The 46563-nt window shown below is 56.8% G+C and carries 43 protein-coding genes; 12 read left to right on the forward strand and 31 right to left on the reverse strand.

What is annotated here, in order from left to right:
- Positions 1 to 283: 283 nt before the first annotated feature.
- From hemG to pepQ, 4 genes are read right to left on the reverse strand one after another with little or no spacing between them, the layout of a single operon-like run.
- Positions 284 to 823 (reverse strand): menaquinone-dependent protoporphyrinogen IX dehydrogenase, encoded by a 540-nt coding sequence (gene hemG, locus F9C28_RS13360; RefSeq protein ID WP_199015860.1) that lies wholly within the window; start codon positions 821 to 823, stop codon positions 284 to 286.
- A 12-nt stretch (positions 824 to 835) separates the two neighbouring features.
- Entirely contained in the window at positions 836 to 2287 is a 1452-nt protein-coding gene (trkH, locus tag F9C28_RS13365; protein ID WP_199015861.1) for a Trk system potassium transporter TrkH, read from the reverse strand.
- A 39-nt stretch (positions 2288 to 2326) separates the two neighbouring features.
- A complete protein-coding gene (locus tag F9C28_RS13370; RefSeq protein WP_199015862.1) occupies positions 2327 to 2938 on the reverse strand; it encodes an IMPACT family protein in 612 nt (203 codons plus the stop codon).
- On the reverse strand, positions 2938 to 4269 hold the full coding sequence (gene pepQ, locus F9C28_RS13375) for a Xaa-Pro dipeptidase (RefSeq protein ID WP_199015863.1): 1332 nt from the start codon (positions 4267 to 4269) through the stop codon (positions 2938 to 2940). Before pepQ ends, F9C28_RS13370 begins: the two co-directional genes overlap by 1 nt.
- Positions 4270 to 4453: 184 nt before the next feature.
- Here pepQ and fadB point away from each other — a divergent pair, with 184 nt between their 5' ends.
- A complete protein-coding gene (gene fadB, locus F9C28_RS13380) occupies positions 4454 to 6643 on the forward strand; it encodes a fatty acid oxidation complex subunit alpha FadB (protein WP_199015864.1) in 2190 nt (729 codons plus the stop codon).
- Between the two features lie 10 nt (positions 6644 to 6653).
- On the forward strand, positions 6654 to 7817 hold the full coding sequence (gene fadA, locus F9C28_RS13385; protein ID WP_199015865.1) for an acetyl-CoA C-acyltransferase FadA: 1164 nt from the start codon (positions 6654 to 6656) through the stop codon (positions 7815 to 7817).
- A 143-nt stretch (positions 7818 to 7960) separates the two neighbouring features.
- Here fadA and fre read toward each other — a convergent pair whose 3' ends face one another.
- The gene (fre, locus tag F9C28_RS13390; protein ID WP_199015866.1) at positions 7961 to 8662 is read right to left on the reverse strand and encodes an NAD(P)H-flavin reductase; all 702 of its coding nucleotides are present in this window, start codon (positions 8660 to 8662) and stop codon (positions 7961 to 7963) included.
- 44 nt (positions 8663 to 8706) lie between these two features.
- Positions 8707 to 10191, reverse strand: a complete 1485-nt coding sequence (gene ubiD, locus F9C28_RS13395) for a 4-hydroxy-3-polyprenylbenzoate decarboxylase (protein ID WP_199015867.1) — start codon at positions 10189 to 10191, stop codon at positions 8707 to 8709.
- A 185-nt stretch (positions 10192 to 10376) separates the two neighbouring features.
- On the opposite strand from ubiD, the gene rfaH reads away from it, so the two are divergent.
- Entirely contained in the window at positions 10377 to 10865 is a 489-nt protein-coding gene (gene rfaH, locus F9C28_RS13400; RefSeq protein ID WP_199015868.1) for a transcription/translation regulatory transformer protein RfaH, read from the forward strand.
- 2 nt (positions 10866 to 10867) lie between these two features.
- Here the strand turns inward: rfaH and tatD are convergent, their stop codons facing one another.
- The 9 genes from tatD to udp form a co-directional block, all read right to left on the reverse strand.
- Positions 10868 to 11650: a 3'-5' ssDNA/RNA exonuclease TatD gene (gene tatD / locus F9C28_RS13405; RefSeq protein ID WP_199015869.1), complete on the reverse strand. Its 783-nt coding sequence runs from the start codon at positions 11648 to 11650 to the stop codon at positions 10868 to 10870.
- A 54-nt stretch (positions 11651 to 11704) separates the two neighbouring features.
- Positions 11705 to 12499, reverse strand: coding sequence for a Sec-independent protein translocase subunit TatC (gene tatC, locus F9C28_RS13410; protein ID WP_199015870.1), 795 nt, complete (start codon positions 12497 to 12499; stop codon positions 11705 to 11707).
- 2 nt (positions 12500 to 12501) lie between these two features.
- Positions 12502 to 13032 carry a Sec-independent protein translocase protein TatB gene (gene tatB / locus F9C28_RS13415; RefSeq protein ID WP_199015871.1) on the reverse strand — a complete coding sequence of 177 codons (531 nt, stop codon included), beginning with the start codon at positions 13030 to 13032 and terminating at the stop codon, positions 12502 to 12504.
- Between the two features lie 3 nt (positions 13033 to 13035).
- Positions 13036 to 13287, reverse strand: a complete 252-nt coding sequence (gene tatA / locus F9C28_RS13420; protein WP_199015872.1) for a Sec-independent protein translocase subunit TatA — start codon at positions 13285 to 13287, stop codon at positions 13036 to 13038.
- Positions 13288 to 13361: 74 nt separating this feature from the next.
- Entirely contained in the window at positions 13362 to 15002 is a 1641-nt protein-coding gene (gene ubiB, locus F9C28_RS13425; RefSeq protein WP_199015873.1) for a ubiquinone biosynthesis regulatory protein kinase UbiB, read from the reverse strand.
- Entirely contained in the window at positions 14999 to 15604 is a 606-nt protein-coding gene (gene ubiJ, locus F9C28_RS13430) for a ubiquinone biosynthesis protein UbiJ (protein WP_199015874.1), read from the reverse strand. The genes ubiB and ubiJ overlap by 4 nt, the downstream gene beginning before the upstream one ends.
- 13 nt (positions 15605 to 15617) lie before the next feature.
- A complete protein-coding gene (gene ubiE, locus F9C28_RS13435; protein WP_199015875.1) occupies positions 15618 to 16373 on the reverse strand; it encodes a bifunctional demethylmenaquinone methyltransferase/2-methoxy-6-polyprenyl-1,4-benzoquinol methylase UbiE in 756 nt (251 codons plus the stop codon).
- A 92-nt stretch (positions 16374 to 16465) separates the two neighbouring features.
- Positions 16466 to 17845, reverse strand: a complete 1380-nt coding sequence (gene rmuC, locus F9C28_RS13440) for a DNA recombination protein RmuC (RefSeq protein WP_408641526.1) — start codon at positions 17843 to 17845, stop codon at positions 16466 to 16468.
- Between the two features lie 186 nt (positions 17846 to 18031).
- Positions 18032 to 18793, reverse strand: coding sequence for a uridine phosphorylase (gene udp, locus F9C28_RS13445; RefSeq protein ID WP_199015877.1), 762 nt, complete (start codon positions 18791 to 18793; stop codon positions 18032 to 18034).
- 270 nt (positions 18794 to 19063) lie between these two features.
- On the opposite strand from udp, the gene F9C28_RS13450 reads away from it, so the two are divergent.
- Positions 19064 to 19888: a dienelactone hydrolase family protein gene (locus tag F9C28_RS13450; RefSeq protein WP_199015878.1), complete on the forward strand. Its 825-nt coding sequence runs from the start codon at positions 19064 to 19066 to the stop codon at positions 19886 to 19888.
- Between the two features lie 67 nt (positions 19889 to 19955).
- Here the strand turns inward: F9C28_RS13450 and metE are convergent, their stop codons facing one another.
- Positions 19956 to 22217 carry a 5-methyltetrahydropteroyltriglutamate--homocysteine S-methyltransferase gene (gene metE, locus F9C28_RS13455; RefSeq protein WP_199015879.1) on the reverse strand — a complete coding sequence of 754 codons (2262 nt, stop codon included), beginning with the start codon at positions 22215 to 22217 and terminating at the stop codon, positions 19956 to 19958.
- A 258-nt stretch (positions 22218 to 22475) separates the two neighbouring features.
- On the opposite strand from metE, the gene metR reads away from it, so the two are divergent.
- A complete protein-coding gene (metR, locus tag F9C28_RS13460) occupies positions 22476 to 23432 on the forward strand; it encodes an HTH-type transcriptional regulator MetR (RefSeq protein WP_199015880.1) in 957 nt (318 codons plus the stop codon).
- On the opposite strand, the gene F9C28_RS13465 is transcribed toward metR, so the two are convergent.
- The 6 genes from F9C28_RS13465 to pldA form a co-directional block, all read right to left on the reverse strand.
- The gene (locus F9C28_RS13465; RefSeq protein ID WP_199015881.1) at positions 23317 to 24216 is read right to left on the reverse strand and encodes a carboxylate/amino acid/amine transporter; all 900 of its coding nucleotides are present in this window, start codon (positions 24214 to 24216) and stop codon (positions 23317 to 23319) included. The genes metR and F9C28_RS13465 overlap by 116 nt on opposite strands.
- Positions 24217 to 24316: 100 nt before the next feature.
- Positions 24317 to 25120 (reverse strand): sugar/pyridoxal phosphate phosphatase YigL, encoded by an 804-nt coding sequence (gene yigL, locus F9C28_RS13470; RefSeq protein ID WP_199015882.1) that lies wholly within the window; start codon positions 25118 to 25120, stop codon positions 24317 to 24319.
- A 59-nt stretch (positions 25121 to 25179) separates the two neighbouring features.
- Entirely contained in the window at positions 25180 to 26169 is a 990-nt protein-coding gene (gene pldB / locus F9C28_RS13475; protein ID WP_199015883.1) for a lysophospholipase L2, read from the reverse strand.
- A gap of 273 nt (positions 26170 to 26442) precedes the next feature.
- Positions 26443 to 27066 carry a threonine export protein RhtC gene (rhtC, locus tag F9C28_RS13480; protein WP_199015884.1) on the reverse strand — a complete coding sequence of 208 codons (624 nt, stop codon included), beginning with the start codon at positions 27064 to 27066 and terminating at the stop codon, positions 26443 to 26445.
- A 65-nt stretch (positions 27067 to 27131) separates the two neighbouring features.
- Entirely contained in the window at positions 27132 to 28961 is a 1830-nt protein-coding gene (gene recQ / locus F9C28_RS13485; RefSeq protein WP_199015885.1) for an ATP-dependent DNA helicase RecQ, read from the reverse strand.
- 66 nt (positions 28962 to 29027) lie between these two features.
- A complete protein-coding gene (gene pldA / locus F9C28_RS13490; protein WP_199015886.1) occupies positions 29028 to 29897 on the reverse strand; it encodes a phospholipase A in 870 nt (289 codons plus the stop codon).
- 170 nt (positions 29898 to 30067) lie between these two features.
- Between pldA and F9C28_RS13495 the strand changes: the two genes are divergently transcribed.
- Together F9C28_RS13495 and rarD are read left to right on the forward strand one after the other, a co-directional pair.
- The gene (locus tag F9C28_RS13495; protein WP_199015887.1) at positions 30068 to 30538 is read left to right on the forward strand and encodes a thioesterase family protein; all 471 of its coding nucleotides are present in this window, start codon (positions 30068 to 30070) and stop codon (positions 30536 to 30538) included.
- 54 nt (positions 30539 to 30592) lie between these two features.
- Positions 30593 to 31489, forward strand: a complete 897-nt coding sequence (gene rarD, locus F9C28_RS13500; RefSeq protein ID WP_199015888.1) for an EamA family transporter RarD — start codon at positions 30593 to 30595, stop codon at positions 31487 to 31489.
- Positions 31490 to 31558: 69 nt separating this feature from the next.
- Here rarD and corA read toward each other — a convergent pair whose 3' ends face one another.
- From corA to lptM, 8 genes are all read right to left on the reverse strand, one after another.
- The gene (gene corA, locus F9C28_RS13505; protein ID WP_199015889.1) at positions 31559 to 32509 is read right to left on the reverse strand and encodes a magnesium/cobalt transporter CorA; all 951 of its coding nucleotides are present in this window, start codon (positions 32507 to 32509) and stop codon (positions 31559 to 31561) included.
- Between the two features lie 143 nt (positions 32510 to 32652).
- Entirely contained in the window at positions 32653 to 32709 is a 57-nt protein-coding gene (gene ysgD / locus F9C28_RS20475) for a YsgD/CorL family protein (protein WP_373278484.1), read from the reverse strand.
- 136 nt (positions 32710 to 32845) lie between these two features.
- A complete protein-coding gene (gene uvrD / locus F9C28_RS13510; RefSeq protein ID WP_199015890.1) occupies positions 32846 to 35008 on the reverse strand; it encodes a DNA helicase II in 2163 nt (720 codons plus the stop codon).
- Between the two features lie 66 nt (positions 35009 to 35074).
- The gene (gene yigB / locus F9C28_RS13515) at positions 35075 to 35791 is read right to left on the reverse strand and encodes a 5-amino-6-(5-phospho-D-ribitylamino)uracil phosphatase YigB (RefSeq protein WP_199015891.1); all 717 of its coding nucleotides are present in this window, start codon (positions 35789 to 35791) and stop codon (positions 35075 to 35077) included.
- The gene (gene xerC / locus F9C28_RS13520; RefSeq protein WP_199015892.1) at positions 35791 to 36696 is read right to left on the reverse strand and encodes a tyrosine recombinase XerC; all 906 of its coding nucleotides are present in this window, start codon (positions 36694 to 36696) and stop codon (positions 35791 to 35793) included. Before xerC ends, yigB begins: the two co-directional genes overlap by 1 nt.
- Positions 36693 to 37397, reverse strand: a complete 705-nt coding sequence (locus F9C28_RS13525) for a DUF484 domain-containing protein (RefSeq protein WP_199015893.1) — start codon at positions 37395 to 37397, stop codon at positions 36693 to 36695. The genes xerC and F9C28_RS13525 overlap by 4 nt, the downstream gene beginning before the upstream one ends.
- Positions 37394 to 38218, reverse strand: coding sequence for a diaminopimelate epimerase (gene dapF, locus F9C28_RS13530; protein WP_199015894.1), 825 nt, complete (start codon positions 38216 to 38218; stop codon positions 37394 to 37396). Before dapF ends, F9C28_RS13525 begins: the two co-directional genes overlap by 4 nt.
- Before the next feature lie 34 nt (positions 38219 to 38252).
- Positions 38253 to 38456 carry an LPS translocon maturation chaperone LptM gene (lptM, locus tag F9C28_RS13535; protein ID WP_199015895.1) on the reverse strand — a complete coding sequence of 68 codons (204 nt, stop codon included), beginning with the start codon at positions 38454 to 38456 and terminating at the stop codon, positions 38253 to 38255.
- A 240-nt stretch (positions 38457 to 38696) separates the two neighbouring features.
- On the opposite strand from lptM, the gene cyaY reads away from it, so the two are divergent.
- Complete coding sequence (cyaY, locus tag F9C28_RS13540; RefSeq protein ID WP_199015896.1) at positions 38697 to 39017, forward strand: iron donor protein CyaY; 321 nt, start codon at positions 38697 to 38699, stop codon at positions 39015 to 39017.
- 5 nt (positions 39018 to 39022) lie between these two features.
- Here the strand turns inward: cyaY and cyaA are convergent, their stop codons facing one another.
- Positions 39023 to 41578 carry a class I adenylate cyclase gene (gene cyaA, locus F9C28_RS13545; protein WP_199015897.1) on the reverse strand — a complete coding sequence of 852 codons (2556 nt, stop codon included), beginning with the start codon at positions 41576 to 41578 and terminating at the stop codon, positions 39023 to 39025.
- A gap of 289 nt (positions 41579 to 41867) precedes the next feature.
- Here cyaA and hemC point away from each other — a divergent pair, with 289 nt between their 5' ends.
- From hemC to hemY, 4 genes are read left to right on the forward strand one after another with little or no spacing between them, the layout of a single operon-like run.
- On the forward strand, positions 41868 to 42809 hold the full coding sequence (hemC, locus tag F9C28_RS13550; protein WP_199015898.1) for a hydroxymethylbilane synthase: 942 nt from the start codon (positions 41868 to 41870) through the stop codon (positions 42807 to 42809).
- Positions 42806 to 43552, forward strand: a complete 747-nt coding sequence (gene hemD, locus F9C28_RS13555; RefSeq protein WP_199015899.1) for a uroporphyrinogen-III synthase — start codon at positions 42806 to 42808, stop codon at positions 43550 to 43552. Before hemC ends, hemD begins: the two co-directional genes overlap by 4 nt.
- A gap of 15 nt (positions 43553 to 43567) precedes the next feature.
- Positions 43568 to 44842 (forward strand): uroporphyrinogen-III C-methyltransferase, encoded by a 1275-nt coding sequence (hemX, locus tag F9C28_RS13560; protein ID WP_199015900.1) that lies wholly within the window; start codon positions 43568 to 43570, stop codon positions 44840 to 44842.
- A 2-nt stretch (positions 44843 to 44844) separates the two neighbouring features.
- Positions 44845 to 46041, forward strand: a complete 1197-nt coding sequence (gene hemY / locus F9C28_RS13565) for a protoheme IX biogenesis protein HemY (protein WP_199015901.1) — start codon at positions 44845 to 44847, stop codon at positions 46039 to 46041.
- The last annotated feature ends 522 nt before the right edge of the window (positions 46042 to 46563 follow it).

A 46563-nucleotide genomic window follows, 5' to 3' on the forward strand; every position in this document is an offset into this window, starting at 1 on the left:
AGAGTGCCCACACAGATTGTCTGATAAATTGTTAAAGAGCAGTGCGACGGCGCTGAGCGCTCTGTCGCGAGGTGGCGTATATTACGCTTTCCTCTTTCAAAGTCAACTGTTTATTTTCACATTTCGTTACTCGTAAACTTTGTTTTCCTTTGCCTGACAGGCCGGTTTAGAAGCCGTTGTGCCGTGTCAGTGGAGGCGCATTATAGGGAGTTTCTGACGGCTGACAACCCCTGTTTTTAAAATAATTTACTGACCGCTCACATTCCAGGCAACCTGCCTGGAATTACGTCATTTTGCCTGGTAACTGCGCAATTTTTTGCGCAAAACCGGCCACGGCCTGCCAGTCGGTATATTCCACCTCTTTATGCACATCGGTCTCGCCCCCGGTCATCTTCATAATCAGGCGAATCATCATCCGGTCATACCAGGTGTAGTGCGGGTAACGCAGGGCGCCGGCAAAAACCTGGCACAGTTGCGGCTGCCAGGGCGATGCCTCAAGGAACTTACGGGTATAACTGTTCGTGTCCGGGGTTTGCTTCTCCGGCTTACGGGCGACCAGGTTCACAGTGAACAAGGCACCGGGCAGCGCCTTTAATTGCTGCGCGTAGGTATTCACAAATCGGCTCAAGCTTTTATGGAAATGCCCGTAGCGAATAGACGCCCCAATCACCACACACTCCACGTTGGCCCAGTCCGGCTCACGGCACTGGTGAAGGTCAACCAGCTCGCAGGTTTTCCCCCGGGCCTCAAGGATCCCGGCAATATGCCGGGCAATTTTATGTGTCTGACCATCCCGGGTAGAAAACAGCAGTAATGTTTTCACGCTATGCTCCATTTATTCGCGCCAAAAAGTCGGGGTAAACAGGACCAGCAGAGTAAAGACTTCCAGTCGTCCAAACAGCATGTTGGCAATCAGGATCCACTTCGCCACCGGGTTCATGGTGGTGAAGTTGTCTGCTACCACACCCAGCCCAGGGCCAAGGTTGTTCAGGGTCGCCGCCACCGCCGCAAAAGAAGAGAAATCGTCCACACCAGTGGCAATGATCGCCAGCATACTGACAATAAACACCAGCGCATACGCAGAGAAGAATCCCCACACCGCTTCCAGAATACGTTCCGGCAGCGCCCGGTTACCTAACTTAATGCTGTAAACCGCATTGGGATGCACCAGACGTTTCAGCTCGCGGTTACCCTGTTTAAACAACAGCAGGATACGAATCACCTTCAGCCCACCGCCGGTTGATCCGGCACAGCCCCCGATAAACGCCGAGCACAGCAGCAGTACCGGCAGAAACAGCGGCCAGCGGGCAATACTGTCGGTAGTAAACCCCGCCGTTGTGGCCATGGACACCACCTGGAAGAAGGCCTGGTTAACGGTTTGTACTATCGAGCCGTAGGTACTGTGGAACGCCAGCACAAGGGTGCAGATCACCACCAGCGACAGCTGCACGCCAATAAACATACGGAATTCCGGATCGCGCCAGTAGACTTTCAGGCTCCGCCCGCTAAGCAGCGAGAAGTGCAGGCCATAGTTACAACCCGAAATAAGCAGGAAGATAGCAATGATGGTGTTAATAGTAGGACTATTAAAATAGCCCACGCTGGCGTCATGGGTTGAAAACCCGCCGATGGCAATCGTCGAGAAGCTGTGGCCAATCGCATCGAAGGCGGGCATCCCGGCAAACCACAGGGCCACCGCACAGGCAATGGTCAGCAATACGTAGATCAGCCACAGGGTTTTCGCCGTCTCGGCAATACGCGGGCGCATCTTGTTGTCTTTCAGCGGGCCGGGCATTTCAGCACGGTATAGCTGCATCCCCCCTACCCCGAGGATAGGCAGAATAGCCACCGCCAGCACGATGATCCCCATCCCGCCAAACCACTGCAGCATCTGGCGATAAAACAGTATGGCGTGCGGCAGGGAATCCAGCCCCACCAGGGTAGTGGCACCGGTGGTGGTAAGCCCGGAGAACGATTCGAAGAACGCATCGGTTATCGTCAGATTGGGCTGTTCGGAAAAGATAAACGGCAGCGACCCCACGCTCCCCAGCACCGTCCAGAACAACACGACAATTAAAAAACCTTCCCGGGGTTTCAGTTCCCCCTTCTGGTGGCGGTTTGGCCACCACAGCAATACCCCAATGGTCAGCGCCACAAAAAAGGTTTGCGTAAACGCCCGCCCCGCACCGTCCCGATACAATAATGCCACCAGCCCGGGAACAATCATGGTTCCGGAAAACAAGATGACTAATAGGCCCACAATGCGGGTTATGGCACGAAAATGCATTTCAGCCGATCCTTAATAAATAACAAAAGAGAGGAAGCGTTATTCCTGTGGTGATAACTGCAATGCGCCCCGGCTGATATCCGCCAGTTTTTGTGAAAATCCGTCCACCTGGGGTTGTGGCAATGCGAGTATCAATTGCACATCAGACTGGTATTCCGTATGTACAATCCGCCCCTCAAATTGAGTAACCAGTGCGTCTACCGCAGAGAGCCAGCTGTATTCACACTGCAAAGTATATTCAGTCAGGGGAACTTTGCGCAGGGTCGTCAACTGGGTTAAGGCCAGCTGAACACCGCCGCCATAGGCTTTTACCAGCCCTCCGGTTCCCAGTTTAATACCGCCATAATAACGCACCACCACGGCGGTAATCTCACCAATACCGCTCCCCATCAGTTGAGCAAGCATTGGTTTTCCCGCGGTTCCCGCCGGTTCGCCATCGTCAGAAAACCCCAGTTGCTGCGAATCATCCGGTGCGCCAGCAACCCAGGCCAGGCAATGGTGTCTGGCGGCCGGGTGTTCCCGGCGTACCGCATCAACGAAAGCTTTCGCCGCCTCAACCCCATCGGTATGGGCCAACAGCGTAATAAAGCGGCTTTTTTTTATCTCTTCCGTCACCGTGATCGGCGCCGCCGGGATTAACCAGCTGTCCATCAGGCCAGCTTCAGGTCGCGGGTCATATTTTCGATACTGTTGGCATGGATCACCACGTTATCTTCGATTCGGATACCGCCAAAAGGTTTCAGGGCGTCAATTTTCTGCCAATTAAAGTGCTTGCTGTACTGGCCTTCACGCCACGGCGCCAGCAGTGACTCAATAAAGTAAATCCCCGGCTCAATGGTCAACACCATACCCGGTTCCAGCACCCTGGTGCAGCGCAAGTAGGGATATTTCGCCGGTGCTGCCAGATGCGTACCGCTATCATCCTGCATAAAGCCGCCGACATCATGTACCTGTAACCCCAGCGGGTGGCCAATACCGTGCGGCATAAACGGCCCGGTGATATCGGCATCCAGCATCGCCTCTTCACTGATGCCGGTAACCAGGTTGTGGTGCCGCAGCAGTGCAGCAATTCGCTGATGGAACTGCAAATGGTACTCGGTATAGCGCACACCCGCCTGCATGGTGCCAATCAGCGCCAGCTGTTCCTGGTTCACGTCTTTAATCAGCTGCGCATAGTCGTTATCGTGGCTGGCAGCCCAGGTGCGGGTCAGATCCGCCGCATAACCGTTATATTCAGCCCCGGCATCCAGCAAGAAACTGCGTATTTGCGCCGGTGCCGTGTGGTCCAGCCTGGTGTAATGCAGCACAGAAGCATGCTCATTAAGCGCAACAATATTGCTGTAGGGGACATCGGTATCCCGGTGGCCGGTGGCCGCCAGATAGGCGAGGTTGATATCGAATTCACTCATCCCGGCCCGGAAGGCGTCTTCCGCCGCCTGGTGGCCGGATACCGCCATTTTCTGCGCTTCACGCATACAGGCCAGTTCGTAGTCGGTTTTATAGGCCCGATAGTAGTGCAGGTAGTCGATAACCCCTTTGGGGTTCACGTTGCCAGCGGTGATATTCAGTTGCAGTGCGCGCTCGGGAACAGGCCCAATATAAGCGATATTGCTGCGGTTTGCCGGTAGCAGGCTGCCAATCTCGTCGGCCTGCGGCAGGGCAACCAGATCGATATCGCGGGTCCAGAACGCATCCGGCAGTGGCTCGACGTTGTGCCAGTAATCCACCGGCAGCCAAAACCACAGTTTCGGTTTATTGACGCCATCCACCAGCAGCCAGCAGTTAGGCACCTGAGTAACCGGCACCCAGGACTTAAACTGGGGATTCACTTTGAATGGGTAGGGATGATCGTCCAGGAAGACATTAAATAGCTCACCAGAATGGATGAGCAAGGCGTCCAGTTTGTAGCGCTCGAGGACGTTACGCGCCCTTTCCTGTAAGGTTTCCAGATGCGCCTTGTATTGTGCTGCCAGCGATTCCATAAATGACCCTTCTTATTTGAGCTTAACGCCGCATCTTAACACAGCGCCCTCAGCGATGCTGTTTTCGCTATCCGTGATCCCCTCTGCAAAAAATTAATCATCTGTTTGCATTTTATTAACATAAAATCCACACTCCGTTTCATCTGGTACGACCAGATCACTTTGCTGGATTCAGGAGACTGACATGCTCTACCAAGGCGAAACACTACATCTTAAGTGGCTGGATAACGGCATTGCCGAACTGGTGTTCGATGCCCCCGGCTCGGTTAACAAGCTGGACACCGCAACCGTGGCAAGCCTCGGCCATGCGATTGACGTACTCGAAAAGCAGCCTGAACTAACCGGCCTGCTGCTGACCTCTGCCAAAGCCGCCTTTATTGTCGGCGCTGATATTATGGAGTTCCTCTCCCTCTTCCAGGTACCGGAAGCGCAATTGTCCGACTGGCTGCACTTCGCCAACAGCGTGTTTAACCGTCTGGAAGATTTGCCGGTGCCAACCATCAGCGCCATCAATGGTTACGCGCTGGGCGGCGGCTGCGAATGTGTGCTGGCAACGGATTATCGCCTTGCGGCCCCGGATCTGCGCATTGGCCTGCCGGAAACCAAACTGGGGATCATGCCCGGGTTCGGCGGCTCAGTTCGCCTGCCGCGCCTGCTGGGGGCCGATAGCGCCCTGGAAATTATCGCCGCCGGGAAAGACGTAGGAGCCCAGGAGGCCCTGAAGCTGGGTCTGGTAGACGGTATTGTCGCCACAGAGAAATTACGCAACGGCGCACTGAACATGCTGCGCCAGGCCATTGCCGGTGATCTGGACTGGCAGGCCAAGCGCGCCCCCAAGCTGGCGCCGCTAACATTGAGCAAAATCGAAGCGACCATGAGCTTCACTATCGCCAAAGCCATGGTTGCCCAGACCGCGGGCAAACATTATCCGGCACCGCTCACGGCGGTGAAAACCATCGAAGCCGCCGCCCGTCTGGGCCGCGATGCGGCGCTGGATCTGGAAAACAAAAGCTTTGTCCCTCTGACCCACACCCCGGAAGCTAAAGCACTGGTAGGGATCTTCCTCAACGACCAGTATGTGAAAGGCAAGGCTAAAAAACTCGCCAGGGCGGTGGAAACCCCGGCCCACGCGGCGGTACTGGGTGCCGGTATTATGGGGGGCGGTATTGCCTACCAGTCAGCCTGGAAAGGCGTGCCGGTGGTGATGAAAGACATTAATGACAAGTCCCTTGAACTGGGGATGACCGAAGCAGGCAAGCTGCTAAATAAACAGCTGGAGCGCGGCAAAATCACCGGGCTGAAACTCTCCCAGGTGATAAGCACCATTCGCCCCACCCTGACTTACGACGGGTTTGACCACGTTGACGTCGTCGTGGAAGCGGTGGTCGAAAACCCGAAAATTAAAAAGGCCGTGCTGGCAGAAACCGAACAGAACGTTCGCCCCGGTACCGTGCTGGCCTCAAATACCTCGACCATCCCCATCAGCGAACTGGCGGGGGCATTACAGCACCCGGAAAATTTCTGCGGTATGCATTTCTTTAACCCGGTCCACCGGATGCCACTGGTAGAAGTGATTCGCGGGGAGAAAACCGCGGATACCACCATAGCGACCGTGGTAGCCTGGGCCAGCAAGATGGGGAAAACCCCGATTGTGGTAAATGACTGCCCGGGCTTCTTTGTCAACCGGGTACTGTTCCCCTACTTTGCCGGATTCAGCCAGTTACTGCGCGACGGGGCGGATTTCAGGCAGATCGATAAAGTGATGGAAAAACAGTTCGGCTGGCCGATGGGCCCGGCATACCTGCTGGATGTGGTCGGCATTGATACCGCTCACCACGCCCAGGCGGTGATGGCTGCCGGCTTCCCGGACCGGATGCAAAAAAGCTACCGCGATGCGGTGGACGTGCTGTTTGACACCGGTCGCTTTGGCCAGAAAACCGGCCAGGGGTTCTACCGCTATACCGCAGACAGCAAAGGCAAACCGCGTAAAGAAGCCGACGAGCACGTTGCGGCTCTGCTGGCTGACGTATGCCAGCCCGCCCGCAGCTTCAGCGACGACGAGATCATTGCCCGCATGATGATCCCGATGATCAACGAAGTGGTGCGCTGCCTGGAAGAGAACATTATTGCCAGCCCGGCAGAAGCGGACCTGGCGCTGGTGTATGGCCTCGGCTTCCCGCCGTTCCACGGTGGTGCATTCCGCTGGCTGGATACCCAGGGTAGCGCCCGTTATGTCGATATGGCGCAGCACTACAGCCAACTGGGCTCCCTGTATGCCATTCCAGCCGGGCTGGCTGAAAAAGCCCGCCAGAATGCCCCCTATTATCCCCCGGTGGAAACCGCTAAACCGGTCGACGCGCGGAAAAGTGCCTGAGGAGCGAATCATGGAAAAGGTTGTTATTGTTGATGCAATTCGTACCCCGATGGGCCGTTCCAAAGGTGGCGCCTTCCGCCATGTCCGGGCGGAAGATTTATCCGCCCACCTGATGCGTAGCCTGCTGGCGCGTAATCCGGCACTGGAAGCGGCGGCCATTGATGACATTTACTGGGGGTGTGTGCAACAAACCCTCGAACAGGGTTTTAATATCGCCCGCAATGCCGCCCTGCTGGCAGAAGTGCCCCACAGTGTGCCCGCCGTCACCGTCAACCGGCTGTGCGGATCGTCAATGCAGGCACTGCATGACGCCGCCCGGATGATAATGACCGGAGATGCCAGCACCTGCCTGATCGGCGGTGTAGAGCATATGGGCCATGTGCCGATGACCCACGGGGCGGACTTTCATCCGGGGCTGAGCCGTACCGTAGCCAAAGCCGCAGCGATGATGGGGCTCACCGCAGAGATGCTGGCCAGGATGAACGGTATCAGCCGCGAGATGCAGGACGCCTTTGCGGCGCGCTCGCATCAGCGGGCATGGGCCGCAACCCAGGCCGGGCATTTTGCGAATGAAATTATTCCCACCGGGGGCCACGACGCGGACGGGGTCCTGAAGCGCTATATCACGGATGAAGTGGTACGTGCCGATACCACAGCCGACAGTCTGGCAAGCCTGAAAGCCGCCTTTGATCCGGCCAACGGCACCGTCACGGCGGGTAATGCGTCGGCGCTGTCAGACGGTGCCGCCGCCATGCTGGTGATGAGCGCCAGCCGCGCCCGGGAGCTGGGTCTGAAACCCAGGGCGGTGATTCGCGCCACGGCAGTCGTGGGCTGTGATCCGTCAATTATGGGTTATGGGCCGGTACCGGCATCCCGCCTGGCGCTGAAAAAGGCCGGGCTGACGGTGGACGATATTGATCTGTTTGAGATGAATGAAGCCTTTGCCGCCCAGATCCTGCCGTGCATTCACGATCTTGGCCTGTCAGATAAGCTAGACGACAAGATCAACCTCAATGGCGGGGCCATCGCTCTGGGCCACCCGCTGGGGTGCTCCGGCGCCCGAATCAGCACCACACTGCTGAATCTGATGGAACGCCGTGACGCCCAGTTTGGCCTGGCCACCATGTGTATCGGCCTCGGCCAGGGCATTGCCACCGTCTTCGAACGCGTGTAATACCTTGCGGGCCGGTCCGCCCCGGCCCGGTGAGTTTCATTGCCGTTCTTTCCCGCCTGTCAGGGGCGGGTTTTTTATTGCCGTCACCAAAAAAACGCCCGCAGGATAACCCCGCAGGCGCATTGCTATATCGGGTGGCTGCGTCAGATAAACGCGAACGCGTCACCGAACATACGATCTTCCCGGGCACCGCGATCCTGGCAGAACATCTCGCGGGCAATTTTGGCCATTTCGAAACGGCCGGCGATATAGATATCGTGATCCGCCAGCGAGCCATAATCCTGTAACACCGCCGCCAGTACCGTACCGGTACGGCCACGCCAGGCATCATCCGGCTGCTCGACAACCGCTTCAACCCGCAGATTAGGGTGAGTCACCGACAGGGCTTCCAGCTCATCCAAATCATAAAGATGCCGGGCTTCTCTGCCGCCCCAGTAGATGGCTATCTCGCGGTTCGGGTTGCGGGACAGGGCCGTCAGCAAAATGGAACGCACGTAGGAGAAGCCCGTTCCCCCGGCAATCAGGATCAGCGGGCGATCGTCTTCATCGCGCAGCCAGGCGTCACCGTGGGGCATATCCACCAGGATTTCCTGCTGTTTGAGGATGCGATCCATCACCGCCATCGCGTACAAATTCAGCTCTGAAGCGCCAATATGAAGCTCGATAAAGTCCTGTTCAGCAGGTGTCGACGCCACTGAGAACGGGCGTTTATCCCGCTCATCCATTACCACCATCAAATACTGTCCAGCACGAAAGGAAAAAGCGGCTTCAGGCAGCAAACGGACACGGTAAACAGTGTCGGTGATCGCTTCTACTGAGGTCACTTTACAGCTTAAGGTTGTCATGCATCCCCTCTGTCGGGTCGTTAAGGCAAATATTAATGGCAGCGCTATGTGCCCTTACCATCCTCGAAGATACCCAGCTCATCCCAGATGGCATCTATGCGCGCGGTGACCTGTGGATCTTTCTCAATAGGTACCCCCCATTCACGCTGGGTTTCCCCCGGCCATTTATTGGTGGCATCCATCCCCATTTTTGACCCCAGCCCGGAAACGGGCGACGCGAAATCCAGGTAATCTATTGGTGTGTTTTCCATCAGCACGGTATCACGGGCGGGATCCATCCGTGTCGTTATCGCCCAGATAACATCGTTCCAGTCACGCGCGTTGATATCGTCATCGCACACGATGACAAACTTGGTGTACATAAACTGCCGCAGGAATGACCATACCCCCATCATGACGCGCTTGGCGTGACCGGCGTACTGCTTCTTCATGGTCACCACCGCCATGCGGTAGGAGCAGCCTTCCGGCGGCAGATAAAAATCAACAATCTCAGGGAACTGTTTTTGCAAAATAGGCACCAGCACTTCATTCAGTGCCGCACCCAATACCGCAGGCTCATCGGGCGGCCGGCCGGTATAGGTCGAGTGATAGATGGCATCTTCGCGGCGGGTAATATGGGTCACCGTAAATACCGGGAAGCTGTCCACTTCGTTATAGTAGCCGGTGTGGTCCCCATAAGGCCCTTCGTCCGCCATTTCGCCGGGCTCGATATATCCCTCAAGGACAATTTCCGCGCTGGCCGGGACCTCAAGGTCATTAGAGAGGCACTTCACCACTTCGGTTTTGGTGCCGCGCAGCAGCCCGGCAAAGGCATATTCAGACAGGGTATCCGGCACCGGTGTCACGGCCCCCAGAATCGTGGCCGGATCGGCCCCCAGGGCTACCGCCACCGGGAAACGTTCACCAGGGTGCGCCGCACACCACTCCTGAAAATCCAGCGCCCCGCCCCGGTGGGACAGCCAGCGCATGATCAGCTTGTTTTTGCCAATCCGCTGCTGGCGATAAATCCCCAAATTCTGGCGCTCCTTATGCGGCCCACGGGTCACTGTCAGCCCCCAGGTCACCAGCGGCGCAGCATCACCAGGCCAGCACTGCATCACCGGAATGCGGTTCAGATCGACCGCATCCCCTTCCAGCACCACCTGCTGGCAAGGGGCGCCGCGCAGCCGCTTCGTCGGCATATTCAGCACCTGCTTAAACTGCGGCAGCTTGTCGAACATATCGCGGAAACCTTTCGGGGGCTCCGGTTCTTTCAGAAAAGCGAGCAGTTTCCCCACTTCGCGCAGGGAGGAAACATCCTCCTGCCCCATGCCCATGGCCACCCGCTTCGGGGTGCCAAACAGGTTGCACAGCACCGGCATTTGGTAACCTTTGGGGTTTTCAAACAGCAAGGCGGGGCCCCCGGCACGTAAGGTCCGGTCGGCGATTTCCGTCATTTCCAGATAGGGGTCAACGGGTAAAGTGATGCGTTTTAATTCTCCCTGCTGCTCCAGCAGGGAAAGAAAGTCTCGTAGATCCTGGTATTTCATGCCGTGGTTATCGCGTCCTGATTAGCGCCCTAGTATACGTTTTTCGCTGCGCTCATGCTGTATTTTTGTTAAGTAAGCGTGAACAGCATGGCGAATAGTCACTTACGGGGTATAATACCCTTTCCTCTACCGTTACAGCGGGGGTTTTGATATTTTGCGCCCCAGTTGATGAGAAAAGAGTGCTTATGCAATCCTGGTATTTACTGTACTGCAAACGTGGCCAACTTGAACGGGCCCAAGAACACCTTGAGCGCCAGCAGGTTAACTGCATGACGCCGATGATCACGCTGGAAAAAATGGTCCGGGGTAAACGCACAGCAGTCAGTGAACCACTCTTTCCTAACTACCTGTTCATTGAGTTCGACCCCGAGCATATCCACACCACCACCATCAGCTCTACCCGTGGGGTGAGTCATTTTGTGCGTTTTGGCAATCTGCCCGCCACTGTACCGCTGGCGGTTATCCAGCAGCTCAGCAACTGGCCCCTTGAGGATGTGATTGATCCCGATACGCCGTGGCCTGGGGATAATGTCGTGATCACCGACGGCGCCTTCGAAGGGCTGGAGGCCATCTTCACCGAGCCTGATGGCGAAACCCGTTCGATGTTACTGCTCAATCTGCTGAATAAGCAGGTGGTGCAGAGCGTACGCAATATCGACTTCCGCAAAGCCTGACATCAGAAACGCACCTTAAATAACCGCTGCACATTCGCATCCAGCGTTTGCTCCAGCCACTGGGGATCTTCCCCGCGCCACTGGGCAACCTGGCGCAAAATGTGGCCAAGGAACGCCGGCTCATTGCGCCGGGAACGGGGCTTCGGCTGCATATCGCGCGGTAATAACCAGGGGGCATCGGTTTCCAGCAGCAGTTGTTTCGCCGGTATCACCGGTAACAGCGCCCGCAGGTCAAGCCCGCGCCGCTCGTCACACACCCAGCCGGTTATCCCTAAATATAACCCGCGCGCCAGACACTCCCGGGCTTCGGCTTCTGTGCCGGTAAAGCAGTGCAGCACCGCCGCCGGGAGTTTATCCAGCCAGGGATCCAGCAACGCCACAAATCGTGGATGGGCCTCACGGCAATGCATAAACACCGGCAAATTGAGCTCCGCCGCCAGCGCCAGCTGGGCGCTAAAAGCGCGCTCCTGTTCTGCGGGTGTCGAGAAGTTACGATTAAAATCCAGCCCACACTCACCAATGGCCACCACCCGGGGATCCGCCGCCAGCGCCGCCAGTTGCCCGGCGGTATCCGCCTGCCACTGGCTGGCATCGTGGGGGTGTACACCCGCCGTCGCCCAGCATGCCGGATAGTGATTCGCCAGCCGGGATGCGGCGCGGCTCTCCTCCAGATTGGTGCCGGTAATTAACATGCCGAGGACCCCGGCCTCCCGGGCGCGGGAAACCACCGCGTCAATATCGCCGGAAAACTGGCTGCTGGTCAGATTAACACCAATATCAAACATGCGCGCTTGCCTTAAAAAAACGGAAAAAAAGCCGCCTGAAAAGGCGGCTGATAATTAGTGTTTCTCGTCAGAGTCAGTGGTTTCTTCACCGGACTCCGCGTGCTCGTCGTCATCTTCTTGCTGCCTGCGCCCTTTACCGACGTAGAAGCGCGAGAAGAACACGCCGACTTCAAACAGGAAATACATCGGAATGGCCAGCAGAGTCTGGGAGAAGACATCCGGCGGCGTAAGCAGCATCCCCACCACAAAGGCCCCCACCAGAACATAAGGGCGTTTCTTGCGCAGATCCTCCGGTGTGGTTATCCCCATCCAGCACAGCAGCACAATGGCAACCGGCACCTCAAACGACACACCAAACGCCATAAACAGCGCCATGACAAAGTCGAGGTAATTGGTGATATCCGTGGAGATAACCACCCCCACAGGCGCGGTTTTGGTCAAAAAGCCAAATGCCAGCGGGAACACCACAAAGTAAGCAAATGCCATCCCGATATAAAACAGGCAGGTACTGGAGACCAGTAACGGCACCACTAAGCGGCGCTCATGCTTATAAAGCGCCGGGGCGATAAATGCCCACACCTGGTAAAGAATAACCGGGGCAGACAAGATAACCGACACCATAATGGTCAGCTTTATCGGGGTGAAGAACGGCGAGGCCACATCCGTAGCAATCATGGTCGCGCCCTGGGGCATCTGCTTAATCAGCGGTGCTGAGATCAGCTGGTAAATATCGTTGGCGAAATACACCAGGCAGAGAAAAATCACCAGAATCGCAATAATGCAATTCAGCAGACGCTTGCGTAGCTCAATCAGGTGAGTGATGAGCGGTTGGGTATCATCAACAGCCATTTTCAGGATTTATCGCCAGATTTGGAGGGTGCCGCAGCGGCAGCAGACACGTCATTTTCGGGCTGCGCAGGCGTCGCGCCTGGCGCCGACGGCGCTGGCTGCATTACCGGTTCAGGGTGAACAGCAGCTGGGGCTGTGTCCGCAGTTTCCGCTGGCGCAGCAGGCTCACCGGCCGCGGTATGAGGATGCTGAATCGCATGCGCTTCATCACTCGCTTTTTCCGGGTCATTCTGCGTATAGGAGCGCTTCATGGATTCCGCGGCTTCCCGCAATTCATCCATAGAGGCTTTCAGCTCCGGGGAGAGGTCGCCAAGGCTGGCTTTGCTGGCCTTTTCGACCTTGTTCAGGCTGTCCTGAAACTCCTGCAGCTTAAGCTCTTTGGTCAGCTCGCCCTGTACTGTGGTGGCCAGCGATCGTAACGCCCGGATCCACCCCGCCACCGTTCTGACTGCAACAGGCAGGCGCTGCGGCCCCAGAACCACCAGACCAATAACAAAAACCAGTACAAGTTCACTAAAACCGATGTCGAACACGAATTACACCTGCTCTTTATCTTTGCTCTTTGCTTCGTCTTTCTTTGCGTCGCCAGGTTTTTCAGAGAGCGATTTTGCTGTGAAATCCGCATCCGGTGCAGATTTCTCTTTATCGTCGTCATCATTCATGGCTTTTTTAAAGCCTTTGATTGACGCGCCGAGATCGGAGCCAAGGGAGCTAAGCTTTTTGGTCCCAAAAAGCAAAACAACAATGACAACAATAATTAATAATTGCCAAATACTAATGCCGCCCATAATGATCCTCTGAGAAAGTAGTGGTTCCGTCCCCGGCATTATACGGTACAGTACCGCAGAATGCCGCTTTAAATTCAGCCAGCACGCCGCCATCCGATGACCCAGCTAATCACGCCAACCGCCATGATTCCCGCTGGTGCCCACTGGAGATCGGGCCGGCTAATCAGCAATAATGTCCCGCTAATCATCAATATTGCGCCAACGCCAAATAAATAACGGGACTGGCCCTGGCGCCCGCGATGCTTACGCATCTCACCGGCAATTCTATCAATACTCAGCTGTAATTTTTTGCCCTGGCGCAGGCTGTCGTAAACCAGCTCAGGAATTTCCGGCATTTTTTCTACCCAGTAAGGGGCTTTCTCTTTAAATGCCCGTACCAGTGCCGGTAACCCCACCTGATCGCGTATCCAGGACTCAAGGAACGGTTTGGCGGTTTTCCACAGATCGAGCTGAGGATAGAGCTGCCGCCCCACCCCTTCCACATACAGCAGGGTTTTCTGCAACAGCATCAGTTGCGGCTGCACTTCCATATTAAAGCGTCGGGCAGTATTAAACAGATTCAGCAGCACGTGGCCGAAGGAGATCTCCGCCAGGGGCTTTTCAAAAATCGGTTCACACACCGTGCGGATGGCAAACTCGAACTCTTCCACATTGGTGTCCGGGGGCACCCAGCCAGAATCCACGTGCAGCTCCGCCACTTTGCGGTAGTCGCGGTTAAAGAAGGCGATAAAGTTTTCCGCCAGGTAGCGTTTGTCATTCTTGTTCAGGGAGCCGACGATACCGCAATCAATACCAATATATTGGGGGTCTTCCGGGTGCTCGTAGCTGACAAAGATATTCCCCGGGTGCATATCCGCATGGAAGAAACTGTCGCGGAACACCTGGGTGAAGAACACCTGCACGCCGCGCTCTGCCAGCAGCTTCATATTGGTGCCCATCTGGTGTAGCGTGGCGGTATCCGATACCTGCACCCCGTAGATGCGCTCCATCACCATCATGTCTTCATTGCAGTAATCTGCGTAGACCTCCGGGATGTACAGCATCGGGCTGCCTTCAAAGTTACGCCGCAGCTGGATAGCATTGGCCGCTTCCCGGGCCAGGTTCAGCTCGTCCAGCAGGGTCTTTTCATACTCGCGAACCACCTCAAGGGGGCGCAGCCGGCGGCCATCTGGCAGCAGGCGCGGCACCCAGCGGGCGAGGCGGTAGATAAGCTTCATATCCGCTTTAATGACCGGCAAAATGTCCGGGCGGATCACTTTGATGACCACCTCTTTGCCATTTTCTTTCAGGCGCGCCGTGTGTACCTGGGCAATCGAGGCCGACGCCAGCGGGGTCACTTCGAAATCATCAAACCACGCGGAAACCGGTAAACCGCCCATCGCCTGTTCAATCTGCTGCTGGGCCCGGGCACCGTCAAAGGGCGCAACCCGGTCCTGTAGCAGGGCCAGCTCATCGGCAATCTGCGGCGGAAACAGGTCCCGCCGGGTAGAGAGCATCTGCCCAAACTTGATCCACACCGGCCCAAGCTCTTGCAGCGCCAGACGCAACCGCTCACCGAGGGGCTTGTCTTTATGGCGATTCGGCATCCAGAACAGCAGCTTCCGCCCGAGGCGCAGCGGCAGCGTAATGCGCATTTTGGGTATCAGTTCATCGAGGCCGTAACTCAAAAAAGTGCGGACGATAAAATACAGGCGCCAAATTTCACCGGGCGTCATTTGCTCTCCAGTTTCTCGAGGCGGGCTACCAGTGACTGTGCGGAACGCTCCAGGGCATCGACTTCCCCGGCAAACCAGGCCACTTCCAGCGGGCCTGGGGCCATACGCCACTCTTCAGTGAGTGACTCCGCCAGATAACGCTGCTGGCGCGCGGCGCCGCGCTGCAAAAAGCGCCCGCCGCCCTTAATGATCCGGCTAATGCCTTCGGCGACAATATCACCGGTCCAGGGGGACAATACCTCGGCCAGGTCGAACTCAGCCAGGTCCAGCAATGCCACCAGGTTTTGTACCACCTGAATATCGCCGTGGACTTCCAGCTCGCCGCTACGGATAAGCGCCGTAAGCTGTTGGCGATCGCGCAATTTCGGCAGTGTTCCCAGTTGGGTGGTCACCCGGCAGTCGGCTTCCGACTCCCACTGGCCCAGCACATCCAGTTGTTGCTCACTGAATACCAGCACCAGCGGCCCGGGTAGATGCTGAACCTCAAGGCGCAGTACCTTACCCACCAGGCGCTGGCGCGCGGCCTTAAGTGCCCGGTTACGATACAGTGCGGCATTGAGCGCCCCTTCCAGGGCGGCGGTGATCACGGGTACGAGCGGCATGGGTCCTCCTGACTCAGAACTTAAATCCACGGTGTAACGCAACAATGCCTGCCGTCAGGTTGTAATAACTGGTGTTTTCAAACCCGGCATTTTCCATCATCCCTTTCAGGGTTTCCTGATCCGGATGCATGCGGATAGACTCCGCCAGATAGCGGTAGCTCTCTGCGTCCTGGGCAACCAGCTCGCCAATCCGCGGCAGCACATGGAAGGAGTACGCGTCGTAGACCTTACTCAGCGGATCAAAGACCGGTTTGGAGAACTCCAGCACCAGCAAACGGCCACCGGGTTTCAACACGCGGAACATAGAGCGCAGCGCTTTGTCTTTGTCGGTGACGTTGCGCAGGCCAAAGGAGATGGTGATACAGTCGAAGGTGTTGTCCGGGAACGGCAGCGCTTCGGCATTGGCCTGTACATAGTTGACGTTGCCAACGATGCCGATATTGCGCAGTTTTTCCCGGCCCATTTTCAGCATTGAGTCGTTGATATCAGCGAGGATAACTTCACCGGTTTCCCCCACCAGGCGGGAGAATTTCGCGGTAAGATCACCGGTGCCCCCGGCCAGATCCAGCACTTTTTGCCCGCGGCGTACGCCGCTGCAATCAATGGTAAAGCGCTTCCAGATGCGGTGGATCCCGAAGGACATCAAATCGTTCATCACATCGTACTTTGCAGCCACAGAGTGAAAGACGTGAGCCACCATGTCTTCTTTTTCGGCTTTAGCGACAGTACGGAAGCCAAAATGCGTCGTTTCTTGTGTATCCTCAACCATCTCAATGCCTGTTAATCAATAAATGTTTGTGAAGTGTAACAGATATGCGTTGATTGCCCTATGGTTCAGGCCAGCCCGTTATCCGGCTATATTCAACGATATTGCGCCTGATAGTGGTGCTCCGGCAGCGATGCCTGATACTCAACCTCGCCATCCTCAGAAGGCGAATTATCATCCACCTTCTGGCGCGCCTGATCCATCAATTCCGGGTTAATTTCCTGTTTTACCTCGACGCCCAGCTCACGAAACGCGTCCGCCTGAAGTAAAATATTGCCCCGCCCCTGGGCCAATTTGTTCATTGCTCCCTGGTACTTATCCCTTGCTTTATCAAGGCTTTGTCCCATAACGGTCATATCATCAACGAACAGGCGTATTTTGTCATAGAGGCGGGCCGCGCGTTCAGCTATTTGTTGCGCATTACGGCTCTGGTGCTCATAACGCCATAAATTCGCCACAGTACGGAGCGCCACCAACAGCGTGGTGGGGCTGACCAGCATAATATTGTGCTTCAGTGCTTCGCTAATAAGCTCAGGCTGACGATCAATCGCCACCTGAAAGGCAGGCTCCACGGGGATAAACATCAGCACATAGTCCAGGGAACGCAGGCCGGGAAGCTGCTGATAATCCTTACGGCTCAGCAGGCGAATATGGTTACGAATGGCGGCGATATGCTCATTCAGCGCCGCCTCTCTTATCTGGTCATCGTCGGCATTAAAGTAACGCTCATAGGCCACCAGCACCATTTTGGCATCCACCACCACATCTTTGCCCTGGGGCAAGCGCACGATGACATCCGGCTGCATGCGGGCATTGCCCTCCAGAGCAATACTGACCTGGGTCTGGTATTCATGGCCCTCACGCAGGCCGGAGGCTTCCAGCACCCGGGTGAGCACCACTTCCCCCCAGTTGCCCTGGGTTTTGTTATCCCCTTTCAGGGCGCGGGTCAGGTTCACCGCCTCCTGGGCCATCTGGGCATTGAGCTGCTGCAAATTACGGATCTCATACGCCAGGGTATGGCGCTCTCTGGCCTCCTGGCCAAAGCTCTCCTGCACCTGGCGGCGAAAGCCGTCCAGCTGTTCGCGCAGCGGGGTGAGTAACCCGGTCAAACTCTGGCGGTTTTGCTCGTCCACCCGGCGGCTGCTCTGCTCGAAAATACGGTTGGCGAGGTTTTCAAACTGCTCCGCCAGCCGCTGCTCGCTGTTGATCATCTGGCGGACTTTCTCATCTGCCCGCAGGCGGCCCTCTTCCAGCCGGGTGGCCATTTCCCGCAGATCCGCCTCCTGGGCGCTGTTGATCTCCAGTTGATTACGCAACTCGCGGTTCAGTTGCTCGCACTCCTCCCGCCAGTGAGTGTTCTGCGCCAGCGCCTGGCGGGCAGCCATCAGCTCCCCCCAGGTGTCACGCTGGGCCTCCTGATCGGCGGCCTTCTGGCGTGCCGCATTCAGCCCACAGGCCAGCCAGCCAATCGCCATACCGGCAGCCACCGCCACAATCAGATAAATAATCGTCAGATCCACAACGCCCTCAGTCCCGGAAATACCTGTCAGGAAAGCTAAGGTGATGCTGTATGAATGTCCAGATAAAAAATGGTGCGGAATGTTGTGTGGAAGAATACGGAGAGGATCAGGCCAGCGATGCTGGCCTGGGGAAAGTCATTGCTACAGCAGACGGCGGGCCGCTTCCACCACAATACGCACCGCGTGGCTTTCGGTTTGTTTCATGGTTTCGGCATTGGGGATCTCCTGCTGGGTGCGGTTAACAATCACCCCAGCCACCATCCCGGCGCGCAGCCCCTGGCTGGCGCACATGGTCAGCAAAGTGGCAGATTCCATTTCATAGTTCATCACACCCATGGACTGCCATTCCGCCATCGAGCCCTGGAACTCGCGGGTCACCCGGCCCGAGAAGGTATCGTAGCGCTCCTGCCCCGGGTAGAAGGTATCTGACGATGCCGTCACTCCGATATGGGTGGCAGCCCCCACCTCACGGGCCGCCTCTACCAGCGCGGTGGTACAGGAAAAGTCGGCAACCGCCGGGAACGCCAGCGGTGCAAAGTGCAGGCTGGCGCCGTCCAGACGCACAGAGGCGGTGGTAACCAGCACATCGCCGACATTAATATGCGGCTGAATCGCCCCGGTGGTGCCAACCCGCAAGAAGGTACGGATCCCCAGTTGGGCCAGTTCTTCAACCGCAATCGAGGTTGACGGGCCGCCGATACCGGTAGAGCAGATAACCACCGGCTTGCCGTCCATCTCTGCACGCCAGGAGGTAAATTCGCGGTGTGATGCCAGCTTAACCGGGTTATCCATCAGCGCGGCGATCTTTTCCACCCGCTCCGGATCGCCGGGAACAATTGCCAGCGTGGCGCCCTGTAAATCATTTTTCGTGAGACCAAGGTGAAAAACATCAGACTGAGACATGACTAACTCCTTCGCGGGTCATTTATCCGGTTAGCAAAACGGTACTCTACCGAAGCCCCCGGCAACATTTCGTGATTCACTTCACTTCAAATGAAACAAATTACATTAAGCGGCAAGTAAATAGTGATAATCATCACATTTCAAGACATGCACCATGCATCCTGTGCGCTCACCTGGCGACTTTTGCGGCGCAAATAACACAGTCTATAGTTAACTCACTGCGCTATATCACAGATATATCACGAGTACATAACGGGTACGGAGAATGCCATGACAGACAATACAACCCATAATAAGGCCGAAGCGAACTTTGCACCTGCCGCTTCCCCTATCACCGCAGACACCATTCATACCTCCACGGACGGCATTACCGCGCATGAAACCAGCGTGCCAACCCGCGGAGACAGCATGCCAGCCTATGTGGCCGCCCCGAAGGAGGCCCATGGCCCGCTGCCCATCGTTATCGTCGTACAGGAAATTTTTGGCGTTCACGAACATATCCGCGACATCTGTCGCCGCCTGGCCCGGGAAGGGTATCTGGCCATCGCCCCGGAGCTTTACTTCCGCCAGGGGGACGCCAGTGATTTTGGTGATATCCAGACACTGATCACCGGCCTGGTAGCCAAAGTGCCGGATAGCCAGGTACTGGCGGATCTGGACCACGTGGCCAGTTGGGCGGGCAGAAATGGCGGGGACGCCTCGCGCCTGATGATTACCGGCTTCTGCTGGGGCGGGCGGATCACCTGGCTGTATGCGGCCCATAACCCACAACTGAAAGCGGCGGTGGCCTGGTATGGCCGGCTAACCGGCGATAAATCCCTCAATTCCCCCGAACACCCGGTGGATGTTGCCACGGATCTCAGTGCCCCGGTACTGGGGCTCTATGGCGCCCAGGATACCGGCATCCCGCTGGAGAGCGTGGAGACCATGCGCCAGGCATTGCGCGCGGCCAATGCCCGGGCAGAAATTATTGTCTACCCGGAGGCGGGCCACGCCTTTAATGCAGACTACCGCCCCAGCTACCACAAAGCGTCAGCCGAAGACGGCTGGCAGCGGATGCTGGACTGGTTCGCGCTGTACGGCAAGGCCAAATAACCCGGGCGCAGTATCCGAAAAAAAGCCCCGCAGCCGAATGGCGACGGGGCGATTATCACCCGTAATATCAGGCGTTACGCAGATTTTTCGCCGCGGTGACCATGTTTGCCAGGGCGGCGCGGGTTTCCGGCCAGCCGCGGGTTTTCAGGCCGCAGTTCGGGTTCACCCACAGCCGCTCCGCCGGGATCCGCTGGGCGGCTTTCTGCAGCAGGTTCTCAATCCACGCCACACTCGGCACATTCGGTGAGTGAATGTCATAGACCCCGGGCCCTATCTCATTTGGGTATTCAAATGCCTCAAAAGATTCCAGCAGTTCCATATCGGACCGCGAGGTCTCAATCGTTATCACATCGGCATCCAGGGCGGCAATCGACGTCATGATGTCGTTAAACTCGCAATAACACATATGGGTGTGAATCTGGGTATCGTCCTTCGCCACCGCGGCATTCAGGCGGAATGCATCCACCGCCCAGGTGAGGTACGCCTGCCAGTCACTCTGGCGCAGCGGTAACCCTTCCCGCAGTGCCGGTTCATCAATCTGAATAATCCCGATACCCGCCGCTTCCAGATCCGCCACCTCGTCACGCAATGCCAGCGCTATCTGTTTGGCGATAGTCTCCCGGGAGACGTCTTCCCGCGGGAAGGACCAGCACAAAATGGTCACCGGCCCGGTCAGCATGCCTTTTACCGGCTTGTCCGTCAGCGACTGGGCGTATTGCGCCCACTCCACGGTAATCGGTGCCGGGCGGCTAATATCGCCGATCACCACCGGGGGTTTTACACAACGGGAACCATAGCTCTGCACCCAGCCGTTCTGGGTGAAAATAAACCCGTCAAGATGCTCACCGAAATACTCCACCATGTCGTTACGTTCCGCTTCGCCGTGGACCAGCACATCCAGACCCAGGCGCTCCTGCTCCTGAATTGCCTGTTTGATATGCCCGGCAATAGCGGTGCGGTAGCCGTTGCTGTCCAGTTGGCCGCGTTTGAAATCGAGGCGCAAACCGCGGATCTCGGTGGTCTGCGGGAAAGAACCAATGGTCGTGGTCGGCCAGTCCGGGAGCTGAAAGCGGGCGCGCTGGGCCTGTGCGCGCTGAGTATAAGGCTGATGGCGCTCGCTATCCCGGGGGGTGATCGCCGCCAGGCGCGCCGCGACCGCCGGGTTATGTACCCGGCTGGAATGGCGTCGCGCCCGGATGGGCACACTCCACGCATCAATCGCGTCTGTATCGCCGCTGTTCAGGGCATCACGCAGCAGCGCCAGCTCAGCGCATTTTTGCAGGGCGAAGGCGAACCAGCTTTTCACTTCGTCATCAAGACGGGTTTCGACACGCAGATCAATGGGGCTGTGCAGCAGGGAGCAGGAGCTGCCCACCCACAGCGGCCGCTGGCCCACCAGCGCCTTCACCTGAGCGAATTTTTCACGCAGATCCGCCCGCCACACGTTCCGGCCGTTGATCAGACCGGCAGACAGCAGCCAGCTCTCCGGCAGGCGCTGGTGCAGGGTGTTCACATCATCATGGCCGTGGACCAGATCCACATGCAGCCCCTGAACCGGCAGCGCGGTGATCACGTCCAGATTCGGGGTAACCCCTTCAAAATAGGTGGTCAGCAGCAGTTTGACCTGCCCGGCCAGCGCCTGGTAGGCCTCCTGGTATGCCTGGCGCCACGCCTGCGGCAGCGCCAGCACCAGGATAGGCTCATCAATCTGTACCCACTCGATACCGCGCTGGGCTAGCGCCGCCAGCACCTGCTGGTACACCGGGAGGATGGACGCCAGCAGATCCAGACGGTCGAAAGCCTGCCCTTTCACTTTCCCCAGCCACAGGTAAGTAAGCGGCCCGAGGATAACCGGTTTCACCTTATGACCAAGGGCGAGGGCTTCGTCTACTTCATCCAGCAACTGGGTCCAGGTCAGGGCAAACGACTGGCCTTTGGTGAACTCGGGCACGATATAGTGATAGTTGGTGTTAAACCATTTGGTCATTTCGGCGGCGGCAGCGGGCTCGCCGGTGGGAGCACGGCCACGGCCAATGCGGAACAGGGTATCAATATCAACCTGGCCATCGGCATGTTGGTGGCGGGCCGGGATATTACCCAGCATCAGGCTGGTGGTCAGCACATGATCATACCAGGCAAAATCCCCCACCGGCAGCAGATCAATCCCCGCCTCTTGCTGTTGTTGCCAGTGGCGGGCACGCAGCTCGCGGCCGGTATTGAGCAACGCCTCACGGGTGCAGTTACCTGCCCAATAACGCTCCTGGGCTTTTTTCAGTTCGCGGTGCAAGCCAACACGGGGGAAACCAAGGGTGTGGTTAATGATTGTCATGTTCTTTTTCCTGTTAGCACGATGAAAGTGACCGGAAAGCCTCAGCACACTGCAACACCCGATTATTGTTTGATAATAATGGGGTTTTATTGATAACCGCGGAATAACGCACGCGGTCAGCCCCGTTATCGCCCCCGAAAAATCGATCTATTCAGGTAAATTGGGATGTTTAGCCGTCCAGATGTTTACACATCCATAATCAGCAGGTACTGTATATTCCTCAAGCGCAATATCTTCATAGCCGGGTGAACAACTTTCATGATCGAGATAAAACACTTGCGGACCTTACAGGCTCTGCGTAACTGCGGCTCGCTGGCAGCAGCGGCGGCCTCATTGCATCAGACCCAGTCTGCCCTCTCTCACCAGTTTTCTGACCTTGAGCAGCGCCTCGGCTTTCGCCTGTTTGTGCGTAAGAGTCAGCCGCTGCGTTTTACCCCTCAGGGCGAGGTACTGCTGCACCTGGCAGAGCAAGTGTTGCCGCAAATCACCCGGGCACTCCAGGCCTGCCAGGAGCCCCAACAGGCCAGGCTGCGGATAGCCATTGAGTGCCATAGCTGTATTCAGTGGCTGGCGCCGGCGCTGGCGCATTTTCGGGCAAGCTGGCCCCATGTGGAGGTAGATTTCAAATCCGGTGTGACCTTTGATCCGCAGCCGTCGCTCCAGCAGGGCGAGCTGGATATTGTGCTGACATCGGACATTTTGCCGCGCAGCGGCCTGCACTACTCGCCGATGTTCGATTATGAAGTGCGTCTGGTATTGGCGACGGATCACCCCCTGGCGGAGCGGCGCCATATCACCCCGGAGGATTTAGCCAGCGAAACCCTGCTGATCTACCCGGTTCAGCGCCAGCGCCTCGATATCTGGCGGCATTTCCTGTTACCTGCCGGTGTCAGCCCACAGTTGAAAAGCGTGGATAACACCCTGTTGCTGGTACAGATGGTGGCGGCCAAAATGGGGATCGCGGCACTGCCGCACTGGGTGGTGGAGTCTTTTGAACGCCAGGGTCTGGTGGTGACGAAAACCCTGGGTGATGGGCTATGGAGCCGGCTGTACGCTGCCGTCCGGGACGGGGAGCAGCGCCAGCCGGCGGTCGATGCGTTTATTCGCTCTGCCCGGCAGCACGCTTGTGATCATCTGCCGCTGGTACGCAACGCGGAGCGACCCAGCGCCGATGCACCCACAGTGAAGCCAGGATCACTGACCCTCCCACAATAAACGCGGGCCAGTTTGGTCGCTCTTGCCAGATAAGAAAGTTAACCAGCAGCCCGGCCGGGATATGGACGTTATTCATGATCCCGAGGGTGCCGGCGTCCACCTGGGTGGCGCCATAGTTCCACATAAAGTACCCCAGCCCCGAGGCCACAACCCCCAGCCAGGCCAGGATCCCCCACTGTAAGCCGCTGGTGGGCAGGTGCTGCGGGTTACCCAACATAAACCAGGCCAGCGCGGCTACCAGCAGGGCGCCCAGGTAAAACCAGGAAAACGCCGTATGCTGCGCAATGGGATAGAGCTCCATCAGGCGTTTATAGCCCACCATGCCGATGGCAAAACAGATATTGGCCAGCTGGACCAGCAGCAAACCAAACAGGAAGTGGTCACTGAGCTTGTCATAGCGAATGATTGCCGCCCCGATAACCGCCAGCAAAGCGCTGAGCGCATAACCCCAGCGCAAGGTGCGGCCGCTTATCAGATCGTAAATCAGGGTAACGTACAGCGGGGTAAAAATAGTGAACAGCAGGAACTCCGGCACCGTCAGGTACAAATAGGCCCGGAAACTGAAAATATACATCACCCCCAGTTGCAATGCCCCCACCAGCATATACAGCCCGAGGACCCGGTATTTTTGCCCGGCAATGCGCAGGAACGGCAGGAACACCAGCGCCGCCAGCCCAATCCGCACCAGGGCAGAAAAATAGCTGTCGACATGGCCTGCCAGATACTCGCCAATCAGGCTGAACGAGAAGGCCCACAAAATAGTGGTGATTATAAGCAATGGCACAATAGCGTGTCTCAGTGGTGGGGAACAGCGGCCATTGTAGCGGGAAATACGGTTGACGAGTGATGATAAAATCACCACTCGTCGCGGTGGCAACCGGGGGTCAGGCGATAGCGTACAGCTTACGTAAATAGCGGGGTACGGCGTCATCGCGGTTTGAGCCTATCACTTCCAGCGTTGGCAGGCGATCCTTGAGGCGCTGATGGGCGTTCCCCATAATGCAGCCCTTACCCGCCATGGTCAGCATCTCTTGATCGTTCATGCCGTCACCAAAGGCGATACAGGATGCAAGGCTCTCGCCCATTCTGGAGGATACCGACGCCAGCGCATGGCCTTTAGAAACCCCGCCGGCCATCACTTCCAGACAGGTCACGGTCGAAAAGCTGACATTCACCCGATCCCCCCAGCGCGCATTAATTGACGCCTCCAGCGGGAGCAGGGTTTCATGGGTGTCGCTGGTGAAATAGACCTTACTTACGCCGTCGGTTTTCAGCGTTTTCGGCTCAAACACCTGATAATTAAACACGCTCTCTTTGAAATAGACCATGTCTTCCGGGCGCGGACGGCTGATGTGCCAGTTATCCCCCCGGTAGACGTTGGTGGCGATATCCGGGCGGTTATACACCATGCCGTACAAGTCACTGGCAATATCTTCAGCCAGGTCGTGGGCGAAAACCAGATTACCGGCGGTATCGTGAACCCGGGCGCCGTTGGAGGTTATCATAAACGCATCAATACCAAGATTATGACGCAGTTGCGCCACATCGATATGGTGGCGTCCGGTGGCAAAGACGAAATGCACGCCCTGGGCCGTAAGCTGTTGCAGCGTCTCTTTGGTGTAGGGGGTTAACAGGTGGTCAGGGGACAATAATGTGCCATCTAAATCAGATGCAACAATCTGGTACATAAGATGAATTTAACCTCTGGTAGTAAGATACACGGCGGTCTATCCGCCAGGCGAAGCGCTTAATGCCGTTTGAAGAAATCAACAATGGCAGTCAGCGCAGCGGCGCGCATAGTGTCCTTTTCAAACAGGATCTCGTGGTACGCCCCGGGTATAACTAACGGTTTCTCCCCCTCACAAGGGTGGCCCGCCGCGGCCATCGCCTCACAGAACCGGTCGTGGGCACTGTTGTCCACCACATGATCCTCTGCGGCCTGGAGTAATAATACCGGCGAGGTGATGTCAGTGGCCCCTGTCATCACCTGTTCTCCTGCAAGCAGGCTTTCCCGTACCCAATGATTGGTCGGGCCGCCCACCCGCAGCTCTGGCTCATCCGCGTAGAAGCGCACATTGCGCCGGTAACGCTCGCGGCTGTGGGTCAGAATATTGAGACCAAACCCCAGCGCCCGCCAGCGGCCAGTGCCAATGGCATAGCCATCGCGAAAACGGGCGCGTTCTTCGGTCCAGTCAAGAATATGGCGCACCATCCAGTCCGGGAAGCGAATAATAATCCCGAACATCGGCGCGCTCAGGGCAACAGCATCTGCTGCGTCCGGGTGGCGTTGCAGGAACAGCACGCTCACCGCCCCCCCCATAGAGTGGGCCAGTAAATAGCGTTTACGCCACGGGCCGGGTGCCACCTCCCGGGCCCAGAATTGCTCGAAGTCATCGACATAATCGCTGAATTTAACCACATGGCCGCAGTCGCTGTCCGCCAGTAACCGGCCAGATCGCCCCTGCCCCCGGTGATCAATAATCAACACGTCGAAGCCGTGCTGGTAGAGGTCATAGGCGACCTCCGCGTATTTAACGTAACTTTCGATCCGCCCGGGGCAAATCACCACGACCTGTTCATGGTGGGAGGCGCAGAACTTTACGTAGCGTATCGGGACCCCCTCTACACCAGCAAATTCACCTTCCTCCCGTAACTGCCAGAAGTCAGTCAGCGGGCCAACGGAAAACGCGGCGAAGCATTTTTCCCTGTAAAACCAACTATTTTTGCCTTTTAACATAGGTGGTCATCAACTTCCGTGCTTATAAAGTCGTGTTTTGAGCAACTGGGCAGCATGTGCGCCTTCAACAACAATAGCGCATTGTGGCATAAAAGTGTTTACCCGGGGGAGTTTCCCACCCTCACAGTAAGACATTGCGAGAATGGCTGCATCACAACACGATGACCCAATAACAGACCGGGAAAGCCAGGCATCACAGCAGGCGGGGTTAAAACAGGCGCGCGGTGCGTTCCGGCGCGCCAACATGATGTTGCGGTAGTTAGCAGGCGATGATTAGCGGGAGATGATCAGATGAATACCGAACAGGGTAAATAACCCCCCGGCCATGCCGTCAATCCACTTCGCCGCGCGCTGATAACCGCGGCGCATCGCCGGAAGGGCAAACAGGCAGGCCACTGCACTAAACCAGGCGCAAGTCTCCAGTGCAATCATCACAAACAGGCCAATACGCGCAGAGTGGCCAACGCTATCGCCCACAAACAGGGAGAACACGCTACCAAAGTAGATAATCGCTTTCGGGTTAGACAGATTGGTCAGCAGCCCTTTCAGGAAGCTGCGCCAGCCGTTATGGGCCAGCTCCACCACCGGTGCTTCAGTCTCGCCGTTTTTTTTCTTTAAGGCGCCGCGCAGCATATGGTAGCCCATCCAGCACAGGTACAGGCCACCGCCGACCATAATAGCGCTATGCAGCCAGGCCATTTTTTGCAGCAGGATGTGTAACCCCAGCAGCGCCACCGCCGCCCAGACCATAATACCAACCGTGATCCCCAGTACCCCCAGCATCGCTTCTCTGCGCGAGCGGCTTACCGCGGTTTGGGAAACAAAGAAAAAGTCAGGCCCCGGGCTCATCAGTGCAATCAGATGCACCAGTGCCACCGTTAAAAAAAGCATCAACATAGCAGACTCTGAGAAAGGAAGAGGAAGATCAGGACGCGTATATTGTCACTTTTTATCGGCGCTGACTACTCTTCATCATCGCCATCAACATGCTGCCTGATCAGAGTCATAAACGGCTTACCAAAACGCTCCAGTTTGCGCGTGCCCACCCCGTTAACACTCAGCATTTCGCCGGGGCTCACCGGCATTTGCTCGGCCATTTCAATCAGTGAGGCATCGTTAAATACCACGTAAGGCGGAATATTCTCTTCGTCGGCAATGGCCTTGCGCAGTTTACGCAATTTGGCGAACAGTTTACGGTCGTAGTTGCCCCCGTAGGACTTCTGCATCACCCGGGGTTTCAGCGCCACAACGCGCGGCACGGCCAGCATCAGCGGGTTTTCACCCCGCAGTATCGGCCGGGCGGCTTCCGTCAGTTGCAGCGCCGAGTGCTGGGCAATATTCTGGGTCGCCATTCCCAGGTGAATCAACTGGCGGATCACGCTGACCCAGTGCTCGTGGCTCTGCTCCCGGCCAATACCGTAGACCGGCAGCTTATCGTGCTGGTTATCCCGAATACGCTGGCTGTTAGCCCCGCGCAGCACTTCCACCACGTACCCCATACCAAAGCGCTGGTTAACCCGGTAAATGGCGGACAGCGCCTTCTGGGCATCTTTCAGGCCATCATACTGGCGCGGTGGATCAAGGCAGATATCGCAGTTGCCGCACGGCGCCTGGCGCCCCTCACCAAAGTAATTCAGTAACACCAGACGCCGGCAGGTTTGCGCCTCGGCAAAGGCGCCCATGGCGTTCAACTTATGGCGTTCAATATCCTGCAAGGGGCCGGTGGGTTTTTCATCCAGGCAGCGGCGCAACCAGGCCATATCAGCCGGATCGTAGAACAGCATCGCCTCCGCGGGCAGGCCATCACGCCCGGCGCGGCCGGTTTCCTGATAGTAGGATTCAATATTGCGCGGGATATCAAAGTGCACCACAAACCGCACATTGGGCTTATTGATGCCCATGCCGAAGGCCACCGTCGCCACCACGATTTGCAAATCGTCCCGCTGGAATTGCTCCTGCACCTGGGCACGCACCGCGTTTTCCAGCCCCGCATGGTAGGCCGCCGCGCTGATGCCGCGGCTCTGTAACCGGGCGGCAGTGTCTTCAACTTTCGCCCGGCTGTTACAGTAAATAATGCCGGACTTGCCGCGTTGCTCCTGGACATAGCGCATCAGTTGGTCAAGGGGCTTAAATTTTTCCATCAGCATATAGCGGATGTTGGGGCGGTCGAAGCTGCTGACCTGGATTAGCGGATCATTTAACCCAAGCAGCCGGGCAATATCCAGCCGGGTGGTGTCATCCGCCGTGGCGGTCAGTGCCACGAACGGCACCGCGGCAAAGCGGTGACGTAACTGGCCAAGGAGTGCGTATTCCGGGCGGAAATCATGGCCCCACTGGGAAATACAGTGCGCTTCATCCACCGCCAGCAGCGCTAATTTCCACTGGCTGAGCTGGTCGATAAGGCTGTCCATCATCAGCCGCTCCGGCGCCACATACAGCAAGCGGATCTCCCCGCGCTGGCAGCCGTTCATCACCTCCAGCTGCTGCTCCCGGCTTTGGGTCGAGTTCAGACAGGCGGCGGCAACACCGTTCGCCAGTAACTGGTCAACCTGGTCTTTCATCAGAGAGATCAGCGGGGAGACCACCACCGTAAGGCCGCCGAGGATCAGCGCCGGGATTTGGTAGCAGAGCGATTTTCCCCCGCCGGTGGGCATTACCACCAGGCTGTCCTGGCCGCTGAGGATCGCGGCAATAATCGCTTCCTGCCCCGGGCGGAATTGCTGGTAGCCAAAGGTCTCCTGCAAGACCTGCTTCGCCAGCGATACCTGATTTAACACTTCCGCCTCTGCCACGTTTACTCCGCCTGTAGAAAATAAAACAGGCGCTATTTTCAGCGCCCGTTTCCGAAACTGCAATGGTTAAAACAGATCGTTAAGCATAACCCCGACACCGATCCGGGTCTGATTAAAGTTATAATCAATCATCGACTCGCCATATCCACTGTATAACTGACTGTAAAGCCGGACATGTTTGGTTATCGGGTAGCTGACCCCCAGCTCTGCGCCGCCATAGCCGGTATTCCAGTTATATTGGCCTTTGGCGCTGAATATCCAGTCCCCCAGCTCATAACCCAGCTTCAACTGGTAGTACCCCATATATTTGGTGATGTCCGGGTTATCATTGCTGTTACCCAGCACATACCAGGGTTTGACCTCCACCAGAAAGTGGCCGTTCTCCGCCATCAGGCGCGCATAAGCGCGGTTCCAGCTGCGTGAGGTCGGGTCGGAACGTCCGTTGGACTGGTGGTTATAGCCCACTTCGATATCGCGTAATGTCCAGTCCCCAAGGCGGTACGCCGTCGCCCAGCCGAGAAACAGTTGCGGTTCGTAGTTGGTTTCGCGAAAGGGCGAGGATTCGCTGCTGTTAGACAACTGCCACCAGGAGCGCTGGGTATAAGACGCTGCCAGTACCGAGTTATCCCCGACAATACCGCGCCACAGCGGGAACGCCAGGCTCAGCTGGAATTTCACCTCATCTTTGCGGGCATTGTCAGACCAGTTATACGAGCTGATGGCCTCTTTATTGAGATCGCTAGTCCAGGTGTAGAGGACATAGTTACTTTCGTAAGGATAAATAACGAAGGGGTTATCGTGGTCCTGCAACAGATTATAAATAATACTGCCTTTTACCGGTAACGCATCGTGCACAGTGCTTTCAGATGCCCCAAAAACAACCCCTGAGCCAGACAGCAAACTTGCTGCCAATACTTTTACCACCAACTTTCGCATCCGCCCGGTTCTCCTGAACATATTTATAATCTGAATTTCCCTCAGGGCATTTAACCATTAACCCTACAAAAACTTCAGTTGCTTTACTAATCCTTAATAACAACATTTGCAATTCAAAAAATAAACAGCATTATAACATTCAGACTCATCCGACCACTCTGGAGGTTATTTTGTCCGCCACCCTGTTAACCACTGAAATCGTCATGAAAATTGTTGGCGAGCTGTTTATTTACCAGATGCCTTTTAACCGGGCACTGGGGCTGGAGCTGGAGCACTATGATGCGCAGTCTGCCCGCGTGGTCTTTAACCAGCAGCCGATGATGATAGGCAACTGGGCCCAGCAGATCCTGCACGGCGGGGTGATTGCCTCTGCCATGGACGTGGCCGCAGGTTTGGTCTGTGTCGGTAATGCCCTTAGCCGCCACGATACCATCAGTGAAGATGAGTTACATCGCCGATTATCACGGATGGGAACCATTGATTTACGGGTGGATTATTTACGACCGGGGCGCGGAACGCGGTTTACCGCCAGCGCCACGCTATTGCGGGCGGGGAATAAAGTCGCGGTAGCGAGAGTGGAATTACATAACGATGCGCAGCTACATATCGCCAGCACCACCGCAACCTATATGGTGGGGTGATAGCCGTAATCCTGTTACACTCCGGCTACTTTTCTCTGGTTAATGTTGTGGATTATGGATCCGAAACAAACGCGGCAGGGTATTATGCTCGCCATTGCCGCCTATTTTATCTGGGGTATTGCCCCGGCGTATTTTAAATTACTCCTGGCCGTCCCGGCGGATGAAATCCTGACCCACCGTATTATCTGGTCATTTTTCTTTATGCTGGTGCTGATAACCCTCAGCCGTCAGTGGCATCAGGTCAGTAAAATTCGCCAGATGCCCAAAAAGTTATTGGCCCTGGCGCTCTCTGCCATTTTAGTTGGCGGCAACTGGCTGCTGTTTATCTGGGCGGTCAATCATAACCATATGCTGGAAGCGAGCCTCGGTTATTTTATTAACCCGCTGGTGAACGTATTGCTGGGGATGTTATTCCTCGGCGAGCGCTTTCGCCGGATGCAGTGGCTGGCGGTGTTACTGGCGGCCACCGGGGTGATAGTCCAGCTGTGGACCTTCGGCTCACTACCGCTGATAGCCCTCGGCCTGGCTTTCAGTTTTGCCTTCTACGGCCTGGTACGTAAAAAAATTGCGGTCGATGCCCAGACCGGCATGCTGGTTGAAACCCTGTGGCTACTGCCGGTGGCGGCCATTTATCTGTTTGGGATTGCCGACAGCCCCACCAGCCATCTGGGCAGTAACCCCGCCAGCCTGAATATACTGCTGCTGGCCGCCGGGGTAATAACCACCGTGCCGCTGCTCTGTTTTACCGGTGCCGCCACCCGGTTACGGCTCTCCACCCTCGGGTTCTTCCAGTATATCGGCCCGACCCTGATGTTTGTGCTGGCAATCCTGTTCTACGGTGAGGTTCCCGGCCCGGACAAGCTGGTCACCTTTGCCTTTATCTGGGCCGCACTGGGGATTTTTATCGCCGATGCCCTGTATACCCAGCGCCGCACCGCCCGCGCGCGATAGATCAGCCAGAACGTAAAAAGGCCCGCGGCAGTGGTTACCTGCAACGGGCCTTTTTTGACCGTCTGAGGCTTACAGCCAGTTGCGGCGTTTAAAATAGAGATAAGGCGCCAGCCCGGCGAGGATCATAAACACAATCGCCCCGGGATAACCAAAGCTCCAGTGCAGCTCAGGCATAAATTCAAAGTTCATCCCGTAGCTGGAGGCAACCAGGGTTGGCGGCAGGAACACCACCGAGACCACCGAGAAGATTTTGATTATCCGGTTCTGTTCGATATTGATAAACCCCATCGCCGCCTGCATCAGGAAGTTCACTTTCTGGAACAGCGACTCGTTATGGGGCACCAGGGATTCGATATCCCGCAGGATCTCCCGGGCCTGTTCCAGCTGGCCACCCGGCAACCGGGCTTTACGCACCAGGAAGTTCAGCGCCCGCTGGGTATCCAGCAGACACAGCCGCACTTTCCAGCCGATATCTTCCTGCTCTGCCAGAGTAGAGAGGGCATCGTCATACTCATCGCCCTGCTGCCCTTCCATAATTACCCGGCTGAGCTTTTCCAGATCGCTGTAGATGTTTTCGATTTCGTCTGCCAGCTGTTCAATTTTGGTTTCGAACAGATCCAGCAGCAGCTCATAAGCATTACCGTCGACCATTTCCTGGTTACGGGCGCGCATGCGGTACAGGCGAAAAGCCGGTAATTCACGCTCGCGCAGGGTAAACAGACGGCCATTACGGATGGTAAAGGCCACCGTGGAGTTACCCGCATGATCATCCGCATCTTCATAAAAGAAGAATGAGTGAATATGCAGGCCGTCTTCATCTTCAAAAAAACGAGCGGATGCTTCGATGTCTTCCAGCTCCGGGCGTGTCGCCAGGCTCTGGGCAAGCTCCGTTTGTACGCGTTCACGCTCGTTATCATCCGGCTCGACCAGATCAACCCACACCGAACTGGTCAGTGTCTCTGACCCATCCAGCTCGATGCGGGACAGTCGATTATTTTCTAATTGAAATGCGCTCAACATGACCGGGACTCCCAATACCAAAAAGTAAGGACGGAACCTGGGCACACAGAAACGAGAGGGGTTTCAGACCAAACAGCCTGACTCAATGCGACGGGGTATAGACCGCCGACAACCACTAAGGCTATCGGCACATGAGGATAGCCTTAGAAGTTGTACCTGGATAACAGGTAGTTGAGCCAGCATCTACTGGGTGTGTCCAAGGCATGTGTCCTCTTTGTGTAATCGTGGGCGCATGTTACGCCAGCCGTAAAATGGCGTCAACACGCAACCCAACGGCTGTGGATAATTTATCCCCGGATCGATGACAGGAAGATGAAGGGGGTGGCGGCTACCCCATCACACCGTTTCCAGCCGGGCATAGGCGGCCACCAGCCATTTTATCCCCTGGCCCTGAAAAGCAACCTGCAAACGGCTGTGTTCACCGCTGCCCTCCAGATTGACAATGGTCCCTTCGCCAAACTTAGCGTGGCGCACCCGCTGGCCCAGCTTATAACCGGTGTCGTTCTCTGCCAGCGGTGTTCCCATGCGCTGATGGCTCGCCGGGCGGCTAATACTGGCGCGCAGGCGCACTTCCTCAATACAGTTCTCCGGCAGCTCGCCAATAAACCGCGATGGCCGGTGATAGGCCTCTTTGCCGTACAACCGGCGGGTTTCAGCATAGGTAATAGTCAGCTTCTGCATCGCCCGGGTAATACCGACATACGCCAGACGGCGCTCCTCTTCGAGGCGTCCGCCCTCTTCCAGGGACATCTGGCTGGGGAACATGCCTTCTTCTACCCCCACCATAAACACCTGGGGGAACTCCAGCCCTTTTGCCGAGTGCAGGGTCATCAGCTGTACCGCGTCCTGCCAGGTATCAGCCTGGCCTTCTCCGGCCTCCAGCGCCGCATGGGACAGGAACGCCTGGAGCGGCATTAAATCTTCGTCTTCATCCTGGTAGCTGAACTGGCGCGTGGCGGTAACCAGTTCCTCAAGGTTTTCGATGCGGGTCTGGCCTTTTTCGCCTTTTTCCTGCTCATACATCACCTTCAGGCCGGAATCATGAATCACCCGGTCAGTCTGGACGTGCAGCGGCATGTCGGCGGTTTCCCGGGCCAGGGCCTCAATCAGCTCCATAAAGCGCTGTAGCGCGCTGGCAGCGCGTCCTGCGAGGGCTTTTTCCTGCAACAGCACCCGGCACGCCTGCCACAGGGTGAGTTGCCTATCCCGGGAGGTCTGGCGCACCACATCGAGGGTGCGATCGCCGATGCCGCGGGTAGGGGTGTTCACCACACGCTCGAACGCCGCATCATCATTACGGTTAGCCACCAGACGCAGGTACGAGAGCGCATCTTTGATTTCCTGGCGCTCGAAGAAGCGCATCCCGCCATAGATCCGGTACGGCATACTGGCCTGGAGCAACGCCTCTTCCAGTACCCGGGACTGGGCGTTACTGCGGTATAAAATGGCGCACTGTTCAAGGGCGCCGCCGTTTTCCTGCCAGGTTTTGATCCGGTTAACCACAAAGCGCGCTTCATCCAGCTCATTGAACGCGCAATACACCGAAATGGGCTCACCGTCGCTGCCGTCGGTCCACAGCTCTTTACCCAGGCGCCCGGCGTTATTGGCGATCAGGGCATTGGCCGCGCTGAGGATAGTGTTGGTTGAGCGGTAGTTCTGCTCCAGGCGGATCGTTTTTGCCCCGGGGAAGTCGTTGAGAAAACGCTGAATATTTTCTACCTGGGCCCCGCGCCAGCCATAAATTGACTGATCGTCATCCCCGACAATCATCACCTTGCCGGTGTCGCCCGCCAGCAGGCGGATCCAGGCATACTGAATACTGTTGGTGTCCTGGAATTCGTCCACCAGGATATTGGTAAAGCGCTCGCGATAGTGGTTGAGGATATGGGGTTTATTGAGCCACAGCTCATGGGCGCGCAGCAGCAATTCGGCAAAATCCACCAGCCCGGCGCGATCGCAGGCTTCCTGATAAGCCTGGTACACTTTCTGCCAGGTTTGCTCTACCGGGTTGCCGTAGCTCTCAATATGGTGCGGGCGCAGCCCTTCGTCTTTTTTGCCATTGATAAACCACATCGCCTGGCGGGCCGGCCACTGCTTTTCGTCCAGATTCATCGCCTTGATAAGCCGCTTCAGCAAGCGTAGCTGGTCTTCACTGTCGAGGATCTGGAAGTCCTGGGGCAGGTTGGCGTCCATATGGTGGGCGCGCAGCAGGCGGTGTGCCAGGCCGTGGAATGTCCCCACCCACATGCCGCCCTGGGTGGTACCCATCAGTTCACCAATACGGTGGCGCATCTCCGCCGCCGCTTTGTTGGTAAAGGTCACCGCCATAATCGAATACGGCGAGCAGTTTTCTACCGAGATAAGCCAGGCAATACGGTGAACCAGCACCCGGGTTTTACCACTCCCGGCCCCGGCCAGCACCAGCATATTGCTACGGGGTGCCGCGACGGCCTCTCGCTGTTTATCATTCAGGCTATCAAGCAGGTAAGAAACGTCCATTGGCACCGCCGCATGAGGAGTAAAAGGGGCAAATACCCCTGGAATTATATACAGAACTGGCGAGAATTATATCAGTGCAGTAAGGGATGCCAAGGCGGAAATTTCCAGATGCGGCACTAAACGGCTATCACTAATATGCATCAGGTTCCCGCCGCGCAGGTTGATCCAGCATGCCTGAAGGCCGCTGCGCACCGCGCCGGCAACGTCGGTAGTAAGATCATCCCCCACATGCAGCAACCTGCCCGGGGCCATATCCAGCCGCGCTGCCGCCAGCCGGTACATATCGCTATAAGGCTTAGCGCGGCCATCGGGACCGGCCCGCAGGACAAACGCAAAATAATGGCCCAGGCCACATTTTTCCGGGTCCGCATTGCCGTTGGTGATGGCCACCAGAGGCCATTTGGCCGCCAGGGCTTTCAGGGTGTGGTGGGTTTCTTCGGGCACCGCAATACGGCTGCGCCAGCGGGCAAATTCCGCCATCGCCCGCGCCGCCCCGAGCAGCGCCTCCTGGCGGGTAACCCCCACATTGATGAGCGCCTGCTCAATCGCCCGGCGGCGCCATTCGGTAACGTCGTGATAAATCTCCGGCTCGGCCTGGCGCAGCGCCTGACGCAGCTGTAAAAAATCCGCTGACTGCATCGCACTGAGCCGGGGATGGTACTGCTGCAGGAAGCGCATGGATTCCTGCTCAGTACGCAGGATTACCGGGCGGTTGTCGTAGAGCGTATCGTCCAGGTCAAAGGTGAGTGCCCCAATGGGCCCCAGTGGGCGATAAAAATGCATTATGATTTCCCCCGTTTCGCACGCGGATGTGCCGCATCGTATACCGACGCCAGATGTTGAAAGTCCAGATGGGTATAGATCTGGGTGGTAGACAGGTTGGCATGGCCGAGCAGCTCCTGTACCCCGCGCAAATCCCCACTCGACTCCAGCATATGGGTGGCGAACGAATGGCGCAGTTTATGGGGGTGCACGTGGCTACTGAGCCCCTGTTTTACCCCCCACTCGGCAAAACGCTTCTGCACGTTACGCGGGGAAATACGCCGCCCGAGTTTTGAGACAAACACCGCGTCATCTTCCGGGCCGAACAACTCACGCAGATCGAACCAGTGCTCCAGCCAGCTCACGGCACTGCGGCCAATGGGCAGGCGCCGCTCTTTGCTGCCCTTGCCCATCACCCAGACTTCGCCGCTGGCCAGATCCAGGTGTTTGCAGTCCATATTCACCAGTTCGGATAAACGCAGCCCGGCGCCGTACATCACCTCAAGCATTGCCCGGTCACGTACCGCCAGCGGATCGTTAATGTCGATATCCAGCAGCTGGTTGATATCATCTACTTCAATATTCTTGGGCAGATGGCGCGGGGCGCGCGGGGTGGTTATCCCTTTCGCCGGGTTCGCCTGTAGCTCTCCCTGGCCTATCAGCCAGTCAAAGAAACTGCGCAGGGCCGATAACCGTAATGCCAGGCTGGACGCCTGGAGGCCGGCACGCCGGCTGCGCACCACCAAATTACGCACCATCGCCGCATCGCACTGGGCCCATTGTTGTAGCCCCGCCGCGCTTGCCAGCGCGATCAGTGCCGCCAGCTGGCGCTGATAGTTAATTAGCGTCACCGGGCTGAGCTGGCGCTCCACTTTGAGGTAGCGCAGAAAGCGATCGACGGCGGGCTGCAATGCTGAGGGGGTCATACGCGTTCAATCCAGCGTTCAATCAACCCCGGTAACATCAGCGCCACTTCCCGCAGAAATTGAGTCCCCTGCCCGGCCTGATAGTGCTGAGGATCCCGGCTGCTGAAAATAAGCACGCCATCGTTGCCGTCGCGGCCCAGGAGCGACATTGCCACGCTACCGATAGCTTTGCCCTGGGGCAGCATCGTCAGCAGTTCAGGGCCATGCAGCGGGCCAAGGTAGTGTTGCTCATCGCCGAAACGCTGAATACGCAGCGGTTCAAAATTTTGGTGGCTAAGCCCAAGATGGGTGAAATCAGAAGGGGCGCCGATGCGCCAGCGGTCCGGAAACAGACGCACATTGGCCCCGGCAAGGCCAAGATCCCGGGCCCAGCGGTGGAGCCGGTTAAGCATATCCTGCAGGCTGCTCGCCGCCACCAGCAGGCTCTGTAAACGCAGCAGGCTGTAAAATAGCCCTTCGTTTTCCCGGGCCTGTTCCAGTAACAGGCCAATATCTTCTTCCATCTGGCTTATCTGGACCCGCTGGCGGGCCATATGCCATTCCACCAGCGATACCGTACCGCGCACCGGGTGCGGGATACGCATCTGTTCCACCAGACGGGCATTACGTATAAAGAAATCCGGGTGCTGGCTCAGATATTCACAGACCTCACGATCCGTGATGAGCTCTGGCTGTTCCTGAGTTTCTCCGGCATTACTCATAAGTGTATGAATCCATCGTAGACATGGGTGGCAGGCCCGGTCATGTAAAGCGGATTTCCCGGCCCTTTCCAGGCGATATCCAGGCGCCCACCGGGTAAGTCGACACGAACCCGCTCAGCCAGAAGCCCTTGCTGAATACCCACGGCCACCGCGCCACAGGCGCCGCTGCCGCATGCCTGGGTTTCACCGGCCCCGCGTTCGAAAACGCGCAGGCGGATATATTCGCTATGCATCACCTGCATAAAGCCAATATTGGCCCGCTCCGGGAAGCGTTCGTGGTTTTCCATCACCGGGCCGAGGGTTGCCACCGGCGCGGTGTCGACGTCATCCACCTGAATCACACAGTGTGGATTGCCCATGGAAACCACACCACACAATACTGTCTGCTCCGCCGCACGCATGATATAAGTTTTTTCCGCTTTGTTTGCCCGGAAGGGGATCTGGGATGGCTCAAAGCGCGGTTCGCCCATATTGACAGTAACCAGTTCATCTTCCGACACACTCAGTATCATACGCCCATTGGCGGTGCTGACCCGAATGTCCCGTTTATTGGTCAGCCCTTTGAGGCGCACAAAACGGGCAAAGCACCGGGCGCCGTTGCCGCACTGGGCGACTTCGCTGCCGTCAGCATTGAAGATCCGGTAATGAAAATCGAGATCCGGATCGTAAGGCGGCTCGACGATCAGTAACTGATCAAACCCGACACCATGATGGCGATCGGACAATTTACGGATCAGCTCCGGCGAAAAATAGACGTTCTGCGTGACCGCATCAACGACCATAAAATCATTACCCAGACCATGCATTTTAGAGAACTGCATTTTTTACTCCGTTACTGCGGCCATGAACGATGTATTACTGGTAATCGACCTGAGTTGGGCCGCTGCTAACGCCGCGATCGTTACGGGTAGGCTCGTCTGGCCGTGCGGTCTGCGTCGCTGTCGGCTGCTTCGCGGGCTTACCGTCTTGCGGTGGAAAGTAAAGCGGCCCTTTTAAGCCACAGCCCGTGAGGTTAAACAGAACCAGCATTACCGCCAGCGTTCTAAACGTATTCTTCATGCCTGCTCGCTTGTTATTTTTTCTGGTGGCTACTACAAACGTTCTCATTTATGGCGCAGGCAACCCGTTACGCCGCAAATGAGGTGATGGCTATATCATCGCAGGTGATCCCCGAAAAGCAATACTTCGATGCAGCAAACAGCTGGATATTCCTGACACTTATCGCTCAGCACCGTATACCATTCCTATTCCCCGGCGCAGCTTTTATACTGCGGCGATACCCTTCAACAGGAAATGACCATGAACGACAGTGAATTTCATCGTCTGGCTGACGAGCTATGGATGACCATCGAGGAAACCCTGGATAATTATGACGGCGATAGCGACATTGATTGTGAAATTAATGGCGGCGTACTGACACTGAGCTTCGAAAACGGCAGCAAAATCATTATTAACCGCCAGGAGCCACTGCATCAGGTATGGCTGGCCACCAAAAACGGCGGCTACCATTTCGATCGCCAGGGCGATGTGTGGATCTGCGACCGCAGCGGCGACACCTTCTGGCACCTGCTGGAAGAGGCCTGTAGCGCCCAGTCCGGTGAGAAGGTCAGCTTCTCCTGAGGGTTTTACTGGTATTGCTGTAACAGCGGGGCTGCTTCACCAGCGGCCCCTGCCGCGGCAGCAACCCGGCCGGGCTGGCTGCGAAACGGGATCACCTGGCTATGACCATCGACGGTCACAATCTGGTAGAACTGCGGCAGGTTAAAGTTGATAAAGCTGGAGCCGTAGGTGAAACGGTCGTGTGACGACGAATAGAACCGGCAGACATCCCTTACCAGATCTTCCACGCTGCCTTCGCAGTGGTGGTAAATCTCCGCCCGGTTGCTCTCATCGAGAATATAAATCGTAAAGCCTTGCTCATCGGGGCTCTCTTCAAAGAAGAACTGGATAATCCCTTCACTGGCAAAACCATCCACTACCGCCGGGAGCTGGACATGGTGGGTTTCCACCTGTACTGACAGCCCGTGCAATTTGTTGTTGGAAATCGCCCCGTAAAACTCCACGGCATTTTCCAGTTTTTGTACCGACACATTCAGCCGTTCAAAGAACAGCCCCCAGGTCTGGCCAGCCACCCGCAGTGCTTTAAAGCGCCCGGGCTCCTGACGCGTGCTGGAGGAACATGTCAGCCGCAGATCGATGCATTCGGAGACCAGTTGCTGTACCCGGGTGCGGATCAGGCCGCGCAAATGCTGGCTATAACAGAAGACTTCCACGCTATCCGGCGGGGCCGCATCCTGATGCATTTTACCGAGGATGGTTTTCAGGGCTTCGATCATCGCCTGCTCGCCGTTAAAGTGCAGGGTACGCACCTCGTTCCAGGAGTTGCGATACAGCAGGTCCACACTGCCCACCAGGCACTGCTGATCCTCGCCGAAACTGAACACATCCAGTTTGCGGAAATCAAAATGTACCACCTGATCCCGGAACGCCGCAGTGGGGTCATATTCCAGGTTAACAATCAGCGCCAGATGGCGAATCTCACAGGGGCTGTAGAGCGCTTTCGGGGTCGGAGACGGCAGCCGCAGCGGGAAATGGCTCGACACGTCTGACACCATTTCCTGCAATTTTGGTAAATCGACGATGCCGTTGCCCTTAATAAACAGCCGGGTGCGCGAAGTCAGCAGGCCGCTAAACCAGGCCCAGGCCACCAGCTTATTCAGATAACGGTTATATTCCAGCGGCTGCTGGCTAACAATCGAGTTCATGTCCGGCGAGCGGTTATACAGGTACCACCCGGTACGGTTAGCGCGCCCCGGCGGCACATGGATAAAGGTCAGATTCGGTTCGGAGAGGTCCGGTGATATCTGCGGGTTAACCAGAGTCACTTTCCCCGGCAGCGCTTCAAATGCCGCATACAGCTTGCGCGTCAGCACCCCGATATCCTGAGGGCTGGCGCTGACGCTCAGATTATTGCGCCGTGCAAAGCGGATCAGGTTGCGGTAGCTCTGCATCATGGCATCGAGCAGTTCATTATGGGCGTCGCGAACTTCTTTAATTTTCCAGTTGGCGCGGTTATCCAGCATCGCCAGACGTTGCTCATCCCAGCCCCAGTCCTTGACCAGCTGGCTCAGCACTTCACGGCGCCAGCCAACGCAGGCCCGCTCCCGGGAGAGTTTTTCGCACACCTTCAGGTAGAAGCAGCGGCGGATCAGATCGAGGCGCGCGTCGTCGTTTACCTCTATCAAATAACGGGTTACCCGATCCAGCATCATGCAATAGGGATCCAGACCGTATGACACGATCTCCCCGTCATGCAGATGTTGTTTAATCTCTTTTGCCAGCAGCTGGGTATTGGGGTACCCCCAGGAATACGCCTCCAGCAGCAGGGTTTTCAGCACGGCTTTATAGGGGGAATCAATGCTCTTATACAGCTGCCACAGGCTGGCACCAAAATACTCTTCGGCGGACAGTGAGCTTAAGCCCCCCAGATCCAGCCACTCATTCGGTGTCAGCACCCCCTGGGCATACAGGGTCATGACGTAATCGTCGTAATGGTCTTCTTCCTGCCCCGGCACCATATTCCACAGGATACGTTTCCCGGCCAGGCGTACCGCGGTGCGGTAAAATTCGTCCAGTAACAGAATATGCTGGGTTGAACCGCAGTCTTCCCCACCCAGGCTGCCGCTCTCATTGTGGCGGAACCGGTTTTCATCAATCAGGAAGAAGCTGACTTCAACCCCAAGGGAAGCGGCCCAGCTTTCCAGCAGGCTGCATTTACGCTGTAACAGCTGACGTTCGTCGGCATCCAGCCATGCCTGATGGCACACCCAGATATCTAAATCGGAGGAACAGCTTTGGCCCACGGAGGAGGTACTGCCCATGGTATAGACGCCGGTTATCGGCAGCTCCCCGGCTAATTCCGCCTGGGGCGGCATACCGCGAGTGAGCTCCAGCTCATCCAGATAATGACGTTGTGTCTCATCCGGCGTATAGAGGCAAATCCCGTGGGGAACGTTACCATCAATGTAGCCTGGCATCAGCGAATGATGATAATGCAACAATGTAGGCAGCAGACTGTAAACCTGTTGGAAGGCAGGCCCCATAGCAGCCAGTGCGCGATCGACACGCAATTGGTTGATGGCATCCAGTCTCTGTTTCAGAGTCTCAATATAGAGGTACAAGACGTATCGCCTGATGGTTTCAGTATTTCTCAGAAGTAACCCGCTTCCATACGTCTACCGTTGTGTTTGTGATAAGTCAGGTAGACAACTGCTGGAAACGTGATCAATTTAACACCTTGCCTGTTGACCGTAAAGAAAGATACGTTACAAAGTCAATCCGGCCACGATCTTTACACCTTTATATCATCGTATGTGTCTCGCCCGTCGCACCGGCAAAAACAGGCACATTAACAGCCTTTCATCGGCAATGATGTTAGGATGGGCAAAGAATAAATAGACGGTAACTAGCATGTTAGACAAAGTATTAAGAATTGCCACTCGCCAGAGCCCTCTTGCATTATGGCAGGCGGAATACGTCAAAACGCGCCTGGAAGCTAGCCACCCAACGCTGACGGTGGAGCTGGTCCCCATGGTCACCCGTGGTGATATTATCCTCGATACCCCGCTGGCCAAAGTGGGGGGCAAGGGGCTGTTCGTCAAAGAACTGGAACATGCCCTGCTGGATGGCCGTGCAGACATCGCGGTTCACTCAATGAAAGATGTGCCGGTGTCCTTTCCGCAAGGGCTGGGGCTGGTAACAATCTGCGAGCGGGAAGATCCGCGCGATGCGTTTGTCTCTCATGATTACGCCAACCTGGATGCGCTGCCTGCGGGTAGCATTGTCGGCACCTCCAGCCTGCGCCGCCAGTGCCAGATTGCCGCCCGCCGCCCGGACCTGATTATTCGTTCACTGCGCGGTAACGTCGGCACCCGGCTCAGTAAGCTGGATAACGGCGAGTATCACGCCATTATTCTCGCCGCCGCCGGGCTGAAACGCCTCGGGCTGGAATCCCGTATTCGTTCATTACTCTCCCCGGAAGAGTCTCTGCCTGCGGTGGGCCAGGGCGCGGTGGGCATTGAGTGCCGGCTGGATGATCACAACACCCGGGATTTACTGGCGGTATTGAATCACGATGCCACCGCTACCCGGGTCACCGCCGAACGCGCCATGAATATTCGCCTGGAAGGGGGATGCCAGGTGCCAATTGGCAGCTATGCTGAACTGCAGGGGAATGAAATCTGGCTGCGCGCCCTGGTGGGTTCACCAGACGGTAGTGTGATGATCCGCGGTGAGCGTCGCGGGCCAGCGGCGCAGGCCGAAGCCCTGGGGATTGACCTGGCAGACGAACTGCTGGCCAACGGCGCCCGGGATATATTGGCCGCGCTATCGGACGGAGAAACATCCGCATGAGTATTCTGGTCACCCGCCCTTCTCCTGCCGGAGAGCAACTGGTCGCGCGCCTGCGCATCCTGGGGCGGGAGGCCTGGCATTTTCCACTCATTGAATTCTCACCGGGCCGTGAACTGGCTGGCCTGCCCGCCGCCCTGGCCGGGCTGGCGCCGGGCGATCTCGGATTTGTCCTGTCACAACATGCGGTAGAGTACGCGCGCGGTGAACTTACCCGCCGTGGCCTGGCGTGGCCTGCTCAGGTTAACTGGTTTGCCATCGGCAGAACCACCGCCCTGGCCTTTCACCGGGTCAGCGGGCTGGACATTCACTACCCACAGGATCGGGAAATCAGTGAAGTCTTGCTACAATTACCTGAATTACAAAATATTGCCGGTAAACGCGCGCTCATTTTGCGCGGTAATGGCGGCCGCGAATTGCTGGGGAACACCCTGGCAACCCGCGGGGCGCATGTCACCTGGTGCGAATGCTATCAGCGCAGCCCAAAATGCTATAACGGCGCAGAAGAGGCTTACCGCTGGCAACAGCATGGCGTAAGCACCCTGATCGTCACCAGTGGCGAAATGCTGCGCCAGCTTTATACGCTCACACCGGAATGGTACCGGGCGGACTGGTTGCTGGCCTGTCAGTTGGTTGTGGTCAGCGAGCGCCTGGCCTGCCTGGCCCGGGAGCTGGGCTGGCATGATATTTATGTCGCCGACAATGCGGACAATGATGCGCTATTGCGCGCGTTACCATCACAGTAACTATGGGATGTCAGAATGACGGAACAACAAAAAGAGCCCTCTGCCGGGGTTGAAGAAACCACCACTGCCGTGGGGTCATCAGCCGCAAAAACAAAAAAAAATGCTGCCCCTACGACACCTGCAGCAAAATCCTCCCGTAACGGCATGGCCGGTATCGCCCTGGGCGCCATTGCTATCGCCATCGCGCTGGCGGCTGGCGTCAGTTTATATACATGGGGGAAACACCAGGCGTCATCACAGCTGGCGACCAACGATACACTCAGTAGCCAGCTGGCCGCCCTGCAACAACAGCAAAAGCAGCAGCAGGAGACCTTTAACACCCTGCTCAGCCAGCAAGCTACACAGCTGGCCGCCGCCAACACCGCCCGGGATCAGCTCGCCAAAGCGTTGAACGACGTGCAACAAAAAGTGGCGATGATCTCCGGCAGCGATGCCAAAACCTGGCTGCTGGCCCAGTCGGACTTTCTGGTCAAACTGGCGGGCAGGAAACTGTGGAGCGATCAGGACGTGACCACCGCGGCGGCGTTGCTGAAAAGCGCGGATGCCAGCCTGGCGGACATGAATGATCCGAGCCTGATCGGTGCGCGCCGGGCGATTACCGAAGATATCGCCACCCTCTCCACCCTGACGCAGGTCGACTATGACGGCATTATTCTGAAGCTCAATCAGTTGACCAATCAGGTCGATAACCTGCACCTGGCCGACAACAATACTGATGATTCACCGATGGATTCCGACGGTACCGAGCTTTCCAGTTCGCTGACCGAGTGGCGCCAGAATCTGATGAAAAGCTGGGACAGCTTTATGGATAGCTTTATTACCATTCGCCGCCGGGATGAAACCGCCGTGCCGCTGCTGGCGCCTAACCAGGACATCTACCTGCGGGAAAATATCCGTTCACGTCTGCTGATTGCCGTCCAGGCCGTCCCCCGCCACCAGAACGATGTCTATAAACAGTCGCTGGAAAATGTCGCCACCTGGGTACGTGCCTACTATGACACTGATGATGCCAGCACCCGCGCCTTCCTCGAAGAGCTGGATACCCTGAGCCAGCAGAACATCACCATGGATGTTCCCGACGCCCTGAAAAGCCAGCCCATTCTTGAAAAACTGGTGCAAACCCGGGTACGCAACCTGATGGCCCAGCCGTCCAGCGCCTCCGCAGCCCCGGCACAGGCCCATAGCGCGCCGGCGCCGGAAAGTACCCCTGCCGGGAAACCCGACGCTGCCGCGCCTGCACCTGCTCCGGCAGCCACGCCCGCAGCGCCTGCTGCCGCTCAGGGAGAGTAATCATGATCAAAGTCCTGTTACTCTTCTTATTGTTGATTGCCGGTATCGTACTGGGGCCGATGCTGGCGGGCCACCAGGGTTATGTGCTGATCCAGACCGATAACTACAACGTGGAAACCAGTGTCACCGGGCTGGTGATCATTCTGGTGCTGAGCCTGGTGGTGCTGTTTGCCCTTGAGTGGCTGCTGCGGCGGATCTTCCGTACCGGCGCCCGCACCCACGGTTGGTTTATGGGCCGCAAACGCACCCGCGCCCGCAAACAAACCGGCCAGGCACTGTTAAAACTGGCGGAAGGCGATTACCAGCAGGTTGAAAAACTGATGAGTAAAAACGCCGACCACGCCGAACAACCCGTGGTGAACTACCTGCTGGCCGCAGAAGCCGCGCAACAGCGTGGTGACGAGATGCGCGCTAATCAGCATCTGGAGCGCGCCGCAGAACTGGCGGATAACGACCAGATCCCGGTAGAGATTACCCGGGTTCGTCTGCAATTGGCCCGTAATGAAAACCATGCGGCCCGCCGCGGGGTCGATAAGTTACTGGAAGTCACCCCCCGCCACCCGGAGGTTCTGCGTCTGGCAGAACAAGCGTATATCCGCACCGGCGCCTGGAGTGCGCTGCTGGATATTATCCCGTCGATGGAAAAAGCACAGCTGGGCGATGAGCAACACCGCGATGCGCTGCGCCAGCAGGCGTGGATAGGCATCATGGAGCAACTCATGGCCGAACAGGGCAGCGAAGGGCTCAACCTGTGGTGGAAAAATCAGAGCCGTAAGACACGCCAGCAGACTGATTTGCAGGTCGCCATGGCAGACCATCTGATCGAGTGCAATGATCACCAGAGCGCCCAGCAGATTATCCTTGATGGCCTGAAACACCAGTATGATGACCGCCTGGTCATGCTGATGCCGAAGCTGAAATCTGATAATCCACAACAGCTGGAAAAAGCGCTGCGCCAGCGGCTGAAAGCCGATGAGCACAACCCGCTGCTGTGGAGCACCCTTGGCCAGTTACTGATGAAGCACGGTGAATGGCAAGAGGCGACCGTCGCGTTTCGCGCGGCGCTGAAGCTGCGCCCGGATGCTTATGACTACGCCTGGCTGGCGGATGCCCTTGACCGGCAGAACCAGCCGGAAGAGGCCGCGACCATGCGCCGAGATGGGTTATTGCTCACCCTGAAGAATGAAAACCCCTCCTGAACGACAGGAGCTGAGCAGTAAAAAGGCGAACATCGGTTCGCCTTTTTTTATGCCGCAATTCCCGCCCTGCCGCCGCTGACCATAAAAAAACGCCCGCTAATAAGCGGGCGTTGAAACAGGTCATTCAGACAACAAAGGTGCTTCACTCAACGTTGTGTCCATGGTGTTTGATGAGGCGTTAGCGACATCTCTCTGGTGGACGATAAGCACCGTAAACAGCTCTGCGTCATTCCTGGGCATTATGAGGCGTTACCGCGAACATAAAAAATGGAATGAGCATCTACCCGCGTATTATTGCACTTTGCGTGCCAGTCTTACAGCCGATTTGTAAAAAATAAATACCGCTTAAATTCATTATCTTAGCACCGGGATCTCCCCTGGCCGGGGCGGGCACCGGGCTGTGCGCCGGTAAATTGTCGCTGGCGGCTTTGTTGAATAAATCGAACTTTTAGCCGAAATTAGGATCAGATCACCACACTCCTGACCCTGTAGCGACATCCTGTGACAAAGCAAAAGTTCAAA

This window comes from Shimwellia pseudoproteus, from assembly GCF_016415625.1.
Taxonomy (GTDB): Bacteria; Pseudomonadota; Gammaproteobacteria; order Enterobacterales; family Enterobacteriaceae; genus Shimwellia; species Shimwellia pseudoproteus.

Excerpts from the sequence above, each read along its gene's own strand:
- trkH (WP_199015861.1), bottom strand. The coding sequence starts at position 2,287 with ATGCATTTTCGTGCCATAACCCGCATTGTGGGCCTATTAGTCATCTTG.
- F9C28_RS13370 (WP_199015862.1), bottom strand. The coding sequence starts at position 2,938 with ATGGACAGCTGGTTAATCCCGGCGGCGCCGATCACGGTGACGGAAGAG.
- pepQ (WP_199015863.1), bottom strand. The coding sequence starts at position 4,269 with ATGGAATCGCTGGCAGCACAATACAAGGCGCATCTGGAAACCTTACAG.
- fadB (WP_199015864.1), top strand. The coding sequence starts at position 4,454 with ATGCTCTACCAAGGCGAAACACTACATCTTAAGTGGCTGGATAACGGC.
- fadA (WP_199015865.1), top strand. The coding sequence starts at position 6,654 with ATGGAAAAGGTTGTTATTGTTGATGCAATTCGTACCCCGATGGGCCGT.
- fre (WP_199015866.1), bottom strand. The coding sequence starts at position 8,662 with ATGACAACCTTAAGCTGTAAAGTGACCTCAGTAGAAGCGATCACCGAC.
- ubiD (WP_199015867.1), bottom strand. The coding sequence starts at position 10,191 with ATGAAATACCAGGATCTACGAGACTTTCTTTCCCTGCTGGAGCAGCAG.
- rfaH (WP_199015868.1), top strand. The coding sequence starts at position 10,377 with ATGCAATCCTGGTATTTACTGTACTGCAAACGTGGCCAACTTGAACGG.
- tatD (WP_199015869.1), bottom strand. The coding sequence starts at position 11,650 with ATGTTTGATATTGGTGTTAATCTGACCAGCAGCCAGTTTTCCGGCGAT.
- tatC (WP_199015870.1), bottom strand. The coding sequence starts at position 12,499 with ATGGCTGTTGATGATACCCAACCGCTCATCACTCACCTGATTGAGCTA.
- tatA (WP_199015872.1), bottom strand. The coding sequence starts at position 13,287 with ATGGGCGGCATTAGTATTTGGCAATTATTAATTATTGTTGTCATTGTT.
- ubiB (WP_199015873.1), bottom strand. The coding sequence starts at position 15,002 with ATGACGCCCGGTGAAATTTGGCGCCTGTATTTTATCGTCCGCACTTTT.
- ubiJ (WP_199015874.1), bottom strand. The coding sequence starts at position 15,604 with ATGCCGCTCGTACCCGTGATCACCGCCGCCCTGGAAGGGGCGCTCAAT.
- ubiE (WP_199015875.1), bottom strand. The coding sequence starts at position 16,373 with ATGGTTGAGGATACACAAGAAACGACGCATTTTGGCTTCCGTACTGTC.
- rmuC (WP_408641526.1), bottom strand. The coding sequence starts at position 17,845 with ATGGCGATTGGCTGGCTGGCCTGTGGGCTGAATGCGGCACGCCAGAAG.
- udp (WP_199015877.1), bottom strand. The coding sequence starts at position 18,793 with ATGTCTCAGTCTGATGTTTTTCACCTTGGTCTCACGAAAAATGATTTA.
- F9C28_RS13450 (WP_199015878.1), top strand. The coding sequence starts at position 19,064 with ATGACAGACAATACAACCCATAATAAGGCCGAAGCGAACTTTGCACCT.
- metE (WP_199015879.1), bottom strand. The coding sequence starts at position 22,217 with ATGACAATCATTAACCACACCCTTGGTTTCCCCCGTGTTGGCTTGCAC.
- metR (WP_199015880.1), top strand. The coding sequence starts at position 22,476 with ATGATCGAGATAAAACACTTGCGGACCTTACAGGCTCTGCGTAACTGC.
- yigL (WP_199015882.1), bottom strand. The coding sequence starts at position 25,120 with ATGTACCAGATTGTTGCATCTGATTTAGATGGCACATTATTGTCCCCT.
- pldB (WP_199015883.1), bottom strand. The coding sequence starts at position 26,169 with ATGTTAAAAGGCAAAAATAGTTGGTTTTACAGGGAAAAATGCTTCGCC.
- rhtC (WP_199015884.1), bottom strand. The coding sequence starts at position 27,066 with ATGTTGATGCTTTTTTTAACGGTGGCACTGGTGCATCTGATTGCACTG.
- pldA (WP_199015886.1), bottom strand. The coding sequence starts at position 29,897 with ATGCGAAAGTTGGTGGTAAAAGTATTGGCAGCAAGTTTGCTGTCTGGC.
- rarD (WP_199015888.1), top strand. The coding sequence starts at position 30,593 with ATGGATCCGAAACAAACGCGGCAGGGTATTATGCTCGCCATTGCCGCC.
- corA (WP_199015889.1), bottom strand. The coding sequence starts at position 32,509 with ATGTTGAGCGCATTTCAATTAGAAAATAATCGACTGTCCCGCATCGAG.
- uvrD (WP_199015890.1), bottom strand. The coding sequence starts at position 35,008 with ATGGACGTTTCTTACCTGCTTGATAGCCTGAATGATAAACAGCGAGAG.
- yigB (WP_199015891.1), bottom strand. The coding sequence starts at position 35,791 with ATGCATTTTTATCGCCCACTGGGGCCCATTGGGGCACTCACCTTTGAC.
- xerC (WP_199015892.1), bottom strand. The coding sequence starts at position 36,696 with ATGACCCCCTCAGCATTGCAGCCCGCCGTCGATCGCTTTCTGCGCTAC.
- F9C28_RS13525 (WP_199015893.1), bottom strand. The coding sequence starts at position 37,397 with ATGAGTAATGCCGGAGAAACTCAGGAACAGCCAGAGCTCATCACGGAT.
- dapF (WP_199015894.1), bottom strand. The coding sequence starts at position 38,218 with ATGCAGTTCTCTAAAATGCATGGTCTGGGTAATGATTTTATGGTCGTT.
- lptM (WP_199015895.1), bottom strand. The coding sequence starts at position 38,456 with ATGAAGAATACGTTTAGAACGCTGGCGGTAATGCTGGTTCTGTTTAAC.
- cyaY (WP_199015896.1), top strand. The coding sequence starts at position 38,697 with ATGAACGACAGTGAATTTCATCGTCTGGCTGACGAGCTATGGATGACC.
- hemC (WP_199015898.1), top strand. The coding sequence starts at position 41,868 with ATGTTAGACAAAGTATTAAGAATTGCCACTCGCCAGAGCCCTCTTGCA.
- hemD (WP_199015899.1), top strand. The coding sequence starts at position 42,806 with ATGAGTATTCTGGTCACCCGCCCTTCTCCTGCCGGAGAGCAACTGGTC.
- hemX (WP_199015900.1), top strand. The coding sequence starts at position 43,568 with ATGACGGAACAACAAAAAGAGCCCTCTGCCGGGGTTGAAGAAACCACC.
- hemY (WP_199015901.1), top strand. The coding sequence starts at position 44,845 with ATGATCAAAGTCCTGTTACTCTTCTTATTGTTGATTGCCGGTATCGTA.